Annotated in this window: 61 protein-coding genes and 2 pseudogenes; 7 read left to right on the top strand and 56 right to left on the bottom strand. The window is 42.9% G+C overall.

Features of this window, described 5'->3' with window-relative positions; translation table 11 throughout:
- The 26 genes and pseudogenes from ACFING_RS06810 to ACFING_RS06685 all read right to left on the bottom strand — a co-directional run.
- Positions 1-622 (bottom strand): annotated as a pseudogene (locus ACFING_RS06810) (capsid protein); the annotation flags it as partial.
- Between the two features lie 12 nt (positions 623-634).
- The gene (locus ACFING_RS06805) at positions 635-976 is read right to left on the bottom strand and encodes a hypothetical protein (RefSeq protein ID WP_375613753.1); all 342 of its coding nucleotides are present in this window, start codon (positions 974-976) and stop codon (positions 635-637) included.
- On the bottom strand, positions 973-1,971 hold the full coding sequence (locus ACFING_RS06800; RefSeq protein ID WP_375630268.1) for a phage protease: 999 nt from the start codon (positions 1,969-1,971) through the stop codon (positions 973-975). The genes ACFING_RS06805 and ACFING_RS06800 overlap by 4 nt, the downstream gene beginning before the upstream one ends.
- Positions 1,972-2,085: 114 nt before the next feature.
- Positions 2,086-2,208 (bottom strand): hypothetical protein, encoded by a 123-nt coding sequence (locus ACFING_RS06795; protein WP_375630267.1) that lies wholly within the window; start codon positions 2,206-2,208, stop codon positions 2,086-2,088.
- Between the two features lie 351 nt (positions 2,209-2,559).
- Complete coding sequence (locus ACFING_RS06790; protein WP_375630266.1) at positions 2,560-3,765, bottom strand: phage minor head protein; 1,206 nt, start codon at positions 3,763-3,765, stop codon at positions 2,560-2,562.
- Positions 3,758-5,338: a DUF935 domain-containing protein gene (locus ACFING_RS06785; protein ID WP_375630265.1), complete on the bottom strand. Its 1,581-nt coding sequence runs from the start codon at positions 5,336-5,338 to the stop codon at positions 3,758-3,760. The genes ACFING_RS06790 and ACFING_RS06785 overlap by 8 nt, the downstream gene beginning before the upstream one ends.
- Positions 5,339-5,350: 12 nt before the next feature.
- Positions 5,351-6,973 (bottom strand): hypothetical protein, encoded by a 1,623-nt coding sequence (locus tag ACFING_RS06780; RefSeq protein ID WP_375630264.1) that lies wholly within the window; start codon positions 6,971-6,973, stop codon positions 5,351-5,353.
- Complete coding sequence (locus ACFING_RS06775) at positions 6,966-7,547, bottom strand: phage protein Gp27 family protein (protein ID WP_375630263.1); 582 nt, start codon at positions 7,545-7,547, stop codon at positions 6,966-6,968. Before ACFING_RS06775 ends, ACFING_RS06780 begins: the two co-directional genes overlap by 8 nt.
- Positions 7,510-7,866 (bottom strand): hypothetical protein, encoded by a 357-nt coding sequence (locus tag ACFING_RS06770; RefSeq protein ID WP_375612320.1) that lies wholly within the window; start codon positions 7,864-7,866, stop codon positions 7,510-7,512. Before ACFING_RS06770 ends, ACFING_RS06775 begins: the two co-directional genes overlap by 38 nt.
- Complete coding sequence (locus ACFING_RS06765; protein ID WP_375607966.1) at positions 7,863-8,177, bottom strand: DUF2730 family protein; 315 nt, start codon at positions 8,175-8,177, stop codon at positions 7,863-7,865. The genes ACFING_RS06770 and ACFING_RS06765 overlap by 4 nt, the downstream gene beginning before the upstream one ends.
- Complete coding sequence (locus ACFING_RS06760; protein ID WP_375613747.1) at positions 8,174-8,389, bottom strand: hypothetical protein; 216 nt, start codon at positions 8,387-8,389, stop codon at positions 8,174-8,176. Before ACFING_RS06760 ends, ACFING_RS06765 begins: the two co-directional genes overlap by 4 nt.
- On the bottom strand, positions 8,382-8,720 hold the full coding sequence (locus ACFING_RS06755) for a hypothetical protein (protein ID WP_375630262.1): 339 nt from the start codon (positions 8,718-8,720) through the stop codon (positions 8,382-8,384). The genes ACFING_RS06760 and ACFING_RS06755 overlap by 8 nt, the downstream gene beginning before the upstream one ends.
- Positions 8,713-9,000: a hypothetical protein gene (locus ACFING_RS06750; RefSeq protein ID WP_375613745.1), complete on the bottom strand. Its 288-nt coding sequence runs from the start codon at positions 8,998-9,000 to the stop codon at positions 8,713-8,715. Before ACFING_RS06750 ends, ACFING_RS06755 begins: the two co-directional genes overlap by 8 nt.
- On the bottom strand, positions 8,997-9,578 hold the full coding sequence (locus tag ACFING_RS06745; protein ID WP_375613744.1) for a glycoside hydrolase family 19 protein: 582 nt from the start codon (positions 9,576-9,578) through the stop codon (positions 8,997-8,999). The genes ACFING_RS06750 and ACFING_RS06745 overlap by 4 nt, the downstream gene beginning before the upstream one ends.
- An 87-nt stretch (positions 9,579-9,665) precedes the next feature.
- Complete coding sequence (locus ACFING_RS06740; RefSeq protein ID WP_375613743.1) at positions 9,666-10,073, bottom strand: helix-turn-helix domain-containing protein; 408 nt, start codon at positions 10,071-10,073, stop codon at positions 9,666-9,668.
- Between the two features lie 6 nt (positions 10,074-10,079).
- On the bottom strand, positions 10,080-10,697 hold the full coding sequence (locus tag ACFING_RS06735; RefSeq protein ID WP_375613742.1) for a regulatory protein GemA: 618 nt from the start codon (positions 10,695-10,697) through the stop codon (positions 10,080-10,082).
- A 10-nt stretch (positions 10,698-10,707) separates the two neighbouring features.
- Positions 10,708-11,331: a DUF3164 family protein gene (locus tag ACFING_RS06730; RefSeq protein WP_273755326.1), complete on the bottom strand. Its 624-nt coding sequence runs from the start codon at positions 11,329-11,331 to the stop codon at positions 10,708-10,710.
- A complete protein-coding gene (locus tag ACFING_RS06725) occupies positions 11,315-11,593 on the bottom strand; it encodes a hypothetical protein (RefSeq protein ID WP_375630270.1) in 279 nt (92 codons plus the stop codon). Before ACFING_RS06725 ends, ACFING_RS06730 begins: the two co-directional genes overlap by 17 nt.
- On the bottom strand, positions 11,593-11,856 hold the full coding sequence (locus ACFING_RS06720) for a hypothetical protein (protein WP_375630261.1): 264 nt from the start codon (positions 11,854-11,856) through the stop codon (positions 11,593-11,595). The genes ACFING_RS06725 and ACFING_RS06720 overlap by 1 nt, the downstream gene beginning before the upstream one ends.
- A complete protein-coding gene (locus ACFING_RS06715; RefSeq protein WP_026500458.1) occupies positions 11,853-12,884 on the bottom strand; it encodes an AAA family ATPase in 1,032 nt (343 codons plus the stop codon). Before ACFING_RS06715 ends, ACFING_RS06720 begins: the two co-directional genes overlap by 4 nt.
- 334 nt (positions 12,885-13,218) lie before the next feature.
- Complete coding sequence (locus tag ACFING_RS06710; protein WP_375630260.1) at positions 13,219-15,198, bottom strand: transposase domain-containing protein; 1,980 nt, start codon at positions 15,196-15,198, stop codon at positions 13,219-13,221.
- Entirely contained in the window at positions 15,195-15,653 is a 459-nt protein-coding gene (locus tag ACFING_RS06705) for a hypothetical protein (protein ID WP_012232200.1), read from the bottom strand. The genes ACFING_RS06710 and ACFING_RS06705 overlap by 4 nt, the downstream gene beginning before the upstream one ends.
- Entirely contained in the window at positions 15,650-16,672 is a 1,023-nt protein-coding gene (locus tag ACFING_RS06700; protein WP_375630259.1) for a ParB/RepB/Spo0J family partition protein, read from the bottom strand. Before ACFING_RS06700 ends, ACFING_RS06705 begins: the two co-directional genes overlap by 4 nt.
- Positions 16,672-17,070, bottom strand: a complete 399-nt coding sequence (locus tag ACFING_RS06695; protein ID WP_375630258.1) for a hypothetical protein — start codon at positions 17,068-17,070, stop codon at positions 16,672-16,674. Before ACFING_RS06695 ends, ACFING_RS06700 begins: the two co-directional genes overlap by 1 nt.
- Positions 17,054-17,194, bottom strand: coding sequence for a hypothetical protein (locus ACFING_RS06690; RefSeq protein ID WP_196794044.1), 141 nt, complete (start codon positions 17,192-17,194; stop codon positions 17,054-17,056). Before ACFING_RS06690 ends, ACFING_RS06695 begins: the two co-directional genes overlap by 17 nt.
- A 73-nt stretch (positions 17,195-17,267) precedes the next feature.
- On the bottom strand, positions 17,268-17,573 hold the full coding sequence (locus ACFING_RS06685; protein WP_005864619.1) for a helix-turn-helix transcriptional regulator: 306 nt from the start codon (positions 17,571-17,573) through the stop codon (positions 17,268-17,270).
- Positions 17,574-17,724: 151 nt separating this feature from the next.
- Here ACFING_RS06685 and ACFING_RS06680 point away from each other — a divergent pair, with 151 nt between their 5' ends.
- Positions 17,725-18,255 carry a helix-turn-helix transcriptional regulator gene (locus ACFING_RS06680; protein WP_375630257.1) on the top strand — a complete coding sequence of 177 codons (531 nt, stop codon included), beginning with the start codon at positions 17,725-17,727 and terminating at the stop codon, positions 18,253-18,255.
- Positions 18,256-18,335: 80 nt separating this feature from the next.
- Positions 18,336-18,854, top strand: coding sequence for a helix-turn-helix domain-containing protein (locus ACFING_RS06675; RefSeq protein ID WP_375630256.1), 519 nt, complete (start codon positions 18,336-18,338; stop codon positions 18,852-18,854).
- A 468-nt stretch (positions 18,855-19,322) separates the two neighbouring features.
- On the opposite strand, the gene ACFING_RS06670 is transcribed toward ACFING_RS06675, so the two are convergent.
- The 14 genes from ACFING_RS06670 to ACFING_RS06605 form a co-directional block, all read right to left on the bottom strand.
- Positions 19,323-19,730 (bottom strand): helix-turn-helix domain-containing protein, encoded by a 408-nt coding sequence (locus ACFING_RS06670; protein WP_375630255.1) that lies wholly within the window; start codon positions 19,728-19,730, stop codon positions 19,323-19,325.
- A 91-nt stretch (positions 19,731-19,821) separates the two neighbouring features.
- Positions 19,822-20,040 carry a hypothetical protein gene (locus ACFING_RS06665; RefSeq protein WP_375630254.1) on the bottom strand — a complete coding sequence of 73 codons (219 nt, stop codon included), beginning with the start codon at positions 20,038-20,040 and terminating at the stop codon, positions 19,822-19,824.
- A complete protein-coding gene (locus ACFING_RS06660) occupies positions 20,033-20,239 on the bottom strand; it encodes a hypothetical protein (RefSeq protein WP_375630253.1) in 207 nt (68 codons plus the stop codon). Before ACFING_RS06660 ends, ACFING_RS06665 begins: the two co-directional genes overlap by 8 nt.
- The gene (locus ACFING_RS06655) at positions 20,172-20,399 is read right to left on the bottom strand and encodes a hypothetical protein (protein ID WP_375612620.1); all 228 of its coding nucleotides are present in this window, start codon (positions 20,397-20,399) and stop codon (positions 20,172-20,174) included. The genes ACFING_RS06660 and ACFING_RS06655 overlap by 68 nt, the downstream gene beginning before the upstream one ends.
- Complete coding sequence (locus ACFING_RS06650; protein WP_375612619.1) at positions 20,396-21,061, bottom strand: lysozyme; 666 nt, start codon at positions 21,059-21,061, stop codon at positions 20,396-20,398. The genes ACFING_RS06655 and ACFING_RS06650 overlap by 4 nt, the downstream gene beginning before the upstream one ends.
- A 13-nt stretch (positions 21,062-21,074) precedes the next feature.
- Entirely contained in the window at positions 21,075-22,778 is a 1,704-nt protein-coding gene (locus ACFING_RS06645) for a hypothetical protein (protein ID WP_375630252.1), read from the bottom strand.
- 17 nt (positions 22,779-22,795) lie between these two features.
- The gene (locus ACFING_RS06640) at positions 22,796-23,047 is read right to left on the bottom strand and encodes a hypothetical protein (protein ID WP_375610781.1); all 252 of its coding nucleotides are present in this window, start codon (positions 23,045-23,047) and stop codon (positions 22,796-22,798) included.
- A 9-nt stretch (positions 23,048-23,056) separates the two neighbouring features.
- Entirely contained in the window at positions 23,057-24,034 is a 978-nt protein-coding gene (locus ACFING_RS06635) for a tail fiber protein (RefSeq protein WP_375630251.1), read from the bottom strand.
- Positions 24,027-25,019: a transglycosylase SLT domain-containing protein gene (locus ACFING_RS06630; protein ID WP_375630250.1), complete on the bottom strand. Its 993-nt coding sequence runs from the start codon at positions 25,017-25,019 to the stop codon at positions 24,027-24,029. Before ACFING_RS06630 ends, ACFING_RS06635 begins: the two co-directional genes overlap by 8 nt.
- Positions 25,019-27,265, bottom strand: a complete 2,247-nt coding sequence (locus ACFING_RS06625) for a hypothetical protein (protein ID WP_375630249.1) — start codon at positions 27,263-27,265, stop codon at positions 25,019-25,021. Before ACFING_RS06625 ends, ACFING_RS06630 begins: the two co-directional genes overlap by 1 nt.
- A complete protein-coding gene (locus tag ACFING_RS06620; RefSeq protein WP_375630269.1) occupies positions 27,258-29,021 on the bottom strand; it encodes a hypothetical protein in 1,764 nt (587 codons plus the stop codon). The genes ACFING_RS06625 and ACFING_RS06620 overlap by 8 nt, the downstream gene beginning before the upstream one ends.
- Positions 29,021-30,076 carry a tail fiber domain-containing protein gene (locus ACFING_RS06615; protein WP_375612496.1) on the bottom strand — a complete coding sequence of 352 codons (1,056 nt, stop codon included), beginning with the start codon at positions 30,074-30,076 and terminating at the stop codon, positions 29,021-29,023. The genes ACFING_RS06620 and ACFING_RS06615 overlap by 1 nt, the downstream gene beginning before the upstream one ends.
- Before the next feature lies 1 nt (position 30,077).
- Positions 30,078-30,461, bottom strand: a complete 384-nt coding sequence (locus ACFING_RS06610) for a hypothetical protein (protein WP_375630248.1) — start codon at positions 30,459-30,461, stop codon at positions 30,078-30,080.
- Between the two features lie 41 nt (positions 30,462-30,502).
- The gene (locus ACFING_RS06605) at positions 30,503-31,960 is read right to left on the bottom strand and encodes a hypothetical protein (protein WP_375630247.1); all 1,458 of its coding nucleotides are present in this window, start codon (positions 31,958-31,960) and stop codon (positions 30,503-30,505) included.
- A gap of 53 nt (positions 31,961-32,013) precedes the next feature.
- On the opposite strand from ACFING_RS06605, the gene ACFING_RS06600 reads away from it, so the two are divergent.
- Positions 32,014-32,436: a hypothetical protein gene (locus ACFING_RS06600; protein WP_375630246.1), complete on the top strand. Its 423-nt coding sequence runs from the start codon at positions 32,014-32,016 to the stop codon at positions 32,434-32,436.
- A 294-nt stretch (positions 32,437-32,730) separates the two neighbouring features.
- Here the strand turns inward: ACFING_RS06600 and ACFING_RS06595 are convergent, their stop codons facing one another.
- From ACFING_RS06595 to ACFING_RS06570, 6 genes are all read right to left on the bottom strand, one after another.
- Positions 32,731-33,180, bottom strand: a complete 450-nt coding sequence (locus tag ACFING_RS06595) for a hypothetical protein (RefSeq protein ID WP_375630245.1) — start codon at positions 33,178-33,180, stop codon at positions 32,731-32,733.
- 19 nt (positions 33,181-33,199) lie between these two features.
- The gene (locus ACFING_RS06590) at positions 33,200-34,342 is read right to left on the bottom strand and encodes a N4-gp56 family major capsid protein (protein ID WP_375630244.1); all 1,143 of its coding nucleotides are present in this window, start codon (positions 34,340-34,342) and stop codon (positions 33,200-33,202) included.
- 96 nt (positions 34,343-34,438) lie between these two features.
- Positions 34,439-35,350 carry a hypothetical protein gene (locus ACFING_RS06585; RefSeq protein WP_375630243.1) on the bottom strand — a complete coding sequence of 304 codons (912 nt, stop codon included), beginning with the start codon at positions 35,348-35,350 and terminating at the stop codon, positions 34,439-34,441.
- An 11-nt stretch (positions 35,351-35,361) separates the two neighbouring features.
- Entirely contained in the window at positions 35,362-37,416 is a 2,055-nt protein-coding gene (locus tag ACFING_RS06580) for a portal protein (protein WP_375630242.1), read from the bottom strand.
- Positions 37,401-38,726, bottom strand: a complete 1,326-nt coding sequence (locus ACFING_RS06575) for a PBSX family phage terminase large subunit (protein WP_375630241.1) — start codon at positions 38,724-38,726, stop codon at positions 37,401-37,403. The genes ACFING_RS06580 and ACFING_RS06575 overlap by 16 nt, the downstream gene beginning before the upstream one ends.
- Positions 38,707-39,021: a hypothetical protein gene (locus ACFING_RS06570; RefSeq protein WP_375630240.1), complete on the bottom strand. Its 315-nt coding sequence runs from the start codon at positions 39,019-39,021 to the stop codon at positions 38,707-38,709. The genes ACFING_RS06575 and ACFING_RS06570 overlap by 20 nt, the downstream gene beginning before the upstream one ends.
- A 297-nt stretch (positions 39,022-39,318) precedes the next feature.
- Between ACFING_RS06570 and ACFING_RS06565 the strand changes: the two genes are divergently transcribed.
- Positions 39,319-39,927 carry a hypothetical protein gene (locus tag ACFING_RS06565; RefSeq protein ID WP_375630239.1) on the top strand — a complete coding sequence of 203 codons (609 nt, stop codon included), beginning with the start codon at positions 39,319-39,321 and terminating at the stop codon, positions 39,925-39,927.
- Positions 39,928-39,990: 63 nt separating this feature from the next.
- Here the strand turns inward: ACFING_RS06565 and ACFING_RS06560 are convergent.
- From ACFING_RS06560 to ssb, 5 genes and pseudogenes are all read right to left on the bottom strand, one after another.
- Positions 39,991-40,228 (bottom strand): annotated as a pseudogene (locus ACFING_RS06560) (CopG family transcriptional regulator).
- 28 nt (positions 40,229-40,256) lie between these two features.
- Complete coding sequence (locus ACFING_RS06555) at positions 40,257-40,589, bottom strand: type II toxin-antitoxin system PemK/MazF family toxin (protein ID WP_375630238.1); 333 nt, start codon at positions 40,587-40,589, stop codon at positions 40,257-40,259.
- Positions 40,589-40,846 carry an AbrB/MazE/SpoVT family DNA-binding domain-containing protein gene (locus ACFING_RS06550; protein WP_375630237.1) on the bottom strand — a complete coding sequence of 86 codons (258 nt, stop codon included), beginning with the start codon at positions 40,844-40,846 and terminating at the stop codon, positions 40,589-40,591. Before ACFING_RS06550 ends, ACFING_RS06555 begins: the two co-directional genes overlap by 1 nt.
- Before the next feature lie 95 nt (positions 40,847-40,941).
- On the bottom strand, positions 40,942-41,436 hold the full coding sequence (locus tag ACFING_RS06545) for a hypothetical protein (protein WP_375630236.1): 495 nt from the start codon (positions 41,434-41,436) through the stop codon (positions 40,942-40,944).
- 53 nt (positions 41,437-41,489) lie between these two features.
- A complete protein-coding gene (gene ssb, locus ACFING_RS06540; RefSeq protein WP_375630235.1) occupies positions 41,490-41,933 on the bottom strand; it encodes a single-stranded DNA-binding protein in 444 nt (147 codons plus the stop codon).
- 195 nt (positions 41,934-42,128) lie between these two features.
- Between ssb and ACFING_RS06535 the strand changes: the two genes are divergently transcribed.
- Both ACFING_RS06535 and ACFING_RS06530 read left to right on the top strand, forming a co-directional pair.
- Positions 42,129-42,428 carry a BrnT family toxin gene (locus ACFING_RS06535; RefSeq protein WP_375612484.1) on the top strand — a complete coding sequence of 100 codons (300 nt, stop codon included), beginning with the start codon at positions 42,129-42,131 and terminating at the stop codon, positions 42,426-42,428.
- Positions 42,406-42,711 carry a BrnA antitoxin family protein gene (locus ACFING_RS06530; RefSeq protein ID WP_273756873.1) on the top strand — a complete coding sequence of 102 codons (306 nt, stop codon included), beginning with the start codon at positions 42,406-42,408 and terminating at the stop codon, positions 42,709-42,711. The genes ACFING_RS06535 and ACFING_RS06530 overlap by 23 nt, the downstream gene beginning before the upstream one ends.
- A gap of 125 nt (positions 42,712-42,836) precedes the next feature.
- On the opposite strand, the gene ACFING_RS06525 is transcribed toward ACFING_RS06530, so the two are convergent.
- The 5 genes from ACFING_RS06525 to ACFING_RS06505 form a co-directional block, all read right to left on the bottom strand.
- A complete protein-coding gene (locus ACFING_RS06525; RefSeq protein WP_375630234.1) occupies positions 42,837-43,352 on the bottom strand; it encodes a hypothetical protein in 516 nt (171 codons plus the stop codon).
- Entirely contained in the window at positions 43,339-43,686 is a 348-nt protein-coding gene (locus ACFING_RS06520; RefSeq protein WP_375630233.1) for a hypothetical protein, read from the bottom strand. The genes ACFING_RS06525 and ACFING_RS06520 overlap by 14 nt, the downstream gene beginning before the upstream one ends.
- Before the next feature lie 182 nt (positions 43,687-43,868).
- On the bottom strand, positions 43,869-44,255 hold the full coding sequence (locus ACFING_RS06515; RefSeq protein ID WP_375630232.1) for a hypothetical protein: 387 nt from the start codon (positions 44,253-44,255) through the stop codon (positions 43,869-43,871).
- Positions 44,239-45,381, bottom strand: coding sequence for a YdaU family protein (locus ACFING_RS06510; protein WP_375630231.1), 1,143 nt, complete (start codon positions 45,379-45,381; stop codon positions 44,239-44,241). Before ACFING_RS06510 ends, ACFING_RS06515 begins: the two co-directional genes overlap by 17 nt.
- A gap of 128 nt (positions 45,382-45,509) precedes the next feature.
- Complete coding sequence (locus ACFING_RS06505) at positions 45,510-45,827, bottom strand: hypothetical protein (protein ID WP_375613675.1); 318 nt, start codon at positions 45,825-45,827, stop codon at positions 45,510-45,512.
- Between the two features lie 85 nt (positions 45,828-45,912).
- On the opposite strand from ACFING_RS06505, the gene ACFING_RS06500 reads away from it, so the two are divergent.
- Complete coding sequence (locus tag ACFING_RS06500) at positions 45,913-46,509, top strand: S24 family peptidase (RefSeq protein ID WP_375630230.1); 597 nt, start codon at positions 45,913-45,915, stop codon at positions 46,507-46,509.
- Positions 46,510-46,930: the final 421 nt, after the last annotated feature.

Genomic DNA, 46,930 nt, shown 5'->3' with positions numbered 1-46,930 from the left:
CATCAGCAGTGCCACCCCCTTTAACGGCTTTAATGATTTTGGGATGACGTTTGAGTTTTGACCAAACAACTTTGCCCATCACAATGGTGTTGGGCGTATAGACGAGACTTTTATCCATCGCCTCATCTAAAGTGGCATAAGGGTCAGATTTCTCATAATCGCTAAATTTATTTTCACCCTTAAGCGTAATCACCCGCTCTGGTGCGTAATTTTCACTTCTTTGCACAAGAGCTGCAACACGCACTTCACGCCCCAATTCTAGCAAATTGGCAAGTCCCTCTACAGCTGTCTTTTCGGGGTTATAACGAGAGCGTCGCTCCGCCCGTGCCCGTGCCGCTGCTTCAATATCTGAATTGGGGATAAGATCATCAAGTCCGTAATCTTTGACACTGGCTTCCCGTTCAAAGGCAGAAAATTCCACCACATTCGGGCGCCCTTTTCGCCCAACCTCAAGTTCAGGCACGGTAAAATTTTCTGCTAAAGGAAATTCACTATATTTAAACACCTCACTTAAAACACAAACGCGTGGCAAAACTTTATCGCCAATAAGAGAACCTGCTGGATTGCGATAACCAATAGCAATAGCGGTGAGTGTTGGATCAATGGGAAAAGGTCTGTTCATTTTATGCCTCGATTAATTAATTTTAAAAGAAATAACATCACCAGCAGAACCATCACTCATGGCAATACCAATGGTGCGATCTGCGGCTTCCGCTTTAATGGCGTGTCCTTTGGGGTCAGAGGTCAAAAAATCACCAAAGGAAACATTGCCTCCACAAACCACTTCGCCCCAACCACATTGGCCAACATCAATCATCTCACCAGCCTTGGCACTCAATGACCCAGCAGTCCCTAATAATTTATCACCCTTACCAGAAGCCGTTGCCACCATTCCATCACCGCGCGCTGCAACAATGCAATAAGGTGAAATCACATCTCCAGCGCGAAAAGATTTAATCAAAATCATCGTACTCATGATTGGCGCTCCTTTTGCTCGCTAATATACTCAACCGCTTGGCTAATGGTGATGTCGAAGCCTTTTTTCTTCTGCTCTTCCTGATAATGACGTGCCGCAAGGGCAACCTCTTCTGGAGCAAGCTTTGGTTCTTGTGCTAAGGCACACACTTCTAGAGGGCTTGTTGAGGCAAGCGCCGGCAACTTCTCGACCAAACTTTTAAAATGTTCCATCCCCCCTTCAAGGGCACAAAGCGCACGATATTCCTCGCGAGCAGCCGGCAAAATCTTGCCCTCTTCAATGGTCTTATCTAAAAGACTCTCAATGGCACTGTTTTTTTGCTCTTCTTGCAAAAGCGCTAAATCTTCTCGCGCTTTTGTTAATTGGGCATTTAATTCCACGCGTTCCTTTTCGCGCGCTTTAAGCGTTGCTAAAACCTCATCCGCTTTAGCATCTTCTGCCAGCGATAGTGCACTGGCAATGGCTGTAAAATCCATCATTTTCTCCGTCAAAGTTATAGGGGAAGGCTGTTCACGGCTTAAAGCCGTCATGACAAGGGCTGGACGGTTCACCAAACCAGCACCGGCTAAATTTAAAATTTCACCTTTCTTGGAATGGCGAAACTCCGGCGAAAGATAGCGATATTCTTGGGAAACAATCTTTTTAGCGGCCATATCGGTCCATTTAACACGCCCCCAAATCGCACCATCCCGCTCTGCTAATTCTTCAATCCAGCCACTTGCCGGCGCTTCTAAACCATTTCTCGCACGGTGATGTTGCCCATGCTCATAATCAATCACAAGCGGTCCTTTATTGGCTGCAAAGGCTTTTAAAATAGTTTGCGGGTTATAATGCCATTGTCGTCCATCACGTGCCTTCACATGGGGCGCTTTGGGCAACAACTCTACCCATTCAGGCGCTTGGCTAACGGTAGCGTCTTGGCAAAGATCTATTAACGCAGCATGAAATGTTTCTGCATCCCCATCTTTTTGATCTTCGTGAAATTCCTGTTCCATACATTGCCTATTGCTTTACAATTGTCATTGGCAATACAATGCATGAAACTTACTCCCACTATAAGTCTGACACTGTCAGTCAAAAGAGCATTTCTCAAAAAAGCACTCTTTTCCCTATTCTTCTCCTTGTGAGAGAACCCCCCGTGCCAAACCATCCCATAAAATCGTTTTCAAAGGCACTTCAAAGACGATAGAGCGCCGTTGTGAAGTGAGAGGTACAATTATCGTCTTATACAAAAAAAGCCTCTCTCAAGCCGTTTTTTTAAAGATTGCTTTTGAACGTTGAAACTGTTAGATTACCTGCGAGGCGTGAGCCAGTTATGCCAGGGCGGCTTTGCCGGATCTGTGAGGAGTTGACCGCCCTCCACGCCTTCTTATTTTCTCAAACATCGGCTCTCTTCACAAAAGCCAACATGGTTTTTCTCAAGTCGTTTTTTTAAAGATTGCTTTTAAACTTTTAAACTGTTACTTCTATCCACGAGGCGTGAGCCAGTTATACCAGGACGGTTTTACCGGATCTGCGAGGAGTTGACCGCCCTCCACGCCTTCTCTTTTCACAAAAGCCAGCAGATCTTTCCGGTGTTCTCTTTACAACAACCTCTCGCCCTTTTTTTCAGCCGCATCCAATAAGCGTCCAATTTCTCTAGAGTTTTTTTTATGCATGGAGGTCAACCACCATTCTTGTTTGCTTGCTACAAATTTGACCACAAAGCGCCACCATGTCCCACCACTTTCACCAAAAAACATAACGCTCGGTACACCTTTTCGCCTGATAATTCCATGGGGTTTTATGAGTGTTTGAATGGCGCCCCGAAAATCATCCAAGCGAAGATCACGCGCTTGATGCTCTAACAAAATATGTTTCACACTGTCTGCGGATAAGCGAATAAGAGAATTTTCCGCTGCAAAAACATCACGCACCTTTTGTGGTATAGGTGCAATGGGTATAAACCCGCGAGGCATACGTCCTTCAAACATCGCTTCCAAAAGCGGCGAACCCACAATATCTTCAATGGCAATGCGTTTGTCATTGTCCCCCATCACAGAAATTTTATCACTCAAAAAACGGCTTAAATTTTGCGCGCGATGTTTCCCAGGGTTCAAATGCCAACCAGGATCAATGCCCTTTGGTATCTTCTCAACTTTCCCCGTCCGCTTATTGTGCCAAACCTGCTTTTCAACATGAAGTGGCTCTGCCCCCTCTTCATAGCCTAAATCTTCTGCTTCATAACGGCTTACCTGTCGCACACTGCATTTACACCGCCAGCCATTGGGCGGATAAAGCCAATCCCAAACCGGATCATCAACGGGTGCGGTAAACCCCACCCAACTTTCATGTTCTAAACGCTTATGTTCTGAACTTGACAAAGCATAGGTGAGATAGGGCAAAAATTCTTTATTATTTTGTGTGCGCTCCCACTCACCTGCCGCATGCGCACTCATGGTATTGGCCCAATAGACCGTTTCTAAACGCCGTGGGCTGCCCAATTGTACCACGCTCTTTTCACCAGTTTTGGGGTCAATGCTGGTCTTTTTACCCCACCAACCCTTTTCCTGTAAAATCGGCATCAAATTTTTTTGAAAATCTTGAAAAGGAACTTGATGCTTTATGGCTTCTCCAACCGCTCGCTTAAAATCCTCCAAAATGTCATAGCCTAGCGATTTTGCCACCGTAAAGGAAAAGGCATGTTCTTCTGGTGCTATATCACGCCAATCAAAGCTTGGAACAAGTGCCTTGGCTTCAAAATAACGGGTGACCTCTTTAGGGGCGGTTTTAAAAAGTTCCTCATCCATGATACCCAAGCCCACGTGCAATCATTTGTACTTTTGCCAAGCGCGCTGCTAATGCGTGATGATCCATCTCACCAAGCAATTCATCTAAGCCTTTTAGGATATCCTCATAACTTTTTGCTTCTCTCACAAGCTTTTTAAAAGGCTCTAAAAGGGGTTCTAAGTCCTCTTCCCAGTCGCTTAAAGCTTCTTCAGAAAGCCGGTCCAATTCGTCGTGATGTTTTCCACCCTGCTCTTTTGCTCCCTTGTCCTCTCTTGTCACAGAAACATCAAAAACACCTCCACAATCAGCACAAACATGAGCCTTTTCTCCCCTCTCATCATCAAGCGCATTATCAGGAGCCTTTAAAACATCCTCTTCCTTTTTTGGTTGCGAAAAACCAATCTTATTGCGCACTTCTTGCGCCCCAACACGCAAACCCAAGGGCACAAGTTTTTCCAAAGCGTCACTGATGGCTTTAATATCTTCATTTTCCGAAATCGGCCAATAGACAAGGGGAGCGCGCTCTTGGCGCCCAAAATTAATCTCAACAAAGGGCACAATCAAATCACGATTAGCCGTTAAAGCTAATTGGCGTGCATCAGCTCTGGCAATATCATGGCGCACATTTTCATGAATGCGCGCTTGCGAAAAGGACGAACCATCATCCGTCGTCATCGTTTGTCCCAACACACCTTTAGAAATTTGTCGATCTAAATATTCCGCCTTAGAAGCAAACACCGCATTGCCACTGCCCCCTGCCGCTTCAATAAATTCAATCTCCATTTCTTTGGGAATAATCGCTGCCGCATCACTGGATAAATCACGCACCGCTTGAATGAGAACCCGCCGTTCCTCATGAGAAGAGCTTGCCCCATATTTACCCACACGCAAAGGCATACCGTAAACTTCTAAAAATGCCATCCAATCTTTTAAGGTATAAGATTTAAACAAAAAAGCCCAAGCTGCAAGCCGCGCAAGCCCCGTGCGGATAGGCAAACCGCTTTTCAACTTGGGTCTGTGAATAGAAAATTTATAAGCAGGCAATTCACTTCCATTAAAAGACCCCTCTTCTTTTAAACGCAAATGAAAGCCATCCCGTCGATCCAATTGAAAAAACCGCTGGTCACGCCATTTCCAAGCAACCGGCCACCATTCCTTGGCACTCTTGTCCCACAAAGTTTCAACAACCGCATAGCCTTTTCCCAAAGCATCTAACAAATCCGTGACATAATCATCAACAAAAGTAGGCGCACTAATCACTTCCCGCACCGCATCTGCTATCTTTTTGTCCTGTGCACTGTTGCTTGCGGCAATCACTCCAGGCTCCACCCCTGTGAGAGCATTTTTACGCATGCCAAGCACAGCACGATAATGTAAATCACGCTCTTCCATATCATCGGCAAGTTGAAAAAACTGCTCTGGATGCCCCCGTGCTGCCTGTTGCAAAATATCAGCAAGTTGCGCAGGGGTCAGACCACTGACAATGGTTTGTGACCATACATCACGAACACCGCCAACGGTAGGGCTTGCAACTTCTCGCTCCAACCCTTTGATATTAAGCGCCCTGCCCCACTGATCTAAAAGTTTTACCATCTCATCATCCCATCAATAAATCTTTGATCGCATTGTTGAAAAAAAAGGCGTTGAAAAGAGCGAGCTTTCATCAAAACGATAAGCCTCTCTCACAGGTGTATAATCATAAATTTCAGGAGTTTGGCGGCTGGCAAAATAAGCCAAAGCGCAAGCAATCGCGCTATCACCATGGCGCATAAAACCGTCACTGCCTTTAAAACGATGATTGTCTGGAATTTTCACAATGCCATTGACATAAGCAAGCGCTTGATGATCGGCAACAATGTCACTATCGCGCGGCAAAACAATCGTCCCATCCCCAAAAGCTTCTAAATAAGCCGGCATTTCCTTGCCATACCAACTTTGTGACAAGGGCACTTCCTTCACACAAGCCCCATAACGCTGCGCTGCTTTTTCGGCTAAATAAGCCCCATTGCCCCGCGCATCTAACGCGCCGCCCATCAAACGCGGCAAACCATTCACCCCATAAAATAAAATCTCTCTTTGTTGATCAAACGGCGTATTGCGCAATTCCACCATAAACCGTACACGGCGCACCAAATCTTGTCCCACCTCCATCACCACAATCGATGTCGCATCGCCACTCCGCGCAAAATCAACACCAAAAACATGTTGGCGCCGCCGGTCAAGCCCAGCATGAAGAGGTTTTATATGCTTCTCACACCAAGCAAAAGCAGCAACACTTCGTTGATGTTCCGATTGATTTTTAAAATCATCCACACAAGCAAAACGCAACAATGCAATGTCAGGCGCGCAACAATTTTCAATCTGCAAACGTGTTAAAGCCGCCCCTTCTTGATCGGCTGGTATGGCATCTAATTCTTGGCGCATCGCAGCCAAACGCACCCCATAAGAGGCACGAATTTGCTCTTCCCATTGTTGCTCAGATGCTAAACTCCACACCTCCCCCTTCATCGCACAAACCCGTTTAAACAAGCCATTTTTAACAGCAACACCAAAGGGGTAACAATGCACCGAAAAAGGCACTTTGCCTGCTCGTGCTTCACGGATCAATTCATTGAAAGGATTGAGCACACCATTATGGGTGGAGATCACACGGATTTTTCCTCCCCAAATGAGCAAAGCATTGACAGCATCCAAAACAGAGCGCACATCTTGATGAAACGCCGCCTCGTCAATCACCACAATGCCCTGTAGTCCGCGAATATTTTCAGGGCGGCTAGAAAGCGCCTCAACCCGAAACCCCGAAGCAAAACGCACCCGATAAGCAGAGATATATTTTGTTGACCCATCCGCCCTTTGATCAGAGAATAAAAATTCCTCAACATCCCCACTATGGCTCGTAATTGCCGAAGCAAAATTGCTCACATAGCCAATAAATTCCCGCCCCTTGTCTTTGGTGTCACCAATATAAAAAACATTATCGCCCCTCGCTTCACGTGCCGCCGCTGCAATCAGTGTATCATCCAAAGCTTCTGCAAAAGTAATGCCGGTCCGCCGCCCCTTTTCAACCAATTTTAATGGGGACTTATCTTCAATCCATGCCCGTTGATGCGCCATCAAAACACCTTCCGCTAAGGGATCACTCTCTTTGGGAAAAGTACTTCTCTGCCAAATATCAAAACCACTCTGATGATCAAAGACATGACTTTTTGAAAAGGGCTGTTCAGCCATTTTTAACCCCCAACACCTGCGCACGTATAGCCCGCGCTGTTTCTTCTGAGAGCCCCGCCGCTGCTGCTGCAGCGTCAACCGCTTTGCTTGCTTTGCTGGTAAAATCTTTTTCCAACTTTTGCCGTCTGGTGGTCGATAAATGTTCAGCCGCCAAAACCCCTTTAAGCGCATTGGCTAATTCTTGTGCTGCTTTTGGCGAAAGGTTTTTCCCACTGCTCAACGTTGAAAAAATCAACTCCTTAATCGCTGCCGCCGTCAAAAGAGTGATATTATCAGAAGCTTTGGCATCAAAACGCTTGGAAAGACTTGCTGCAATTTCTCTTGTCTGTTCTAGGCGCCTTGACATCACGGCTAGCCGCAAAGAATAACGATTAAAACTGGAAAAGGAGGGTATAGAAAAGCTTAAACCCATTTCTTTTTTTAAAGCCTTCAAAGCTGCTTTAAATTCATCATAAATGGCTTTTTGCGTCTTCTCACGCCCATTTAAAGCCTCAGCAGCAGCAGCAATAATTTGATCACAAGCTTGCGGCAATAAATCAATCGCCGTTAAACGTCCACGCCCGACCTTGCGCATCCTTCACCTCGTCTTTTATTGATGAACGTTTAGGCCGCTTAATCCCCTCAATGGAAAAGCTTCGGTCTAAATGACGCGCTCCCCGTTCTGTTAATGCCGCAAGAAAAACCGAACCCACACATTTTAACGTAACAGCACCTTGATCTTCCATCCATGCCAATTCATTATGCACAAAATCGCGATCGCGCCTGATGCCATAACTGTATAAAAGCCGCTCAATCATCGCACTCGATAAAGTTTCACTGCGCTCACAAGCAAGCCCTTTTAAAATAATCAACCGCGCTTCTTCACGGATGATTTTATCCATATCTGCTTTCATTTCTTGGCATTCTCCAACAAAAACTCTTGCAAGCGCTCACCAATGGCTGCCACCGGTTGTAATTGTGCAGAAAGCGTGTTGAGACGACCATTCAATTTCTCCATATTCACTTCCAATCTTTGCAGCGCATCACGATCAGGCAAAAAGTCCATCTCTGTTTCTAACTTTTGCACACGCTCTTTAAGCGCCGTGATATCTTTCAGCATTTCCCGCGCACCTGAAGAAAAATAGGCTCTCAAAACCCCACAAATCGCAATAACCGATAACAATAAAGACAACCAGCCATTGGCAACACTGATATCCAAATTCACTTAAAAGTCCCCTCTCTTTTGCCTAAAATCGCCCGCTCCGCAGCTTTTCTGCGCTGTTCACAAATCAATAAAGCAGCACGATCACGCCCCCAATAGTGCACCACTTCACGCGCATTCAAAGCACGCTCTGGCAATAAAGCTGGGCGGGCACACGCCATGCGAACAACAGGCGGCAACTCAACCGATAAAAAATGATAAGAAAGGCTACCCACCGGCTTGTGTGTTGAGCAAGCGCACACGCTCAAGCCCAATGCCACCGCCAGTAGTTGGCAATACTGCATTGACTTCCTCCATTTTTGTAAGCTTTTGTTCCAAAGCCGAAATCACCCCTTGCGCTCGATGCTCAGCTTCCAACGCTGCTTGTCTTTGTCGCTCTTGTACAAGCAGTGCACGTGCTGAAGCCTTGGCAATCTCCAACTGCCAATACAAATCACGCGCCTTTTCCGCTTTTAAAATTTGCGCTTTCATAAAGCCAAAAGCCGCCAACATCATACTGACCAAAAAAAGCAGACCAAAAGACAGTTTTGAAAGTGGGCTAAACATTGCTTTTATCTCCCCACCTCGTTATCTCCACCCCATCATAGGAGCTGCTATGCCGCTTATGGGAATGTTTCCTATTAGAAAAATCCAACGAGCCAAAGCCACGATGCACCCCCAGATTGCCAACAATAATCGCCACCATCGAAGGAATAGAAATGCTCGCCATATCAACAATATGCGGAACCCCCCACAAACCACCAGAAACGAGCAAAAAAATAACCCCCCAAGCAAACCAAAAAGACCACCATAAATAGAGCCTAGAACCACGATAAGAGGGCTTCATGCCTTTACCTCGCCTCCAAGTCCCAAAAGCTTTTTGGCGCGGTTCAAATAAATCAAACGTTGCACAAGTCCATTTCTTCCCCCATTAATCGCCTTGGTAATCCCTAAATAATCATCTTGATCAGCCAGCCTATTCAAGCCTTTCATTTGCCAAAACCAAACAGCAGACCAAAGCGCTGCTGGAAACTTTTCCAGCTCTTGCGGAAATGCCTCACAATCAACCGCTTGTTCATCGACTAAGCGCCAAAACTTCGTAAAACGACGATAATTATTGCGCCCCGTCAACTGGATCAAACCACGCCCCTTAAAGTGCACCCCATCCCCAGGGTTGACATTGCCTAAATCACGCCGCCCCTCATAAGCGCGCCCTGAGGCATATTCACAAACGGTAAAAAAGCCATCACTCTCATGGGCACATTGGCTTAAAAAATGGGCAATACGCAACGGTGTTGTGAGTGCCCCATAAGATAAAGCTTTAGGCAACACGCGTGCCATTTCAACAATAATAAAATCTTGGCGCGCATGATGCGCCAATTTAGGCGCAAGGCGATGAAGAAAAGAAGCATCTATTGAAACCATAACAAACCACTCAATGCATAAAAATCCATGCGCAGTTTATCGGATTTCAAACCCCCAATATAAGCCTGACACTGTCAGTCAAAACTCTCAATACTCATAAAACTCTGGAAATAATAAACCTTGTGGTTCTTTTGAAGAAATTTTCTTCTTCAAGCGATAGGCTGTGCGCACATGCATACCAGAAACAGCAGCTGCAGCATCAACCGACCAGCCTTTTTGCAACGCTTGCACCATTTTTTGCCGCCGTTCAGCATCTCTGCCAAGGGGGATAAGAAGGCGCACACCCGAACCATTAAAACAAAAATGGTTGATGAGTTGCTGCGCCTCTTCAAACCCAACAATTTCAATCAACCAATCCGCACTCTCAAGACGCCCGGGTATATAAACTTCTCGTCCACCAAAAGCCCGCATCATATTCCATGCTGCTTCACTGCCCGCAACATCAGCTATTTCACGCAATAAGGCAGGAAAATCGCTATAGATTTCCTCTTGCATACATGCTTACCCCTCGCTTTTAACACCTTTACGGATTTTCCGCCCCCAAACATTCATCACTTCTCTAAAGTCGCCCCCACTCATCTCACCAAAAGCTTTACCACTTAACGCCATAACACTTTGATGAAAAGATTCCACATCAAACACAGCATCGGGATTCAAACACTTCCATTGGGCACACAAAATGGAAATGCTTGGTTTCTTCCTCCATGAATCTTCGCGGTTTTTTCCTCTCCAGTCAACCCCACCCTCACGCTGCAACCAACCTTTCAATGCCTCAATAGCTCTGCATGCATCATCGCTATCGCGTAAAAAGCGAATATGATCAATCCCTGTCTGTCTTTTCACAAAGGCAAGCAACGCTTTATCTGAACGATCACGAATAATGCCAAGATTCCACCCAGCAATCCAAAGCGCCTGGAGCTTCTTAGCATATTTACCCTCTAAACGCTTCCCATTCGGCTTAAAACCAAACGCTTTCATTTCAGCGATAACCAAGTGCTTTTCTGAAAAATTCAAATCTTTCGCCGATTGCTTGCCTGTTAAGCGATAGAGCAGTGCGCGATAGGTCTCATCATCAAGACCTAACGCGCGTTTTCCCATATGAAGGACAGCTAAAGACATCTCCCTCCCCTCATGTCTTCGCCAGATCAATGGTCACAGCACGCCAAGCGCTTTCTAGGCTATCGCGCTCATAAAAACGCACATATTCCTTAGATGTCGTCACACGGATCGCTTCACGAATGGCACGCATCGCCTCTTTCCAGCGTGGATCATCAATATCCAAACGCAACAGCATAAAGATCTCGCCCCGATTCACCTTGCCTTCTTTATCCGTATTAAAAGCACGCGTAATAATCGCACGGATTTCAGGGCGTGCATCCGCAGACCATTCATTCAAACACTCATCAAGAAGGCTTTTGGCAATTTGCAATTGCGGTCCAAAATCAACACTTTCCTGAACTTGCACCTTAATACGTTGCAAACCATCAAAGCTTGTGTAAGTACAATTGCCCTTTTTGCCACGCCGCTCCACACCATATTCTTGCGCAAGCAAGCTATCAAAATCACTCAAATCCGCAATCGTATGGTTGTTAAAACGTGCAATCCTTGCCGATAACTCTTTCGCAAAACCCATAATTTTGCGCACCGTTTCATCCTCTAACAAATCCGCAGGGCGGATCAAACTTACCGGCACCAAAGCCCCTTTCGCATCCTTCATATAACGCGTACCTTCAAGTTCAATTTGTGGATTCATCACCAACTTCCTCCTGTGTTTTTTGAAACCGACGAAATGGCACAACATCCCCTGAAGAAGGCGCACATCCCGCTTTTATTTGCCAACGACACCGCATAAGCTCATGACCTAAAACGTGGTTATAGCCTGCCAAACGACGCAAATACTCATTCAATTCTCGAACATCTTGTCCATGCATAAAAATGCCATTCACCTCATACTGTAAAAAGGCAGAGCGCAAAGCAATCAAGCTATCTCTCACCATATAAGGGTTCCGTTCCATCATTTTCCGCCTCCAAAATCCATATAAATCACACGATTGCTCTCATCCGCATCAGAGCTGTCACACTCAGCCAAAACTTCTGCAACTTCAGCTTCCAAAACCGCATCCGCTTCCCCCAAACGGTGAACACTCAACTCCAATTCAAGCAATAACGCCAAATCAACACACAATTTAAGCTTTTCTCCAATATCAAAACCGCATTGATAATCGTCATAAAGACCAACAAGCGTATCGGATAATTCTTTGTCGCATAAAGAGATCATGCCAATTCCTCCACGTCACGGTTTTTCCATGCCGCTTTGACATGTTTCAAAGTCACCTCACACCCATCTCCAAGCGCTGCCATGCGTGCCAACATCATGGTTTTGTCAATTTGCCGCAAAGCTCCAGCCTTTAAGCCAATCCCTGTCAAAAACTTTATCGCACCAACATCCTCAATCCCCCAATCATGAATGCGCGCAGCAATATCCTCACTATAGGGCTTGCGCCGTTTCAGATGCATCGCCAATCGGCTTTTAATTTGCGCATAAGAGGGACCATTTTGACGATGAACCAACCGCCCCGAGATCTCATCATTCCCAACCAAAGCGAGCCCCGTACCATTAATATCAACAAAATGGCGCAACTGATTAATCGCTTCATCCGTTAAATTTTGCGCTTCATCAACAATCAACAACGTACCACTGCCCACGCGCTCTAATTTCTTACCAATCGCACGTGTTAAGCGGGTGGGATTATATTCCACCACTTCCAATTCTGCTGCCATATCATTCAAAATACCGTGAACACTGCGCGTATGCGGGCTGGCTGTCACCAGATAAACATGCGGGCGGGTAGAGCGATAATGACGGCAGGTTTCGGTCTTACCACTGCCCGCATCAAGCGTAATCATCACCATATCCCCCGTACTTTGTGCCAGTGTTAAAGTATCAATAATCTCACTGGCAATTCGATTCCTCTGAAAGGCTGGTTTTTCAGGGATCTTCTCCAAAAACCCCGCCGTTTCCTTTAAAACCTCAACCCATTGTTGAACCTTTGCATTTTGCTTACCCAATTGCCCCGCATAACTGCCCGCATACCATTGCGAAAACGTCCCATCCGGCATGCCTATGCGCCGCGCCACCTCTGCTTTCGACCAATCATTCATTTGCCCCAAAGCTCTGACTGAATCCACAAGCTCATTCCATAAAGCAATGTCATCACTGTTGCGGTTTTGTGCTGTGCCATTAGGCTGGATTTTAGGTCGCGCCCAAGGATTTTTATCGACCGTTGCATTTATCGCGTTTTTCATCTATAATCTCCCTCTCGTATTGATCTAGATTCGTATTGATTTTAGATTTTATTGAATGGGTAGGCTCCCACCTACCCATTTTTGTTACTCTAAAGCCGTACGCGATACTAAAACGGCTAACCTTGCAAATCCCCTCTCTTTCTCACACATCAGGGAACTTGCTAACTCCACGCATCTCACCCGATCAGGCAAAGATACCTAGAAACTTCATGTATTGATTAGACTATGAAATGGATAAGATTCCTCCCCCCTTTCTTTGTTAACGCTTCAACCCCGCACATGGACCTCAACCGGTCCCCTTAAATCCCCCCCTCTCTTTCCCTATTTCCTTATTCTATTGCTTGGGAAACTTGATCACTTCACGCCCCTCATCAGAGGCGGAAAGCTTTCTCAAAGCTTTATGCAAGTGTTGACTGAATTCTTCCTCCCCCAAAGCCTCATCATCGTCTGCTTTCAAAGCTAAATTCCCCAAATTGTTTGGCATCAAGCGGCTCACCTTTGGCTTTATCGGAAGCTTCGATTTGAACGCTTCATCCTTTTTCTCAAGGCGCCCATAAACATCGGCCAAGTGATCAGGTGCAAGCTTTGCCGCTAGCTGTTTTTCTGCTTTAACAGCCTTCACATATTCTTTACGCAAACGCCCATTCAAGCGCGCCGCCTGCTGGTCATAAAAACCTACATCACAAAGGCATGGTGCCAAACAAAGCAACCGATTGTTCAAATCATAAACCCGTAAATCTTGATGCAAATTATCCGGATCAAAGCGTACAATCACCTTTTTCCCCGCATGCTCATTCAACGCCCGTGCCCAATAACGATTGCCATAAAAATGGATCTCGCCCGTACCCTTTTGCGCACGCAATGCCTCAGAGGTTAAAAGCCATAAAGCCCGTTGTGCCGCCGTTGCTTGCCGAACTATCGTCCCCTCGGCTTGCAAGCTCTCAGTAAAGGTCTCATCAAAACTGCGCCCCGCACAATTAACCGCCTTACGCCCCGCTTGCGCATTGTGTGCACAAATTTGCGCACCAACATGGGCTTTAAACGCTTCAAATCCTATCGCGCGCTTGCCATAATCTTCAGGCTTGGCATCCGGTTTATTGCCCGTATAAGCCCCTGCACAAAAGGGATGTTTGGAAATCGCTTCTGCCAGATCACGCCATGCCCGCTCAATCGGTTTAGACTGTCCGCTATAAGGAGTGGTCCATTGCAATTGCACCCCCAAACTCGTCAAAAGCCCTTGCGGATCATCCGGCTTAATCTTAAAACGAAAGCGATTTTGCACACCTCCAGAAATCCACTTGCTGGTAAAGGCACGCCCATTATCCAAGGTCATACGCTCCGGTATTCCATAAGCTTCCACCATATCCCCAATCACCAAACGAACGATTTCCCAAGTCTCAGCATCCGATAAGCGCCACGATAAAATCTTGCCCGAATAAAGATCTTGAATGGCAATCAAATAAAGCCGCACAGGCTTTTCTGTCCAAGGAACACTCACAAAAACATCCAGCTTATGCCCGTCCATATTCACTGCTTGCAATGCATGCAGGCTTGAGCGATCACGCCGTTGGGCTGGATAAAGCTTTTTTGCCTTTTCTTCTCCCTCACGTGCTAAAACCACAACCGCTTTGGAAATTTGCGCCTTAAAACGACGCCGCAAAGCCCGCTCAGAAGGAATGGGCTCAAAACCCCGCTCCTGCGCAACCGAAACCATGCGCCGATAACACGCTGAAAAAGCAGGTTTAGAGGGACGCAAATAATCCGAACAAAAAACCTCCCACGCCCCCTCATGACACGGCGCAAATTGCGAAAAACTCTCCTCACCATAACAAGGCGCTAAAGCTGCCAACCAATCAGGGCGCTCATACCCCTCCACCATCTGCCGCCAATTAAAAAGCGACATCCGACTTACACCAAATTGCACCGCACTCAAACTTGCCGCATCATGCACACCCATACCGGCATGGAGCAAATCTTCCCAAAAGCAAAGTGCCTTCAAACGCTCTTCACAACGCCTTTTATGCGCCTTTGAAAGCCCCTCATAACGCACCCAAATACTTGCCTTTTGCTCCCCTTGCGTTTGTTTCACATCAACAGCCCCACCAAACCGCACCAACAATGCCGCCCGCGCCCCCTCCGGCAATAACGAAATGTGATACTCCCAAACCGGCTTGGTTTTGCCTCCCACTTTCCTCGAAAGTTCAGAGTTTTTTCTCCAATATGCCCGTCCGTGGTTTTCAAGACTTTTATATGTTTTCGGCAACCCTGGCAAAGCTGCTTCAGCCAATTCGGCAATAGTAAACCATTCCTTCATGGCTGCCCCCTTTTAATGCGAACCGGCGTTGCGCGCATGGCTTTCAATTGCGCTGCAATCTCCCGCTGTTCCTGCTGAAGCCGCGCAATCTCTGCTAAACGTGCCTCATCCCCTTGCAACAGCAACAATCCATCTTCACTCACCACCTCATCCCAGAGCCAAAATGCCTCTGTCGCCCGCACAAATGCCTTAAAACGCGGCAAGGAAATATCTACCTGCTTACTTTCTGCCACATAAGCATCCAAACTCGCCTTACTTAAACACCCAATCCCTAAATAATGCGCCATACGCTCCGCAATCACACTGCGCTCATGCCGGCATTCTCTCAAAGCCCGCGCCATCGCACGCTTAATGCGTGAGCGAAACCGCCCTAAATCAATCTGCGCAACGGGTTCGCGGCAGGGAAAAACCGGCTTTTGGAAAAAATCAAGCTGCCCGCAACCATGCCTCTTCATGCCTGCTCCTCCCCTGATTGCTTGTTCAAATAATCACAAAACCGCGCCTTTGTCTGCGCATCTGCTCTCTGCCAAACACCCAATAACTGAGCAAAAACCCGCTCTTGTTCATTAATTTGCGGAGGTGTATTAATCCCATTGACCAAATCAACAGCCCGCCGTAAATCCCCCTCAACCTGTTGCAAAGCAATCGCCACCCGCCGTTGCGCAACCGGCTCCATCTTTGCTAATTTTAACAACTGCGCTTGATTATCTGCCAAGGCTGTCCCACGCAAAACAGAGCGTAATTCTGGCTGTAAATGCTGAGCAATGTTGTTAAGACGTTTTACTGAAACTTGAGACAAACCAATACGATCCGCCACATGTTTAGAAAAGCACAAAGTTATCCCTTTTGCGCCACTTTCTTCACTCGTATAAAAAATAGGATCAACTTGATCCAATTTCTCTAAATGTCCATCACCGCCGATCAAAGGATCAACTTGATCCTTTGATTTTTCATCCCCTTCACACCCAGTTTCATGATGCTCTGAAGAACTATCATTTGGCAAAGGTGCAACTTGCACCTTTGCCACTTTGTCCTTTGTATATTGATTACCACCGATCAAAGGGTAATGTTTACCCTTTGATTTTCTGTCCCCACCAACCTTAATCTCCCCATACTTTTTTTCCCACAATTCGCGGTAAGTCTGGACAAAAAGCGCACGATCAATAACAGACAATTCATTGCGAAAGAGGTTTTCAGCCACTTCTAAAAGCGCAGCATTGTCCTTATCAGCCTGCACCACAACGGCATCAATGTCACTATAGCCCAAAAGCTCCGCAGCACGAAGCCGATGCGCACCAGCAATAAGCGTATAATTGCCCTCTTTAGCATTGGGGGTATGGCGCACCGTAATCGGATTCATCAATCCCTCCCGCGCCATCGATTGCGCAAGCGCCTTGGCATGCTCATCATCCACAGGGCGTATACGCTCCGGCACCACAATCACATCAAGAGCAAGCTTTTGAAACTGTGCCATCACGCCGCCGCCTTTCTGATCTCTTTAAAGAATAAATCCATCGCACGCCCCGCCCATCTTCGATAAGCTTTCGCAAAAACGGGTTCTTCCAAACGCCGGTTAATCACTTGCATAGATAGAGAAATAGAAGTCCGCTGACGTGCCTGTATCGCAACAATACGCCGCCGTGGCACCTCAAACTGATAATGCAAGATATGAATAACAATCTGTCGTGCTAACGCCGCATCAAATAAGCCATGCGGAGGGTCAATAATATACCGGATCGGCAGATGCTTAAATCCACGACTCACGGCTTTTAAAGAACAGGAAAGCATCACCTGTAAACGTTCAACTTCTGAATAAGGATTAACGATATCGTTTCTGACATCTGGGGTCCATAAATTATAAGCAGCAACCATAACCACCCCCTATAAAAACAATATGACCACCATCTAACCGCCAAAACCAACCCATCCAAACGGCTGTTCTATGATGCAACTCTCTGCAATTTATCTTGCCCATTTCGTATTGATCTTTAGACATTGATAAACCTTTTTATCTTATGGTATTTAAATTCATGGCAAATGCGCAAAAACGCAAAGCCGTGTAACGAAGTTCAAGCAGCATTCCCACGCAAAGCAGAATGCGCACGCGAATCTGTATTGGCATGTTTTGCTGCTTTAAAAATGCGACGGCGACTTTTGGGGTAGCGGTCGCTAAAAACCTGCTCGACGGGCAAACCGATAAAATCGGCAATAGCACGTTCGGCTTTCTCGTTAGACCGTGTCCAAATGTGTTGAACACTGGATGACGAGAGTTGATAAGCTTTCGCGAGCTCCGCCAAGGTCATATTACGGCGGCGTAGCTCGGCTAAAATACTATGGCGATCCCATACTTGGATGCATGTTTGGGTGGTTGTCATAAACTTCGCTCCTGCTTCAAACGGATGCTCAAACCATCCGTTTTTTGTGGGGTTAATTGTAAAATATCTGCCCTCTATATCGGGCGGTAATAACAGTTAAAACCATTTTACGGGTTTGTCAACCCGTAAAATGGTCTTAATGGGTATTTTTTTGGCACGTTTAGAAACAGAACCTAAAACACCATTGGCAAAACGCCTACGTGAAATAAGACGAATCCTCGGAAACGAAGAACGCGGTGCTTTTGCCAAATCTCTTAATTTGGCAAAAAATACGCTTGCAAATTATGAGCTCGGTATAAATGAGCCACCAGCATCTATCGTAATTGCCTATCACAAAATTTATGGCGTAGACTTTCATTGGCTTCTCACTGGAGAAGGCGAAATGTTTAGTGATATGGCAAAAGCGAAAGCAGCTGGTTTTAAACCACAAACTATCCCTGCTGGTCTCATGAAAAAGCTTGGTCGCATAGCTTATACAACCTATCGCGATGCAAATATAAAACTCCCCCCTGAAGATATAGCGGAATTAGCGGCAGAGCTTTGTATAAAGTTGCAAGAGCTTGTTCAAGACATCAACGACACGGAAGAAGTAGAAGCGACTTTCCCTCTTCTTAAAATTCATTTAAAGCGTCAAATAGAAGCTGAAAAAGAACACTCCAAAGCTGCACAAAATACGGCTTAATGCTACTCTAAGATGAATGGGGGAAGCTCTTTTTAAAATCCTGTAATTTAAGCTAACCTAAATATGAATAAGGAGCATTTTTGGCACGCCCCGAACTAGAACCTAAAACACCATTGGCAAAACGCCTACGTGAAATAAGACGAATCTACGGAAATGAAGAACGTAGTATCTTTGCGCAACGGCTTAATTTACAACGTGGCACCCTTGCCAATTATGAAATTGGAGCACACGAACCAACATGCTCAACAATTAACGCCTATTATACGGCCTATAACATTAATCCTCATTGGCTCGTTACGGGTGAAGGCGAAATGTTTACAGACATGGCAAAAGCGAAAGCAGCAGGTTTTAAAGCACCCACTATTCCCACTGGACTCATGAAAAAGCTTGGTCGCATAGCTTATACAACCCATCGCGATGCAAATATAAAGATCCCCCCTGAAGATATAGCGGAACTCGCGGCAGAACTTTATGGAAAACTGCAAGAGCTTGTTCAAGATATCAACGACACGGAAGAAGTCGAGCTTATTTTACCTCTTCTAAAATTGCATTTAAAGCGTCAAATAGAGGCTGAAAATGCGCATTCAGAAACTACATAAGATACAGCTTAATGCCTCTCTAAAATGAAAAATGAAAGTGGAAATCTTTTTACATTAAAAAATTTATATAAATTATTGATAAACAATACTTTTTACTCAATTTTTAGAGATTTCCACTTATATATGGAAATCTTTTTTGCTTTTTTGGTTATTTTTGGCTGATTTCGGAGTAAGCTTCACAATTTACCGAATTTTTTTCACAGGGTCTTCAAAGGCGGTTTTCTGGGCTTTCACAGACTTTTCAAAATTTTTCACAGGGTTTTCAAAGACCTTTCAAAGCCTTCTCTCATTTTTACCATGAAAACGCACTTTTTTCTGATTTTCGCTCTTTTTTACAATTTTAGGTGTCAAAATCTATTTTGACAAAACGCGCATTTAATGCTAAATTTTATACATAAAAACAACAAATTACCACGTATTCCTACCTAATCCCACCTTTTCCCACTTAGTACAAAACCTAGTGTCAAACTACAATAAAGGTTCGGGAATAGGATTCTCGAACATGCTTCTACGAAGCGCATTCTTTTTGCCAGCTTTCTCTAATAATTTTTTTAATAGTTCTAAATCTTCTTGTGAAATAATGTTTATCAGTCTAGAGAACATACCAACAGCTTCACATCTGAATGTATCAGAAGGCTTTATAGTGAAACTTTTGCGACAAGCATCCGATTCTCTTCTCAAAATTTCTGCTACCTCTTGATCTAAAGTATAGAGTTCAATTATCTTTTCCTCTAATCCTACAGGAACAGATCTTTTGCCAATTTCTACAGATGATAAAAATGCTACAGATATATCTAATTTTTTAGCCATATCTAAAAGGCGTTCTGAATGATCAATGCGAAGTTTGCGTAAGGTTTTACCAAATGGTGTTGGCATCTAAAAAATCCTATTAAAAAAGAAGCTCTCTCGTGATTCTAGCAGAAATTCTCAGGTTTTTGTTAACTGATTTTTTACTATAATGGTTTTTTTAATTTTTTGAAAACCACTGCTTTAAATGTGCAATGACATTATCTAGCGCGTCCATGAGGCGTGCAAAATCGAGGATAAGCAAAAAAAGAAAAAATGCTATCCACTTCATCAAGCGAGACATCATTTTCACGCTTTGATAGGTGATGATCATTTCTTGAAGCATTTCTTTTTCTGATTCTGTAAGCTCTGTGTGTTTTTTGGATTTTTTTCTAACCATGTTTCCACCCACACAAGCGTTGACCCTGCTTGTTATGCTTTAAGATCTCTCTTGCTAAGTTTGAGCTAATGGTGTTCAGATCTTGCCGGCTTAAATAAATAGGTAACCAACCAACACAAGAAGAAACATATTTATTTGTCGCGCAACCAGTGAGAGAGAGCAGCACGCATATCAGCATCACTTTTTTGATTAACTTCACTTTCCACCTCAAGCCGTGTTGTGGCTGCTTTTAAAGCTTTTTCTGTTTGCTTTTGTTGCTCTACTTTTTTCCCAAGAGTAAAAGCTTTTGCTAAGGCAATAAAAAAAGCGGCTAAAGCCGCACCTGTTACCATCAAGTTTCTTTTCATCCATAAGATCATAGGCGGTGCTCCTGAAAGCGTTTAGCAACAAAGAAAATGCCAGTACATGCCGCTAAAACCATAATGGCGGCTAAAGCCCATTGGATTGGTCCATTGCCCGCTAAAAACCCACCAAGACCTGAGAAAGAACCAATAATCGGTGCCAATGCTTCTGCTTTGAGAAACCCTGTTGGTTGTTTCGTTTCTACTGTTTGATAATTAGAAGAAACATAAGCCCCTTTCGCCCATAGCCCTGCCTCTGCTACACGCCGGTGTACGAGACCTTGTAAACGTTTGCCTCCCGCTTTGGTCCATTTCTGCAATTCGGTTGGTACCGCTTCATAATCCCCCCGATTAAGCCTTTTAAGCAATGTAGAGTTTTGGAAAGCTGCAATACCCACATTATAACAAAAGGAAACAAGAGCGCCGAACTGCTCGTCGCTTAAATTCACACAAACTGCTTTTTCTACCGCCCTCTCATATTGCCGCAAATCTGCTAAAAGCATGTTTTCAGCTTTTTTTTCTGTAATCACCATACCCTCAACAACTGTTGGTTGACCGGCTTTTTTCGTATGACCATAACCAATCGTCCATATGCCAGAAGCATCTTGATAAGCCTGCAAGCGCAAACCTTCCCACTTTTTTAAACAGTATAAACAATCTTTACTTATTTTCCGTGCCATTGTTCAATTCACCTTATAAATATACCTTTATGAGTACTGCTCCATCACCGCCGTCGCCGCCAATTTTGTCGCTTCCGTGTTTCCCATCAAAATATCCACCGCCGCCGCCGCCACATTCTTTACCACCTCTACCACCGTTACCACCTTTGTAACTCTCACCACCCTGCCCCATGATAGAACCCTTACATTTACCGCCGCCGCCGCCGCCGCCGCCAAGAAAAGAACTTCCACCAGTACCAGCTCTCTTGCCGTCTATTCCACTCCCTCCACCATTACCACCAGAAAAAATAAAGCTTTCACCACTGCTGCCCTCCCTGTTTCCTCCTCCATCGCCGCCTTTCCCTCCAAAGTTAACGAGAGTCATGGAAACGGAATATCCTCCTTCTGCTGTAACAAGCCCTTTGATCATTGTTCTACCACCATTGCACAAAATGTTACTGTCATTACCTTTACCACCACGACCAATGTAAGCTGTTTTTAATTTATCTAAATCAGAACCTTTCATTTTAACATGCACACATTGACCGCCGCCGCCGCCGCCATCCTTAACGCCACCACCTCCACCGCCCCAAGCCCATACTTCGATATCGGTGTCAGCAGTAATACCATCAGGCAATGGAATATCTCCGCTTTCTGTCATCAGAATTTCAACAGGTTTTCTAACCCCGCCACCATTGTTGCTACCGCCGCTGCTATTGCTACTATTTGCTTTGATTGAAGCCATCAGTTTGGCTGGTGAGATAAGTGCATCCACTGTTTTTGTGCCATCAATCCAGTCTTGTTTGCCAAGAGGTTGAATGAGATCAACTTTTTTCTGTACACTATGTGCTGTATCTTGCGCTTTATCGGCTGCTGTTTGCGCAATATTTGCCTCAGCTTTTGCACTGTCTCCCGTTTTTTGTGCTGTCTCAGCCGTTTTTTTTGCATCTACTGCATAAGCTTTTGCATCATTTGCTGTTCTTAATGCACTATCTGCAACGTTCTTCGCTTCACTTGCAACATGAATCCCTTGTTGTGCAACATCTTCAACTTTATCAATTTTTGCAATCTGTGCACGTTCTGGAGGAGTTAAGATAAGATGCTTTTTCCCTTCCTTCATATTCTCCATATCAAATACATCTTTTTCTATTTTATCTGGATCATAAACTGATTTTGACATACCAAAAGACTTTGAGCCTACAAAATAACGAATGGTATTTTTGAGATCTACCGGAGATATGGGATAATAAACACCTTCATCTCCCCTCCGCCATTTTTCCATCGTTGGCTGCGTAGAACTCAACCATCGTAGCTTTGATCTTTCCTCTATGGTTAAGATCTTTTTGGTAGGACCCTCGTGCATATTTTCCATAGAAAATGCATTTGCCCCCACATTGTCGGGATCATATGTAGCAGCCTTCATATCGCCAATCCCTAAAGGCGATATTTTTACCCAGCCAGCGCCTGATAAAATCGCATTCTCATGCGCTTCACCACTTGCTTCAATATCGTGAATTGTGACCTTATTTTTGTAAGCAAGAGCTCCAATATCTCTCTTTGCAATAGCATCATCAGCCTTTTTTCCTTGAGCAGCGGTTGCAAAATATTCTACCTCATAAGCTGCTGCACTCCCCACTGAAACAGGTGCAAGAGCCTTACTATCTAAAACACCTTCTTTGACTTCTTCTTTTGTTGCTGGTTCAAGCTTAAATATATGTGTGTGATAGGGTAATGGCATCGCGTTTCATTCCTTAATCAGTTCGTTGTCTTGTTGTGTGAGAGAGAGGACTGCAATTCATCAATAAGTTTTTGCATGATCTCTATGCGTTGATCTGTCGCTTCTTTATATTCTGCCAAAGCGCTTAAAAGATCATGCTGTATGTCGCTTTTGACGAGATCAAGTACCTTATTTAAGGGTGCATGAACCATTCGATTGCTTGCATAAAAAAGGACGCGGATTTGCTCCGCGTCCGCAATATCATCAATAGCAGACGGATTATTGATCATTTGAAAAACTCACGATTTTATGGCATAAACAACCGGTACATTAACAGGGCGTGTTTCTGCCTCGCCCGTTGAAGAAATCGTTACCTTATGCGTGTGCACTCCAGCAGGTTGTGTATCTTTTGTATAATATGAATTACCAAAAGCAGGATTTCTGCCACCTATTTGACCAACTCTTGTAACCATAGAATAATCATGCTTATGCGTATGTTGACCTGCCTCTTCAATGGTACAAGCATGTGTATGAGATTTAATGCTGTCTTTTTGCACCTCTGCGAAGTCTCTATTTTGATCTAAACCGCGCCCATTATCAAAGCCGCGCAAAAACATTCCTCTAAAGTCTGGAACTTTAAAGGTTGTATCGCTGTTTTTTCCCCATTTATCCCCTATCGCCTTGAATAATTGCGGATAATCCTTGCGTTCATAAGTAGCGCCATCACATAAAAGCCAGCCGTTTGGGACTTCTTGCATAGCAAAGGTCGCAATAAAACCACAAGGAAAGGTTTCGACCTTCGGTGGTGGAATGGGGGTAGGGTTTAAAAGATACCAGCCATCAAGACCTTTTGTTGATACGCCATCATTATAGACTATTTCATAAATACCATTTGTTTGTAACTCACCACCTGTCAATGATACTATTCCCGTGCTGGTGGCTTTATAGAGTGGCTTTGCTCCTATATTATTCATGTTTATTGTTGTCGTACCAATATTTATACCACGCGCCTTAAAGCGGATAATGATATCGTTTTTATATTTTGCTATTGGCGAAACCGTCGTCAACGTGATTGATGTTGTTTGTTCCTTTCCATTCACAATAAACTTTGAGTCAAGAGAACCACCATTATCGGCAAGATATTCACGTATACGCTGCATCATGACCCGCGCACTATCATTAACAGAACTAGGCGGCTGCCCTTCTGCCCAATTAATGATACTATCGGAATTCGCATTTTGATCAGCTGTGAGTGACCAGTCATAAATATCAGACATGATAAGCTCCCGTTCTTCTTAATAGCTCTTCGCGCAATTGCTCTTCTTTTTGCCGCCCATAGGAACCAACAGATTGCCGCCTAGAAGGATCAATAAGAGGTGTTAAATCTGTCGGTCCCCCAGTCGATTGTGAGAAACCCGCCATGACTGGTTGCTGTAACATTTGTTGCTGTACCATCTGTGCCTGCTGTTTTTGTCGTTCTCCATTCTCTCTCATTAAATGAAGCAAACCGGAAAAGCCCTTTTTAAGAGCACCTGCATCAATACCTTGTGCTTGCAATGGTGTGGTTTCCATAATCTGTCCTGTTAAATTGTCTCTGCTTTCAGGTGCCATCATTCTGTTTGGGAATGGCGTGTCATATGCCATCAATTGGTTGCCCCCTTGATCACCTTGACCCACTTGATTACCTTGAAGTGTCTTTTGAAGCCTCTCAAACCCACGCAAAGGACCCACCTCGTTTGGTGCTGCTTGTCCATTGCTTTGGTTTTGCTGTATCGTTCTCTTCAAAGCATCTCCCGTTTTATTGTAAAGCCCATAAATATGATTCATAAAATCCCCTGCTGTAGCTTCCATATTGCCACCATTGAGTGTGACTGCCTGTCGACCTAAAAGCTGGCTTGCTGGAATATGTGGATTTTTGATAAGCTTTACTGCCCCTGCTGGTCCTTGTTGGTGTGCGAGGTAAAGCTCTGCCTCTGATGGCTCTCTGCCTAATGCTGTGACTAAATAACGCGTATTATCCTTCGTTAACCGTGCCATAGCATCGGTTGCTTGAAAGGGATCAAACTTGTCATTCAGTTGATAGTGTTTTGCTGTTGAATCGAGAAATTGATACAGCCCCCCTGCACTGCTGTTCTTATTTTTTGCATTTGGATTACCATTACTTTCTATCATAGCAACACGTTCAAGAAAGCTTTCTGGTAAACCATATTTTTGTGCTGCCTGTGAGATAGCACGCTTCACTTTAGGATGAAAATTGATCATTAGTTTATAACCGTTCTATCAACGCTGCTATTCAAAATAATGCCAACAAAATTAATGAATTTCGTATAATTTTCTCGTGTTATTAAGCGTTTCTTTTCTGCTTCATGAAACTTCTTAATTAATTCAATGGCTTTTTCTCTTGCTAACCCAAAATCTCCTTTTTCCCGCGCTGTTATAAGCGCTGCAATATCTCTCTCAGTATCTTTATGGACGCTTGAGAATTTGCGTCCAAATTCTCTTGCGAAATTTTTTACAACTGCCTTGATGAAAGCAATCTTTCCTATACCCATAGTCTGTTGTTTCCCCCTCTCTTCCACTTCACCTATATGGTTTGGCAAGCGTGCAAAAAGCTTTGTTCTTTCCACTTCTGGTCGCAACACTTTCATAAGTTGCTTAGCTTTATCCTCGCCAAAAATACGCTGCAACTTTTCTTGACCATTTTGCGTGTCAAACAAACTCAAAAGATTGTGGTCAAAATTCTGTGCATTGCCTGCCGCATGTTCTAGTTGCGACCGTATACCTTTTTGAAAAGCCTCTTTTTCCATCAACCCAAAATCCGAAAGTTGACTGTTAATTGTGTCGAGATTAACGCTCTTCTTCAGTGCTTGCTCTCCCTGCTCGAGGGCATCACCAATAGTACGCTCGTCATAATAAATTTTCCGTGCTTTAGCATAATCTGGAGAGGACGTATCTAAAACGTCCAGAATGCGTTGTTTGAACAGAGTCAAATCTCGCGCATATCCTTGTTTTCCTTTGATGCGCGCAGAATTAATTTGATCATCCAAAACCTCTTTCATCTTATGTAAAATTCGCATATTCAGCTTTGGATATCCATTGCTCCCTATAACTGTTGCATCCGCTTCATTTGGCATTTGCGCAATTGCTTTTTTATAGGCTTTTTGGAAGGCAGGAGTTTCTTGCAACCGCGATAAATCTTTACTGACAGCATTAGAAATGGGAGAAGCTTTCGCCCTCTCATAAAATGGTTCAGCCTTGTTCTGTGCTTGTTTGATAATCTCTTGCTTTAAATCAAGCGTATCTACTTTTGGACCCATCACATCTGTCAACGCATCCTTTACCCGCAGTGCACTCGCATCTTGTCTAGCTCCCAAACGATTACTTATGAGCGAATATGTATCATGGTCTTTTTTTGCTGCCTTAAAAGCTCTTTTAGCAAGCTCATCATGAAGATCAATAATCATTGAATCAGGACCTCGCTGTTTTAATGCTCTTTCAAGTTTATCAACACCTTCATCCCCTAAAGTTTGGCTTACATCCCTAAGCGCTCTATCGCTTATCTGAAATGCTTCTTTTTCTACACCTTGTGTTATTGGTTCAGTTTTACCAAACAATTTCTCAGCTGTTTTTTTGACAACAGCAGATGTTTTCTTAACACCAGAAGCCGTTACTTTGAATGGTTTTGTAACAAAAGGTGTAACCTTTAAAGCAGAATGTGCCACAAATGGTGTTGCAACGCCTAACCCTGCACCAAACCCAGCAGACACTAGAGTATCTGCAAGCCCTTCCCCTTCACCACTGCCTGCTATTCCACCATAAATGGCTCCAGTTTTTGCTGCACGCCCCAAGCTAAATTTTGCCGCCTCTTTACTTGCTACTGCTTTCATTGCTGCTTCACCTGCAGCTTTTGCCGCTGCCCGTTCCGCACCCTCAGCTAAAGCAGATTGCACCGCCCTTTCTCCTGCTGCTAAAGCTTTACTGGTTATTTGTGCTCCTGCAACACCAGCTCTTCCTCCCAGCACAACATCAGCCCCAATTGCCGCACGAGCAGCAGCAGTAGCCCCTGCCGCGGGTGGAAAGAGGGCAGAAGCAATTACGGGTGCCGCAGCACCCGTTAAATTCCCCGCAAGAGATGCATAAAAATGATCTCGGTTCGCCGCTCTTTGATAATCACGCCATCGCTTTGTCACTTCATTATACTTTTTGACTGCCTCTTTATCTCCCATCCAATAAGCAATAGGACCCGCTTCTGATATTCCGGCTATTTCATCATCATAGCCCATAGTTAACCCATGAAGAGCTCCCCATCCAAAAGCACCCGCAACACTTGGATGTGGACCATCTTCTTCTGTTTCCTCTGTTGCACCATTATTTCCTGTAACAGAACCACTTAGCCTTTCCTTATTCTTCGCGAAAAGCTCTTGAAGCTGTTCTGGTGTATAGTCACTTATGTGCCCAATGACTCTTGTGTTTTTACGATTAATAAGAGGGGGGATTACTTCAGCCATTGGTTTGTTTCTCCTTAATGCGTCCATCTCTATCAACGAACAACATGCCTTCCGGCAATGCTTCTATCTGTTTTTCTAGTGGATCATTTGACTGTGCATGATTTCCCTTATAAGCATCTTGCCCATAGGCGGCTCGAACGAGCTCGTTTGTTGCTTCTGCACCACCAAAAAGAATTGCGCGCGTTGCTGCATTGGATTTATTGAAAGTGTCAATAACTGTTTTTAAAGATTTCTTCATTTGCTCTGCAGAAAGATCTTGATACAGTGCTGCTACAGAGTTTTGCAATGCTTGCAATTCCATATTAGACAAATTCCCAAAGCCAGATGCGCCATTTGGTGAAAATGCTTTTGCTTTTCTCAAGGCATCAAGCCCGATACTTGCCTTCAATGAATCGAGCATATGCCCAAAATCTTTTGCCTTAGAATTAGGAAGGAACGACCCTATAGAACCCGTGAAACCAACAACATGCGGGTGTTCCTCAATAGTTTTTAGCAATTCTTTAGATGCTGAGAGTATACGATTTGACCTGTCTGCTGTTTCCAGAATTCGCATTTGCATTTGTTGGTTTTTACGCTCCTCCTCCTTCTGTTCTTGAATTAATTTATGTTCTGAACCACTGCCTGCAATTGGCACCGCACGTATGCCACCAAGTGCATTTTCATCCTTAACATACATATAACCTGATTCAGGCTTTGACAGCATGCCATCAGTATTTCCCCCTAATCCAGAAGCAGTGGAACGTTGTCCCCCTTGGACTGGGATAATTTTCCCTGTGCTTGTTGAGACTTGGAAAGTCATATCCTCAGGCAATCCTTGCTCTGCCTTTTCTTCTGATGTCAATGTTCTATAGCCTTCTTGAGGGCTTAACGTGTTGCCTATAACTTTCATGGCAAGATCTGGATATTGCATGATTGCTTGTGCGTCTTTATCACTATATCCTTTAGAGCGTAAAAACTCAAAAATTGGTCTATTTTGAGCACGTACATTATTGCCCTGCCGCATAACAAGCGCCGCATTTGAAAAACTTTCCTGTGGTGTCTTTCCTGATGCTAACCCTGCAAAAAAATCCATGAGATGCTCGGAAAATTCTGATTTTCTAAAACGCTCCCATAAGCTACTTGGATTTGCTCCTGTCTGAACAAAGTTATCAAGTGACTTGATATAATCTGTTTTTTGTTCAAGATCACCACTTGCTTTTAAATGCTCCTCTTCTGGTAAGTGTGCATTCAAATGTTTTTCTTCTCCTATAGGTGCATCAAAAAGCTTTTCCTCATCATTTCCAGAATCGTTTTTCAAAGAGTTTTCCGCTATAGATTTCTCATTAAGTTGAGCAATATAATCCATCACATCTTTTTGCTGTCGCCCAGCTTCATCCCCATTAGACTGATCAATGTTCGCAACGAGTGGAGATTGAGGAATCATTGATGCAACACCTCCCTGATCTGAGAAGTCATACTTTTGTTGCTCTGGCGCCTCTTGTACCTTAACAGTATCCTTTGAAACATCCGGCAATGGAGGCATTTGGCGCTTTAAATCATCTGTAGACATAATCAATTCTGCTGGCGTTTTTTTCCCAGCTTGTTCTGTCCCTGCTTGAGAACCACGAATAAGCTCTGTAGGACTCAATTTTTGTGGAGTATTATCCCCATTGCTCACATCAAAAGAGTTTGTGCTAAAAGCAGCAAGTTCCAACGCTTTACGCTTTCTATAAGCTTTTTCACGCTCTAATGCATTTAATTCTTCTCGCCAAAACATCACTGCACCCTTTCCATCTCAAAGCCAAGCTTGCTATAATCCACATGCAAAAAACCTGTCGCCTTATGCAAGAAAACAGCTTCTGGCTTTGACTTCAAAACATCCTGTGCCATCACCCCGCGATAGCGCTCTGGGTGCCCCTTGTAGTTGTATTCATAGAGTTTATAGCCATTTCTCTGCCCAGCTTCTCTGATGTTTTCTTTTGCTCTGATATCACTAAGCCCAGCAAAAGTACCAAGGATAGTTCCAACATTTCCAACAATCTCCCACGGATTAGGTTTTGGCTGTGGAGTCAATGTCGTCATTTGTCCTGTTCGCGTTCCATAATTTCCAGCAACAGCCCCACCAGCTGCAAGCAACTTACTTAACTGGTCCCAATCAAGATTGTTCTGCTGCTCCCATTTTTGCCGCTCTTCATCTAATTGCCGTTGATGATTGGCATCAAGTACACTCCCTCCCGTCAACGCATTAAGATTTGCCTGACCTTGACCTTGAAAGAAGTTATTGGCGCCCGCCAACTGATTTTGGTTTGCTTGGTCAATGAGACCATTGGCATTCATCATGTTGTTGACATCTTGGTTATATTGCTGTGATAAAGCTTGTGTTGCTATGCCCCCCAATTCATCAGCCAAAACCCCAGTATGCGCCCCAGAACCATAACGCCCAGCACCTGCCAATGAACTATTAATAGAATTTGTTGCCTTATTTAATGTGTTTTGAAGCGCTTCATCAAAGTAAGGGTTATTGCCTATTTGTTGCCCTGAAGCCATGTTCTTTAAGTTTTGGCTTGTTGCATTTTGCCCTGTCGCTATTCCATTTAAAGTGTTGTTATCATAGTTATGCGTATTATTGCTAAGCCCATTAATCGCATTCTTTGTTTGATCACTTAAACCCGCAACACGCTGCCCGTCATAAACGGCTTTTCCGCTGCCTTGGTTATAAAAAGTCATGGCATCCTTAGCGGCATGTTCAAAAATACCTTTTGCCCATGCAGGGGGTTCATTTGTTTGCGTCGTGTTTTGGGTATTCTGGATTGGTTTAGAACTTTTTCCCATGTTAAAGCTGCTTTCTATATTCTAAAAGATTAACGAGATATCCATGCGTTTTAAGAGATTTTTCCCACCCTCGCCTGCCTATGATGACAAGCTCTTTTGCCCCTTTTTCCTTGTAATAAGCTTCAATCTGAGTGATAAGCTTCGTTAAGGGCGCTCCTCCCTTTCCACCAAGTGTGACAATAACCGCCCTTAATGCTCCAGTGACGAGTTCTTGTAACTGTGTTGTGACATGCGCCATAAAGTTTTCATGCGCATCAACGATAATCCAAAGAACTTTTTCTCCCTTCAAGATATCATTTAAAATGGTCTCTGTATTATAATCATCAGGGAATTTTTGATTAAAATAAGCTATCGATTTTATGACATTGTCAAAATAGGGCGCCATTTGTTCAGCGCTCCATTTTTCTGTATTATAGATCTTAAAACTCATCTTATGCCCGCGGGTTTGAGCGTTACATCAAAGCCTGTTATATGCGTCCATGGCGTGCCTTCTGGTATTCTCAGACGCAAAGCGTGATAACGCGCCCGTGAGCGGATATTATACATCCCAATATTATAGCCGGCATAACGCTCTTTAGCCCAATTTAATTGGTTCTTGTTATCAATGATAAATGCCGCCCCAACACTTAAAAAACCTTTTGTTGTATCCGCTTGAACAAAAGCCTCACTCATCAGGTTGATTTGCCTGCCCGTATCCCCCACAATTTGTGAAGCAATAACTGCTTCCATCGGAGGACCTGCAAAAAAACCAAATGTGTTGTCTGGCGTAAAGGCTCCCAAAACAGGCGCACCATTTTGCCACATTTTACTATCAAGAGAAGCTGGTAAATCTTTCAAGCTCTCTTGTACTTCGTCTAAGCCTTCTAATGTATAACCGGCTGCAAAAAGGGGAAATAAGAGAAGGTTCTGCCCCTTAATGACACTCCATATTTGTAAGAGCCAATCATAAACATAAATATGCATCCCTTCGGTGTTATCATTGATAGAAAAATAAACACGAGAATAGACCGGATCAATACATGCCCTCATCTCATCAATGGCAAAGTTATTGTAAAGTGTGAAGATAGTTTTATCGACTTTTCCAAAGCCAATAGGGAGCATTTCACCAGCACTGTTGATTTGATAAAAACCATCATCAGATGCAAAGAAAGTACAGTCTCCACGGCTTGCAATTGCTGTGCTGCTTTTCGCCCCTATTTTGTCTTTTATTTTTGCAAAACTGAAGATAATTTTAGAGCCTGGTACAAAGGTTGCGTGATAAATGGCGGAGCGCATGAAAATAAGTGGATTTGTTGATTCCGTAGATCCTTGAACATATTCTCCATCGGGAAAATCTTGATAATCGCAACTTTTCTCCCCAACCGTCCAATGTGTCGCATCATTCAAACCTGACCACTGAACACGGTTTGGCTTATCTGTTAATTGCATCAGGCAAACAAAATCACCCCACACACGCACAAGTCCAGCACGCGGGGGATTACCGCTCAAATCACAAAACCTTTCATCCGTTTTTAACGAAAGCATTTGTGGTGGGTCATTGCTATTAACAGCAATGATATGATCACCAAAGGAAGCAAAAGACCAAAGTGCAGTCTCATTGGCATGATACTGTGTGTGAGGCTTGCTAATGTCTTTCCAGCCGCGCGTGCTGTTGTCGTATTCATAAAGTTTTGTTGGTGCCCCCACAATGATGCGCACACCACCCAATGAGCGCACAGCATAGACCCCCAAAATCACATCCGGAAAAGGATCTGAGACCGGCGCCACAATGGGAAACGGAATATACGAATTTGGTGCAGGTAAAACGTTCACGATCTCACTAGAATAACCACTATTAATAAATGCAACATCTGGTCTATACTCAGCAATAGGAATAAAGGTCATCAGAAATCCGTGTGTTGAATTTTTAACAAATTCTTGCGCCGTGATGTTTCAATTTGAAGCGCATCGAGTTGCTCTTGATACATGGCAAAAGCTGCAGCTGCCATCTGTGGTTCTTTAATAATATTGGTATAAATTTCATATTTTGCACGCGTTTTGATCAGTTCATAGGCTTCACAAAACCATATGGACGCTTCTTGTGCACTCTCAATATCTTTTATTCTTACAGGGTCAAGAATAAGCCTGATAGAATAAACGCGCTCTGGTGTTGGATACAAGACAAGCTTTTGTTCAAAATAAGCATAGCGTGTAGGCATGCCATGGCTACAATCATCCTCAAGGCTCTCAATAACAAGCTGATCTACCTGCAAAAGCTTTGCTTTGCTGTGATTATCTTCATAAATATAAGCATCAACAATGCGAACAGCCCCTGTTATAGAGGGATGTGCCTCGGCGCCATAACGGCTTTTGCCCTTTAGAGTGGTAAAAACAACTTCGCGGCTTTCATTGAAATAAAAAGGCAATCGTTCACAAAAGCGAATAGCCGAAAATATCGCCCTTTGCACTTGATCAACATACTCATCTGTTTGATCATCTATTTCATCCTGAATATCATTGATCATCTGGATAAAATTTTTATCCCAAGGAGCAATGGTCTGTTTGTCTCCAATCGGACCACCTGTCTGTACTATTATTGTCATATCACCCTCTTCCAAATGTCTTGGGGCATCTTGTATAGGAGGGGGACGCAAGCAATAAACGCCCCCTTGCCTTTAACGATTAGTGTAAAACTCAACAATCACCTCAGCATCACCTTTGGTGCTTTTCTTGTCTCGTGTCATGTAAATCGTACTTTCAGCTTCTAATGGAACATCTCGTTCCTCCATGGGTATGTACAGATTGCCATCGGTAGATTGCCGAAGCCCTACATCTCCATAATCATTACCATGAGGCTCTTTTCCAAATGTAGCTGTTACATCTTCAAAATCCTCCATGGTATAAGCTGTAATACTTTTTATAAAAGCCCCTCGGGGTAGAACGCCAATTTTTGTTATCAACCCTTGGTCTGTACATTTAACACGCGCCCGTAAATAACTAACCTGCTGCGTAGAGTTGTTGCGTCCTTGCAAAACAGGTGGCAATCCCTCATCTGTCATGCCAACGGTTTCAACTGTTTCAACGGTTTCATCAGGTTCCTGTGTAATTAGCGATTTTTCTGCCATAATTGTCATCCTTTAATAATTAGCTTGCTTCGGCAAAAGAAGGGATAACAATCGTACCAAAATCCTGCCCCCCTTGATCAGAATGCGGCAAGGTATAGCGTGATTTTTTCATGCCGATAATGGTTTTAGCTGCAACCCCAAATTCACGTTGATAATCAAACAGTTCTTCAACAAGTTTATAGCGTGTTCCCCCTTTCCCATCGCCTCCTGTTGCTCCATTGCCAACGCGCCCATAAGCCATGATAACACTTTGCGCACCAAGCAACACAGCACGACGAACAGAGGGAACAGGCTCTTGTGTCTTTGAATTAACACCATTGGGGACATGCTCTGCTTCACGCAAAATGACACCGTTATACATCCCCAAAGAACCATTAAAAATTGGGTTCTTAGCTCCAGAGCCATCATAAGCTGCCTTGGTAATGTCTAACCATTGCCCGCTCTTTGTATTGGTACGCAATTGAGTTACCTGTGTTGGGTGGAGATACATCACATATGCCGATTTTCCATCAACACGAACCGGACGCAAACGTGGATTAGCAAGTTTAGCGCGTTCAACAGCCCGATCTATAAGATCTAATGTAAAAACATCGTCTTTTGTAAGTTCTTCATCAGTCTTTTTCTTATTGGCACGAATAATACGCAGTTTGCTTGGCTCTAATGGAGCATTAAAACCATAATGTACGGGTTTAAGGGTTATGCTGCGTCCTTCGAAGTGAATCCATGGTGCTGTATAACCTGCTGCCTGAATGAAGAACATCAAACTTAAGCGATCTGCATACCAATCAACAAGCCCATCCTTTGCTTCTGTTCGTAAATTAAATAAAACACGTTGTTGATCAATGGTGCCTTCATACTTTACGCGTACAGCATGAGAAAGCTCGTTAATACGCACCGTTTCATTCATAAATTGGAGGGCTTCTTCATTGCCTTCCAGCGTTTGTCCCTCGCTAACGCCATCCCCCATAAGTTGGACTCTTAATCCGCTCGTCACAGAGTCACCAGCGGATTTTCCTAGCATATCCAATACTTGAATAATGCTGTTTTTTCCTTTTCCCATCAGCGGTGCAATGAGCAACGCTTTTGAAGTTTCTGTGTTTAGCATCTTAGCCCAAACGCCAACGGCTAATGGGTCATTAAGATTTACCTGTGTTACTGCCATTTCAATCAATGCCTTTCTTGGTTTTAAAACTCGCCTTGCGGCACCCCCAAACGATAACAATCACTTGGTTCTCTCTGTTGCGTCACCACGCACATCTCACGCTCTGCTCATAATTTGTTCAAATTTTTCGGGATTTTTCTCAACCCATACAGCAAATTCGGCTTCTGGCATGGAAAAGAGCGTTCTCACATCCATACCGCCTGTTGGAACTTGTCCGCCGCGCGCTGTAAGCGTCCGCGCTGCTTGAGAACGCTCTTGAAGAGCTCCTACTTCGTCCTTAACGGGCGCGCCACTATAGCCAAAAGCTTTTGCTTTTTGCACCAGCACCTCAATTGGATTTATACCGGCTTTCTGACACTGCTGGCATATTTGGCGCAATTCAGCACCAATTTGTTGTTGCCGTGCCTCTGGGTCTTTCCATTGTGGATAAAGGCTTGCTTGCGCTTGTAAGACACTGTCTGCTCTTTCATAGAGATAGTCCGTGATACTGTCTAAATCTGGATATTTATCTTGTACTTGCGCTTTGGCTTCCTCGAAATAATCCCCCAACTTTTGGCGTTCATATTCCTCTTGACTCATGCGCTCTTGGCTCTCTCTCATATGAGAAAACTCATCAAGCAATTTCTGTTGTTCCTGTACCTTATGACTAAGCCATGCAACATGTGCTTGTGGGTCGTCTTCTAGGGAGGGAACATTTTCCTCACGGCGGCGCGTGATTTCTTCCTGCATTGCGGCATATTTTTGCGCAAGTTCAATAGCCAATTCACGCGCTTCAATGGCGCTTTGTTCTGCCTTTTGGCGTGCTTGCCGCTCTTGCTCTAGTTTATCAGATTCTATTACATCAGAATTTGGCTGCTCTTGAAGTGGTTCTACAGCTGGTTGTTCAGAACTTTCCTCTGCATCAACAACTTCCTCAACTTGTTCTGGCTCGACCAACTCAACAACATTATCACTGGCAAAATGTTCATCATAGATTGCTTGTTCTTCAGGCGTAAACTCTTCTTCCATATTCTGTCCCTTCAATGTGTTATTATATTTTTTGTCAAAACTCGATAGTGTTCCAACTGTGCCTGTAAAGCTTTGCGTTCTAAGTCACGCTGCGCTATCTCATTTTTTGCCTGTTGAAGTTCGAGCTGCATACGCGCTTGTTCTTGTTTCAAGAAAAGTTCGATATTTTTCTGCTGCAATGCCGTTTGTTTCTGCTGCGCATCAAGTTGATAGAGTGTGCTCTTTGCTTGCGCTTCTTGCTGTAAAACAGCAATCTTTGCTTGTTGCTCTGGAGTTAATTGTGCTCCTTGGCTTTGTTGCATCATCTGCTGTTGCTGCTGTTCTTGTTGTGCCTGCTGTGCTTTTGCCGTTAAATTTGCTACCAATGTTGCCGGTAGTGGGGAAAGCTTTAAAAGATCTGGAATCATCTCCGGTGTTAAGAAACCACCAAGCAGCGGCAACATCTGCGTAATTGCTGCAAAAGTTTTCTCTTTTTCATTGGGGCTTGTCGGTGAATCATCAACAATAATGTCATACTCAAGCGTCGTAACAGCTTCACGCGTCAACGGCACATATTGGGCATTCTCTTGTCCAGAAATACGTACCAGACGCCCATCAGAGAGATAATTCTGGATAAGATAAAGGATAATCTTTCCCTGCCTACACCGATAAAGCTTGAGATTATCAAACAGCCCCGCAAGCAAATTAAGCGTTGATTGCCGGCGTGTATTTTCCAGCACATTGGCTTGGTTGACCTCCCGTGTTCCGATAAACTCAGCCGATAACCCTGTTACATGCGTTATCGCTTCACGCGATTCATTAAACAGCTGGAAAAATCCATTGGGAAATTGTGCACTTGGCTTTGGTTGAATTTTCCCTCCTGTAAGCGCGCCATTTTTAACCCAAGTAATCGTATCCGTTCGCGCCCAGCTTTCCATGGCTTGGCGATCATCATCGAAAGCGTCTCGTTCTGCCATCAAGCCGCCCTTAGACTGGCTATTAAGGATATACATCACTTGGCTAAAATATTTATTCGACCATTTTTGTGGATCTTTTGCGGGGCGAACAATCCCGTAAAACTGGTTTTTAAGCTTATCCAGCGTGCCCGTGATACACTCCCACCCAAGTTGCCCATCAGGTGCTAATGGCTTATCGGGCTTTGCTAAAAGACGTCGTCCCAGAAAAGCGCGTCTCACCACTTTTTTATTAAAACACACCCCTTGTAATTGTGGCATTACCCTTTGAAGCTGTTCAAACTCCTGTTTGCTATAGTTGCGCATCTGGCCGGTTTGAAGATCAGGCGCCTTGTAAGTGGTCTCATATTCAAACCAACGGCATTCAACCAGCGTAACATAGCGTTTCCCAGAATACGGATCTGAGAGAGAAGTCGCATTGGAGTCATCTTGATACGCATCAAGCGACACATGAGAATCCTCAGAAGCGGTTGTACTATCGATAGCCCAATCGGCGTTAAGATCTTCAACAGCAACATCAGGAAAAAGACTTTTAGCATCCTCAACGGATTTGCGATCAACATACCACATACGCTGTGCGTCAATGAGATTTGGTCTTACAGCATTGGCATCCCAAACCATTTTTAAGGGATCTAAACGTTGAACAGCAGGTATCCCTTCGGGATCTGTATCATAATCAAGCCGCGTATCTGTCCAGCCCATACCGCAAATAACCATATCCTGAAAAGCATCGGAATCGGCATATTCCGCCTCTGCCTCATCACGAAACCATTCTGCTGCTCCAGTAAGCAATTCATTGGGTATTGCTGCTCCCATTTGCCGTGGTTGAAACTGTACTTCGCGCTTATTATTACGCTCCGCCCCAACAATAGCATTCACAAGGGGTGCAATGCGGTTAAAAGTCATGACAGGACGGCGTTGCTCTTTTAAAACCGCAAGATCTTCCTCTGCCCATTGACGACCATTATAAAAATCAAAATCTTCACGCGCCTGTTCACGCCATTCATTAACATGTTCAATATCTTCTGCGTACCAAGACTTTAAACGCTTATAGAGTTCATATTCATCGAGGATTGTCGTTTTTTGAAAGTCTTGATCTAGAATGCCATCCATGATGCCGCTTCTCTTTCCATAGTGCAATAACGCTCTTGCTTGGGTTTGACACTGGGTGCTTCATAGACAATGCACATTAAACCAAAGGCATCCGCCCCATGGCTCGACCAATCATGCTCTGCACCCAAACCAATGCCGCGCTTCTCATCCCATTTCTCATGATACCAATTCAGTGCTTTGCGCCCTGCTACCGTCATCTCTTCATTAAACCAAACAGACGGCAAAATACGCCGCACCGCCTCTATACGCATCTTAACCGCCCCTGCCCCTTGATTAGGGATCACTTGCGTTTCAAAACCCGCATCATTTAAAGCACTCTCAAAACTCACATTGTGCACACGGTCTCTGGTCGCACCATCATGGGGCAAAACCATCAATGCTTTCTCATAGCCATTTTGACGCAACCAGCCTATATGCTCCGATAACGGTTGCCCCTGTGCTTCATAATAATTAAGCACTCTGATCTCTCTACCAACAAATTGCGCTATCCATATCGCCGTGGCATCTGCCTTAGCGCCTGTCCCCCCAATATCCCAAAAGGCGCGTATTTGCATTAAAGGATCACGCGCAACGCGCCCTATCCGCCCCTCTTGCTCGGCTGCCAACATTTCCTTTTGATAATAAGCGCCTTGAACCGCTTTCAGATAATCCCCTTCCCAGATATGCTTATAGGTCTCGGGGCGGTTTCTCAGATCATCAAGCCGCGCTTCATTCAAGATTTTCGGAAACTTCGGGTTGTCTGACCAGTTGATCTCAACACGCTTAATTGCCTCATTGTCTGAAAAGCGAAACCGCTTCTCAACCGGTGCATTCTCTCGCAATGGGTTCCATGTCACCCATAATTCTGCCCGCCATCCCTCTCCTTCTTCTCGCAAAGTCGGTATAAGCGTTTGCCAAGCCGTCTCTGTAACGGGCTCTGCCTCATCAACCCAACAAAGCAAAATACGCCCCATAGACTTGATACTGGCTATATTGCGGTCCAGACCAGAAAACTGAAAGGCTATACGACCATCTATCGACTTAATCGACGACTCCCCAACCTTGTAATAGTCCTTTAAAAAGTCGTGCGCTTCAATAGCGCGTTTAATTTCCTCCAACGAACTTTCTGCTAGCGAGTTTTGAAACTGACGTGCACAAAGAATGGTCCCCGATATCCCCTGCATACCAAATTGATAGCCTTTTAAAGCCGCCATCAAGGCAAATGATCTTGTCTTCCCAGACCCTCGTCCACCCCAAGCCGCTCGTACCAAAGCGTCTCCTGTAAAAATCGGTATAAGTTTTGGTACAATACTAATCTGTCGTGTTGTCATTGACCAAAGGCGCGATTTCTACACGCGTTATCACCTTAATGGCTCCCCCATCTTCCCCTGTCACTTGAAGAGGCAAAATCTTCCCCAACAATGCCAAATAAGCAGCGGGGCATTTGATTGCCTGTTTTTCGAGATAAGAGATCAAACCATCATCACCATATTTCTTACCAGCGCGCTCTGCTGCCTTAAGCACTGCTTCTTTCAAAATACGTGTCGTTTTATTTGGCACGCCTTTTACCCGCCCTTGACCTGCCTTTGGGGGCGTTCTTTTTGCAAGTTTTTCAGTGGTTTTCATGTGTGTTTCTTTTTGTAAACAAGATAATAAAAAAACCCCGCAAAAGCAGGGCTCTGAACAATCATATAAACTTATAAGAAAGGTTATACCTTTACCGTAATTCTAGACGCAATTCGACTAGTACAGCAACGCCATAAAACACTATTATTCACACCATGTCAACAAAAAAAATCACTATATTGTGTATTTTTTATTTTTTTCACCTAAATCTAGTGTCTTTAACAACCAACCACTCACAATTGTATCTTCTAAACGAATCAATTATACAACTGAGAAATTAATAAAGGGGGGAGGAGTATGGAACCAATATCAATATATTTAAGTGCAATAGTAGTAATAATTGATGTACTATTTATATCAGGTTCTCTATCTCTTCGAGTTTTGACAGCAATATCGATTATTTCTATTTTCTGGTCAATCTTTAGATATGTATTTTCGTCGCCCTACTGCGAAATAGGTGATAATTATTATTATGATAGTAGTGATTTCACGCACGTACTGATATCTATAGCTATAATATCTACAGGAATCCTTCTCTACGAGTCCTTAGATGTGGGAATAATAGTACTCGTAATTACAATACCAATCATGCTGTTTTTGTTTCTTTTGTATGTAGAGATCGAAATCACAATTTGCCTAGTAATAGGAATCGCTATACTTCATTTTTTCGGAGTCCCAACAACAATTTTGTTAGTAATAACAATCTTCCTTGTTGGTCTGTATGAGTTTTTAGCATCAAAAGGATTTAAAAGTTTTTGCGATACTCATAATAATCTAGTTAATTCCTATAATTCAGTGCTAAAAGACCGTGACAATGCTGTTAGGGAACGAGATGAGGCGATTGAAGAACGGGACAAATTAAAAAAGAAATTCAAACATTTAAATTACTCAGATGATTACTTTTAAATCAACATAGCGATAAGCTTTTGTGAAAATATTTGCTCAGCTTTTGCTTCAGTTTGTTAACACCTAATCGTCGAGGAACAAGCCAAGCTCTCTCCTCGCCTCTTCAGAACTATAAAAAGCTGCTTCTCCTCTTTGAACGGACTCTCTTACTTACTTGTGAAGCTAAATAATAATCCTCTGCTTCCTCTATTCCGCATTCAATAATCTCGCGTAGATAAAAAGATTTTGTACGTCCTATCTTAGCAGCTAAATTATTCAAACGTGTTTCAAGTTCGCTAGGCAACCGAATAGATACTGTCATAATCTTTGTATCCACTGTAATACAAATACTAAGTTAGAAATGTCGATAATTTGGCTAGCACTTCATTCATAATTATAGAGGGAACTGTTTCCATTTTTTTTCCATTACGTGCTGCTATATCGATAGCACGTGGTTGATCACAACGTATCACACCTGTTGTATGCAATCCTGTTCCTGCCAATGAAACAACAAACCCTGCTGTTCTCGCAAAATTTCCTCCACTTGTAATGGGCAAAACAACTGGTGTTTTTGTTACACGATTAAACGCCTCCGGTGACACAATCAGTACAGGACGCGCCCCTCTTTGCTCATAACCAGAAGTTGGGTCAAGCGATACAAACCAAATTTCACCCCGCTTCATTACAAGAGCTCTCTGCCAACAGGATTAGCATCAAACCACTCCACATCCTCATCCGCAAAATCATCTGAAGGATTACATTGCGCTAATAATTCTTCAAGGGTGTAATTTGGCGATATCTGTGGTTTCACAACCAATTGTCCATTATCAATAGCCAAACCCACTTGCGTATTTTCAGTAAGGTGAAGAACATCAAGCAATGCGGGCGGTATAGAGAGCATAACTGACCCTCCAACTTTACGTAATTTTGTTGTATGCATAAAACACTCCCACTAATATTATATAAAAATATAACATTCTAATGTTTATTCTTCAAGAGCTTTCATGCTTTTATAGGAAAATAACAGCAAAACATTTACCATTTGTTTTTTCTGTTAAAATATTTATGAAGCGCGTTAAGAGCGACCCACAATGAATTCACAAGATGTGGTAATGTTTTGTCTTCGACAACAATATATTGTATTGCTGCATAAAGATTATACTGTCTATAGAGATGTTGTGTTTCTTTTATCGCCTCTTGCATATTAGAAAACTGTTCTGTTGCAAATTCAACCCATTTTTCTCTTGCTTTGTCATCAGAAGATGATGGTATTTCATCATAAACAGCGCTTGGTAAACCTTTTGCACACAAATAGTCATTTTTCACTTCAAGATATTTTTGCGCAGCATCATACTGGTCTTGAGTAAGCATGCCTTGCAAACACAGCCGCCCAACATAAGTACCAGCAAGCGGATTTTTAGCCTCTTCAATAGTCAAACCAAAGCGTTTAGCACGCATTTCAATTGCCAATTGATTAACAGGATCTTGACGTACTTTCACTTGTGAAATGTAAGCATCTTTCTTCTTCATACATCCCCTAATCTGTGGGAGCCCACATGTTTCTCTTTGTTATATTTTATCAATCAAAATGGTATGCTGTCATTAAGAGATGCACTATGATCAGCGGCACCTGAAGCGATAGCATAATTTTGAGAAGTAACGGAAGAAGGGGCAGATTGATCTTTCTTTACATCAAGCAAATACAACTCGCCTTTGAATTGTGGTAAAACAATCTCTGTTGTGTAACGGTCATGCCCATTTTTATCTTGCCATTTGCGTGTCTGTAATTTTCCTTCTACGTAAACTTTTGAACCTTTGTTTAGATACTGAAGTGCAATTTTTGCCAAATGTGGATTAAAAATCACAACTGAATGCCATTCAGTTTTCTCTACTTTTTGATGAGTATTTTTATCCGTATAGCTTTCAGAAGTTGCCATACGAAAATTGACTATTTCTGCTCCAGAATTCATTGTTTTGCTTTCGGGATCAGCACCTAAACGCCCGATTAATGTCACTTTATTTAGCATGTTTTTTCTTACCTTAAACTTGTACTTTAATACATAGAAAATCTTAGCATGATTTGCTTATTTTTTCAATTATTTCAAAATGATATTATTGTTTTTTAACATATAAAATTATATTTAATATGCAAAAAAAACATAAATAGTTCAGTGTTCATTTAAAACTCTTGAAATACATACATAAATGTATTAACATAAGATATGAAAATAAGATTTGAATGGGATGAAGCTAAAGCGAAAAGTAATCTTAGAAAGCACCGTGTCAGTTTTGAAATTGCTGCTCGTGTTTTTGCAGACCCGTTCGCCATGGTTAAACAAGACCGTATTGAAAACGGAGAATATCGTTGGCAAACTTTGGGTCTTGTGGATGGTTTTTTACTGCTGCTCGTGGCGCATACTGTCCATGATGATAAAGATGGTATAGAAGTAATCCGTATTATTTCAGCGCGGCGAGCTAACTCGAAAGAAAGGAAACGTTATGAAGAAGAAAGTTCTTTATGAAATTGATGTAGGTAACTTATCACCTTTGACAGATAAACAGAGAGTTGAAGTTGATAAGCTGGCTGCAATGCCGGACAGTGCAATTGATCATAGTGATATTCCGTCACTCAATGATGCATTTTGGAAAAACGCCGTTCGCAATCCATTCTATAAACCAACCAAAACTGTCACAACAGTACGTGTGGATTCAGACGTTCTAGCGTGGCTTAAAAGTCAAGGGAAAGGATATCAAACACGGATTAACGCAATTTTACGTGACGCCATGCTTCGTTCAATGCGTTGATCTCTTTCCTGCTACAAAGAGTATCAAACTGCTTTCGATAGTTTTTTATCTCCTTGTTGATCTCATCTATGAACGTTGAGAAGAGACAACGTAATCTGAACAGTTTTATAAAATCGGAAATTTTACTATAGCTTTTTAACTGAGCACTGTAGTGTGTAAATAGATATGTTTATTAAACTGCGTGTATGTAACATAAGAAACAATACACAAACTAAAAAAGAATACCAAAGAGCAATATCTGAGTACCAAAGTACAGTATCCAATGGAAAAGAAAGCTTATACTCCACGTACTTAGAAATGAAAGGTAAAGAAACAGTTTCTTTATAACTATTTGGAAAAATTAAAACGATAAGCGCTAAACTTATTAGTTTTAAGAGTCTGTGCAAATACTGTTGTAAATCACGTGTTAGTTTCACCCAACCCGTTGTATCATCATCTTTATATTTTGGATTGCTCTGCAATTCAGAAGGAATATGAGAATTGCATAAAATTGCAAAAACCACTGTGACTATTACCAAAGAAACAGATGCGAATGTCAAAATACTTTGAATAAAGTAGGGATTTTTTTTAATTCCTAAAAAACATAAAAATATAAAAGTTATAATGCCAAACAAGGCTCTTAGCTGCTTATCTGTAAACATATTTATTTCCTGCGGTTTTCGATAATTTTTTGATCTCTCTGTTAATCTCATCTATAAGAGGTTCGTAATTGAGAACGCTTTTCGGAATAGCACCACTGTAAACCCATGCTTTTACTTGCGCTTTGGTACTAAAATCCGCATTTTCTGGTGTGGTATAATACTGGCCGCCATCAAACTTTTCACACTCTCTTGTGCCGTCTTCATATTCGTAGAGGTTGTAAAAATACTCCTCTGCTCCGTTCCCCCAAGGAACATAACCAACAGCTGTTGCAACAAACTCTTTTTGCATGGGTTGTTTACGCTTTTTTAAGAACAGGTCTTTTAATATTCTCATGTTTTTAGTCCATAATTTTACCAATTGGTCTATTTACCTAAAATTTGACCGTACAGAGCGTTTTATATTGCGGATATGGTTTTCATCGCAAAATCTTTAAATCGCTTTGTACGGTACCTTTTTGTCGATTTAAATGCATGTCTAATCGTAAAATGATCAGCACTTTTCACTAGTTTGCTGTTTTAAGCCGCTTTAGAATTGCTACTGTCATGACACTCTTCACTAGGCTTGCCTATTCTCATGAATGAAATGCGCTTGCCTCCTAAGGCTAGGTTACGCGTATTTTCAACTGCTGTAAAAACCTTCTCAGCAACACCATAAAGCCTGCTTTCTAAATCACGACAATACTGCGCTAGATCAGCACAAGAGGGGACAAAGGTTGTGGACATGCCTTTTGCTTCACCACGTATAAGATTTTTAACAGCTTGCAATAAAGACCAGAGTGAAATGCCGTTAAGAGCTGCGATATAAGCCTTTGCACGCGCTTCTACATTCGAAACTTTTTGCATTGTCAAACCACCTTCAAGCACATCAAGAGCCTCTGCTATGTCTTCAACAGACGCTTTCAAGGTAAGTAAGTTTTGAACAGTCTGATAAGCTTCTAAAGCTTGTTTCTCTAGGGTTGCTGTCAATTGAATGCCATTTCTCAAGGTCCATGGGAACTCCAGAGTTACACATTGCTCTATCTGTTGCACGGTATCTTGTAGAGGCGTCACTAAGCTGTGTTGCACCGATAAGATTACGGATTGTCTCTCCGGTACCACCACGAGTTCTTTGATCTTTTGAAAAGTTTCCATTGTTTCCACCATTGTTGTTCGTATTTTTTATTTTTTCTAAACCCTCGATAGCTCTGCGTACCCAGTTACGCCATGTTGCTTGCCAATCGATTTTGGTTGCATTTGCTCCGGCTTTTGAACGCCAATAATCTCGAAACTTTGCAATTTCGACTTTGACGCGCTCTGGAGGCAAGCCCTCTGCAATGGCAAAATCGTAATCGGGTTCGAAATCATCCGGCAATCGACAACCGCGATTAGCTTGCGCTCGTTTTGCTTTTTTGGGAACGTTCTCTTGCTCGTGAATGGGAGGTTGGTTTTCTACACCCGTTGTGATTTGCTCTGATGTGGTCTCAACAGCAGCAACCTCTGTTGGCTCGTCAACCTGTTCGTTTGTTTCTAAACTTTCAGAACCAATTTCTTTTTTTGCTAAAACGATAGTTTTAGTTTTTTTATATATATTCTTATTCTGGTTCTTTATAGCTTGATTTTGCTTAGCGTTTGCTTCAGCAAAAAAAACGTTTTGCTTGTCATTTGCTTCAGCAAAATTATTAACATGTTGTTTTGTATTATTTTTTGCTTTTGCACCTTTTTTACCAGCCTCACTACGAACTTGCGATATGTGCTCTTTTTTATCAGCAAAATCGTTCAGCTCTTCTTCAACGCGCGTATTCCACAATCCATTATCTGTCTCAACAAGTTTATCATTTCTCATGAGATATTCGACAATAGCTGCAAATTTTTTCTGCGAACAATTGCAAGCACGTGCAAGCGTTTCAAAATCTTCTTTAATTGGTGCTTTTTTATCGTACATGCGAACGAGAAGCGTCATATAAGCGCCCCTTTGCTCTAACGTCATTCCATCTGTACCACTTATCCAGTCATACAAATGGAATCTTATCCATGGCATACCATTAGACATGCGCATCCCCTTTTTTTATTAAATATAAATGAGTGATCATAATCCCCCCCTTAAGGCTGTTGCCTATTTATATGTGCGCGTATGGTGGCGCGTAATCTATTAATTTGGTCTCTTTATTTAATGCCTGTTTAAGAATGTGAATGGTGCTGTTGATGTTCATTCTTTTCTGTAGAAGCAGCAATAAAAGCAGATTGTGAAGATAATTTAGAATCACATGATTGCGTCCTATAAAAAAACGAGAAAAAGTCTTCTGCCTTAATCGGTGCTCCAATTCTTTTGGCTTCATTCAAAAGAATTGGGATATGTTTTGTTGGAATTCTCCCACCAGTTCCACCTTTTGATATAGGACGGAGCCAGACATATACGCGTGTTCTATGAACCCCAAGCAACTGAGATACCCTACGAACCCCACCTAATAAATTTATTATTTCCGAAAATTGTTTCATAAGTCATATTGTAGCTTATTTAGGTACAAAATCAATAGAAAATGTAACGAAAATCACAAAAGATTTTTTTTCTAACAAAGATATAATGGAAACCATGAATAACATTATGAAAATTTGGCTAAGTGAAGCCTTACAAGAATCTGGATTATCTCAATCATCGCTTGCCAGACAACTAAGTGAGAAGATGCATCGCCCTATCTACCGCTCTGCAGTCAATAAAATGCTGACAGGTGAACGAGGAATAAGTGCACAAGAAGGTATAGCAATTGAGGAAATCACAAAATACCCACTTCCACGAAAAAAAACTATATCCTTAATGGGTTATGTAGGAGCAGGTTCAGAAATTATCCCCTATGAAGATGGTTGGCTTGAAGAAGTGGAAATGCCCCCATATATTACAAAGGATACATACGCAGTAAAAGTTGAAGGCGACTCAATGGAACCTTTCATTGAGGATAAATCTATTTTATTTTATTCAGAAAACATTTCTCCAAGTTTACTTCTTAATAAAAAAGCAATTGTCTATACGCAAGATGGACGTTGTTTTGTCAAAATAATAAAGCAAGGTAGTAAGCCTGGTTTATTTAATTTAGAGAGTTTAAATAGGTTGTATCCAGAAATAAAAGATATTGCATTAATTTGGGCTGCGCCTATAGACTGGATAAAACCACCGAGATTTTAAAATAGTTAAATCATATGAGCATAATTTTCTTCTTATCGTATATTTCTGTTAAGGAGAGAATTATGCAAATATTTGCAAAATAATCGATTAGAATATTAAAATTCAATGTAATTAGTATTATTAAATCTCTAGCTATTCTAAACATATATCCCTTTTTCAGTAATTACAGTTTTAATTTTCTAAGTGACTTTTTATATTTATGTAAAAAATTTCTAAAATCGGTACATATGTATTGACACATGTTCCTAAATACGCTACATTGGTATCCATAAACCACGCACAAACAATCGCCAAGAGGCATTAGGGAGGAAAAATTATGGATAAGCCAATTCTTATTAATTCCAATGAAATTTTATTAGTTGTCTATGATGATGATCAAAACATTGGTCGGTCGGGACCACTGGATGAAAGCCAAGTTCTA

It is taken from the genome of Bartonella sp. AP150HLJHH, assembly GCF_042196385.1.
Taxonomy (GTDB): domain Bacteria; phylum Pseudomonadota; class Alphaproteobacteria; order Rhizobiales; family Rhizobiaceae; genus Bartonella.
This window is presented reverse-complemented; position numbering and strand designations above follow the sequence as displayed.

Bases quoted from the DNA above. Each gene is read 5' to 3' on its own strand.
- ACFING_RS06770 (WP_375612320.1), bottom strand. From the start codon at position 7,866: ATGAAAGCAGATATGGATAAAATCATCCGTGAAGAAGCGCGGTTGATT.
- ACFING_RS06570 (WP_375630240.1), bottom strand. From the start codon at position 39,021: ATGAAAACCACTGAAAAACTTGCAAAAAGAACGCCCCCAAAGGCAGGT.
- ACFING_RS06715 (WP_026500458.1), bottom strand. From the start codon at position 12,884: ATGAAAAACGCGATAAATGCAACGGTCGATAAAAATCCTTGGGCGCGA.
- ACFING_RS06685 (WP_005864619.1), bottom strand. From the start codon at position 17,573: ATGACAACCACCCAAACATGCATCCAAGTATGGGATCGCCATAGTATT.
- ACFING_RS06730 (WP_273755326.1), bottom strand. From the start codon at position 11,331: ATGAATCCACAAATTGAACTTGAAGGTACGCGTTATATGAAGGATGCG.
- ACFING_RS06525 (WP_375630234.1), bottom strand. From the start codon at position 43,352: ATGTTTACAGATAAGCAGCTAAGAGCCTTGTTTGGCATTATAACTTTT.
- ACFING_RS06580 (WP_375630242.1), bottom strand. From the start codon at position 37,416: ATGGATGGCATTCTAGATCAAGACTTTCAAAAAACGACAATCCTCGAT.
- ACFING_RS06620 (WP_375630269.1), bottom strand. From the start codon at position 29,021: ATGTTTTGGCGAGAAGAATTAAATGCATTAGAGCGTGAAAAAGCTTAT.
- ACFING_RS06745 (WP_375613744.1), bottom strand. From the start codon at position 9,578: ATGGTTTCAATAGATGCTTCTTTTCTTCATCGCCTTGCGCCTAAATTG.
- ACFING_RS06590 (WP_375630244.1), bottom strand. From the start codon at position 34,342: ATGGCAGTAACACAGGTAAATCTTAATGACCCATTAGCCGTTGGCGTT.
- ACFING_RS06605 (WP_375630247.1), bottom strand. From the start codon at position 31,960: ATGACCTTTATTCCTATTGCTGAGTATAGACCAGATGTTGCATTTATT.
- ACFING_RS06645 (WP_375630252.1), bottom strand. From the start codon at position 22,778: ATGCCATTACCCTATCACACACATATATTTAAGCTTGAACCAGCAACA.
- ACFING_RS06520 (WP_375630233.1), bottom strand. From the start codon at position 43,686: ATGAGAATATTAAAAGACCTGTTCTTAAAAAAGCGTAAACAACCCATG.
- ACFING_RS06690 (WP_196794044.1), bottom strand. From the start codon at position 17,194: ATGTCTAAAGATCAATACGAAATGGGCAAGATAAATTGCAGAGAGTTG.
- ACFING_RS06505 (WP_375613675.1), bottom strand. From the start codon at position 45,827: ATGAAACAATTTTCGGAAATAATAAATTTATTAGGTGGGGTTCGTAGG.
- ACFING_RS06565 (WP_375630239.1), top strand. From the start codon at position 39,319: ATGGAACCAATATCAATATATTTAAGTGCAATAGTAGTAATAATTGAT.
- ACFING_RS06725 (WP_375630270.1), bottom strand. From the start codon at position 11,593: ATGGAACGGAACCCTTATATGGTGAGAGATAGCTTGATTGCTTTGCGC.
- ACFING_RS06555 (WP_375630238.1), bottom strand. From the start codon at position 40,589: ATGAAGCGGGGTGAAATTTGGTTTGTATCGCTTGACCCAACTTCTGGT.
- ACFING_RS06610 (WP_375630248.1), bottom strand. From the start codon at position 30,461: ATGGCGCCCTATTTTGACAATGTCATAAAATCGATAGCTTATTTTAAT.
- ACFING_RS06735 (WP_375613742.1), bottom strand. From the start codon at position 10,697: ATGTCTTTAGCTGTCCTTCATATGGGAAAACGCGCGTTAGGTCTTGAT.
- ACFING_RS06655 (WP_375612620.1), bottom strand. From the start codon at position 20,399: ATGATCTTATGGATGAAAAGAAACTTGATGGTAACAGGTGCGGCTTTA.
- ACFING_RS06670 (WP_375630255.1), bottom strand. From the start codon at position 19,730: ATGCCAACACCATTTGGTAAAACCTTACGCAAACTTCGCATTGATCAT.
- ACFING_RS06805 (WP_375613753.1), bottom strand. From the start codon at position 976: ATGAGTACGATGATTTTGATTAAATCTTTTCGCGCTGGAGATGTGATT.
- ACFING_RS06780 (WP_375630264.1), bottom strand. From the start codon at position 6,973: ATGGCTGAACAGCCCTTTTCAAAAAGTCATGTCTTTGATCATCAGAGT.
- ACFING_RS06575 (WP_375630241.1), bottom strand. From the start codon at position 38,726: ATGACAACACGACAGATTAGTATTGTACCAAAACTTATACCGATTTTT.
- ACFING_RS06585 (WP_375630243.1), bottom strand. From the start codon at position 35,350: ATGGAAGAAGAGTTTACGCCTGAAGAACAAGCAATCTATGATGAACAT.
- ssb (WP_375630235.1), bottom strand. From the start codon at position 41,933: ATGCTAAATAAAGTGACATTAATCGGGCGTTTAGGTGCTGATCCCGAA.
- ACFING_RS06750 (WP_375613745.1), bottom strand. From the start codon at position 9,000: ATGAAGCCCTCTTATCGTGGTTCTAGGCTCTATTTATGGTGGTCTTTT.
- ACFING_RS06535 (WP_375612484.1), top strand. From the start codon at position 42,129: ATGAAAATAAGATTTGAATGGGATGAAGCTAAAGCGAAAAGTAATCTT.
- ACFING_RS06510 (WP_375630231.1), bottom strand. From the start codon at position 45,381: ATGTCTAATGGTATGCCATGGATAAGATTCCATTTGTATGACTGGATA.
- ACFING_RS06700 (WP_375630259.1), bottom strand. From the start codon at position 16,672: ATGGCACAGTTTCAAAAGCTTGCTCTTGATGTGATTGTGGTGCCGGAG.
- ACFING_RS06640 (WP_375610781.1), bottom strand. From the start codon at position 23,047: ATGATCAATAATCCGTCTGCTATTGATGATATTGCGGACGCGGAGCAA.
- ACFING_RS06630 (WP_375630250.1), bottom strand. From the start codon at position 25,019: ATGATCAATTTTCATCCTAAAGTGAAGCGTGCTATCTCACAGGCAGCA.
- ACFING_RS06665 (WP_375630254.1), bottom strand. From the start codon at position 20,040: ATGGTTAGAAAAAAATCCAAAAAACACACAGAGCTTACAGAATCAGAA.
- ACFING_RS06550 (WP_375630237.1), bottom strand. From the start codon at position 40,846: ATGCATACAACAAAATTACGTAAAGTTGGAGGGTCAGTTATGCTCTCT.
- ACFING_RS06635 (WP_375630251.1), bottom strand. From the start codon at position 24,034: ATGTCTGATATTTATGACTGGTCACTCACAGCTGATCAAAATGCGAAT.
- ACFING_RS06615 (WP_375612496.1), bottom strand. From the start codon at position 30,076: ATGGGAAAAAGTTCTAAACCAATCCAGAATACCCAAAACACGACGCAA.
- ACFING_RS06800 (WP_375630268.1), bottom strand. From the start codon at position 1,971: ATGGAACAGGAATTTCACGAAGATCAAAAAGATGGGGATGCAGAAACA.
- ACFING_RS06650 (WP_375612619.1), bottom strand. From the start codon at position 21,061: ATGGCACGGAAAATAAGTAAAGATTGTTTATACTGTTTAAAAAAGTGG.
- ACFING_RS06625 (WP_375630249.1), bottom strand. From the start codon at position 27,265: ATGGCTGAAGTAATCCCCCCTCTTATTAATCGTAAAAACACAAGAGTC.
- ACFING_RS06785 (WP_375630265.1), bottom strand. From the start codon at position 5,338: ATGGTAAAACTTTTAGATCAGTGGGGCAGGGCGCTTAATATCAAAGGG.
- ACFING_RS06595 (WP_375630245.1), bottom strand. From the start codon at position 33,180: ATGGCAGAAAAATCGCTAATTACACAGGAACCTGATGAAACCGTTGAA.
- ACFING_RS06790 (WP_375630266.1), bottom strand. From the start codon at position 3,765: ATGGATGAGGAACTTTTTAAAACCGCCCCTAAAGAGGTCACCCGTTAT.
- ACFING_RS06545 (WP_375630236.1), bottom strand. From the start codon at position 41,436: ATGAAGAAGAAAGATGCTTACATTTCACAAGTGAAAGTACGTCAAGAT.
- ACFING_RS06500 (WP_375630230.1), top strand. From the start codon at position 45,913: ATGGAAACCATGAATAACATTATGAAAATTTGGCTAAGTGAAGCCTTA.
- ACFING_RS06695 (WP_375630258.1), bottom strand. From the start codon at position 17,070: ATGGTTGCTGCTTATAATTTATGGACCCCAGATGTCAGAAACGATATC.
- ACFING_RS06530 (WP_273756873.1), top strand. From the start codon at position 42,406: ATGAAGAAGAAAGTTCTTTATGAAATTGATGTAGGTAACTTATCACCT.
- ACFING_RS06775 (WP_375630263.1), bottom strand. From the start codon at position 7,547: ATGCGCAAGGTCGGGCGTGGACGTTTAACGGCGATTGATTTATTGCCG.
- ACFING_RS06705 (WP_012232200.1), bottom strand. From the start codon at position 15,653: ATGAAGAGGCATGGTTGCGGGCAGCTTGATTTTTTCCAAAAGCCGGTT.
- ACFING_RS06710 (WP_375630260.1), bottom strand. From the start codon at position 15,198: ATGAAGGAATGGTTTACTATTGCCGAATTGGCTGAAGCAGCTTTGCCA.
- ACFING_RS06720 (WP_375630261.1), bottom strand. From the start codon at position 11,856: ATGATCTCTTTATGCGACAAAGAATTATCCGATACGCTTGTTGGTCTT.
- ACFING_RS06740 (WP_375613743.1), bottom strand. From the start codon at position 10,073: ATGCAAGAGGAAATCTATAGCGATTTTCCTGCCTTATTGCGTGAAATA.
- ACFING_RS06755 (WP_375630262.1), bottom strand. From the start codon at position 8,720: ATGTTTAGCCCACTTTCAAAACTGTCTTTTGGTCTGCTTTTTTTGGTC.